This is a genomic window from Maridesulfovibrio sp., from assembly GCF_963676065.1.
In the GTDB taxonomy this organism is placed as follows: Bacteria; Desulfobacterota; Desulfovibrionia; order Desulfovibrionales; family Desulfovibrionaceae; genus Maridesulfovibrio.
On sequence record NZ_OY780933.1, the window covers coordinates 3,062,746 to 3,120,416 of the forward strand.

Sequence of the window (57,671 nt, forward strand, 5' to 3'; positions counted from 1 at the left end):
CGCCATTCGTCCCGAACTGCTCAAAGCAGAAATCGACGACGCAGAGCGTAAAAGATGGGAACTGCTTATGGACGTTCGTACCGAAGTAACCAAGGCTATCGAGCCGCTTCGTCGTGAAAAGGTCATCGGTCACTCCCTTGATACCAATATCACCCTCTTTGCTAACGAAGAAATCGCCAAGGCGCTTGAAGGTATCGAACGCCGTGAATTCTTCATCGTTTCCGGTGTTGAAATCGCTCCTCTCGCCGATGCTCCTGAAGATGCGGTCAAGCCCGAAGAACTTGAAGGTCTTGCCGTCAAGGTTGAAAAGGCGCAGGGTGAAAAATGCAGCCGCTGCTGGAGATACGATACTCTCGGTTCCAATGCGGAACATCCCGAACTATGCCCGCGCTGTACTAAAGTGCTGGCCGGTTAAGCTTTTGTTCTTTACAAATTAAATAAGTAAATGCCCCCGCCCTTATTGTAAGGACGGGGGCATTTTTGAAAGAATGTCCCCGGAGAGCAGCGGAGACATCCAAATAAAGGTTTCGTATGAACAAATATTTTTTAGCTGGATCAATTTCTCTTGTAACTTTGATTCTGGATCAGTTTACTAAAATTGCCGTTCGGGAAAAAATGGCGCTCTGGGCGTCTGATGTGGTTATTCCCGGATTATTTAATCTGGTTCATGTGGTGAATAAAGGTGCTGCCTTCGGTTTTCTGAACAGCGCGGACATTACATGGCAGCGCAATTTTTTTATCGTAATTACCCTGATTGCCTTGGTAACGATCGGTGTGTTGCTGAAATCTGTAGAAAATCGTGACAAATTCCAGATTGCAGGGCTTGGTTTTATACTGGGCGGAGCGATAGGAAATCTTATCGATCGCATCCGCCATCATCAAGTGACTGACTTTCTTGATTTTTATTACGGAACACATCACTGGCCGGCGTTTAATGTGGCGGATATCGCAATCTGCATCGGCGCTTTTGCCATGATCATATCTTTTTATAAAACTAAACAACCATGAACCCGATCCTGTTCAGCATAGGTACAATAAATATTTATGCCTACAGCGTATACCTGACGGCAGGCTGTCTGCTGGGTATAGGATGGGCTACACGTGCGGCGCGACTTTGGAAACTGGATTATAAACTTGCTCCTGTCACCGGGATAATATCCATTGTCTGCGGGGTGATCGGCGCACGGGCTCTTTATGTAGCGCTTTATCCGCAGGAATTTGTGGATAATTTAAGCAAAACTTTCTATTTCTGGCAGGGCGGTCTGGCCTTTTCCGGAGCAATTATTTTCGGTTCGATCGGCGGCATGCTCTATCTGAATTCAAAGCAGCAGCCACTTTTGGATTGGCTGGATTGTTTTGTTCCCGGCATTGCTCTCGGTCAGGCTGTTGGACGGCTGGGATGTTTTTTGGCCGGTTGCTGTTACGGCAGACCCACCGATCTTCCATGGGCGGTGACTTTTAAAAATTCCGCGTCACTTGCGCCGCTTTTCCAGTCCCTGCACCCAACCCAGCTTTATCATTCACTTGCCGGGCTGATAACTTTCCTGATTCTGGTTGTTGCCGGAAGCCGTATTAGTACGGAGGGCCGCATTACCGGGCTTTTTCTGATATTGTTTTCCGCCTTCAGATTTATTATTGAATTCTTCAGGGCGGAAAACCGGGGAGAACTAGGTCCCCTAGGCATGCCCCAGCTCATAACACTTGTCTTTTTCGCAATAGGTATATACCTGTTATTAATATACAAAAAAAGGAGCGACTAATGTTCTTCGGCAAAATCCCTACCCTACCAATGGAAACCTGGATAATAATCCTAGGCAGTGTCGGTCTTTTTGCTGTCTTAACACTCTTCGCGATATGGGATGCCTTCAAAAGGGAGTTCCCATCAAACATGGAGAAAGTCGGCTGGATTCAGCTGTCAATTTTTATTCCATTTTTCGGCTGTTTGGCTTACTTTCTCTTTGGTAGAAAAAGGGGGGAAAAGTATAATGAAGAATAATATGAAGAAATCTATCATTGCAGCACTGATTGCCTTTCCTCTGGCAACAGGTTTAAATGGTTGTGTCACCGCATCCGATATGGATAAAGTCCGTATGGAGCTTCGCCAGACCAGATCGCAGCTGAATCAGAAAATAGATACTCTCGATCAGCAGACCAAAGCAGATAATACTGCCCTGCGTGAAGAAATAAAAAAATCAAGTTCTCCGGTACAGACCCAGCAGGCAAACATGTATGCTGAAGTAAATGCCCTGAAGATGCAGGTCGCTAAACTTCAGGGTACGGTTATTACCATGTCCGATTCTCTGCACAGGCTTGATGCCGAGGATAGCAACGGTACGGTTTCCCTTGAGGACCTTACTAAACGGGTCGAAAATATGCGTCTGGCCCTTGAAAGTCAGCTTGCAATCGACCTCGGACTTATCAAAGCTCAGCCTAACAAGAGTAAGAAAACACAGGCCGCTATCGCTAACGCCACAGAAGCTGTGGGCGGAATAACCTTGGTTGTGGCCCCTGAACCGAAAAAAGCTGAACCGGTTGATCCCGCACAAGCCCTATACGACAAGGGGTTAGATTCCTTTAAGGCCAGTAAATATGAAGCCGCAATCAGGGATATGGCGGAATTCACCAAGACTTTTACCAAACATAAACTTGTCCCTAACGCTATTTTCTGGGAAGGTGAATGTTACTACCAGCTCAAGGATTATGCTAATGCCGCCCTTAAATATCAGGTGGTCATTGCTAAACACTCAAAGAGCAATAAATACAGGCCAGCACTGCTTAAACAGGGACTTAGCCTGATCAAGCTGGGCAAAACAAAATCCGGACGCTACATTCTTGAAGATCTTATCAAGAAAGCCCCGAATTCAGCCGAAGCCAAGCGTGCCAAAACTATAATTAAAAACTTAAAATAATCTAAACGGATATTGACAATGAGTGAAAACAAAAATTTTAACAAGATTATACATCTTTCTTTCCCTCCGAACAGCTCCAGCCGCCCTGTTGTGTGCAATCTGGGTAAGCTGTACAATCTCAGCTTCAATATTTTGAAGGCTGACATTAACCCCAGACTTGAAGGAAGCATGACCCTTGAAATTACCGGGTATGAAAAAGATTACCACGAGGGCATTAATTACCTTAAAGAAAATGGGGTTAAACTTATCCCCGTGGCCCAGAAGATCGCCCGGGATGAAGAGTCCTGTATGCATTGCGGCATGTGCCTCGCCATGTGCCCCACCGGTGCCCTTTCATTAAGTAAGGATACACGTATAGTGCTTTTCGATCCGGAAAAATGTACGGCCTGCGGTCTGTGTACCAAGGTCTGTCCGGTTCGCGCCATGGAAATAGATCCTCAGGATTAACAGGAAAAACAAGGAAATCCGTATGGACCGGGATGTACCGCATTACGCAAGCGTAAATACAAGAATCAAGGGACACGGACGCATCTCACGTTCGCTGAATCATCAACCCCTATTCCGGGGATTCAGTGGCACGAAGAAGCATCCTGCGCAGGACCTTGATGATTCCAAGGTTCCGGAATGGTTAAAAGTCTATGTGATTGAGCTCGATCGTAAGCTGGATCAGCTTTTAGGAATACAGAGCAAGCAAGACCTGACCAGTGATTTTCCTATTGATCTTGAAATACTGAAAATTTCCGGTAATGGAATGACATTTCGTTCTCAAAGCGTGACCGCCCCCTGCCTTATGGAGGTGGTTATGGAGATTGAACAGATTCCCGTGCGCCTTGCCGGAGCAAAAGGTAACGTAAAAGCCGGCCCTAAAAACGGGCTATGGGTTATGGATTTTGAAAAAATCAGGGAACACGACCTTGAATCCATTATCCAGTTTGTTTTCAGCGAACAGCGTGAAAAAATCAGGACAGAAAAGCTGGGTTAGCCCTGCACGTTTATTTTAAAGGCAATGCCAAGGAGAACGCAGTGGTTCAGGATGATTTGATAGTGCGGGAGATGATGGAAAAGGTTTCCGAAGATTTGAGCAAAAGTCTTAAGGAAAGTATCACTGACGCAGTGCAAAAAGAAATCTCTAAAAGTATGTCCCAAACATTACTTGAAGGAGAATTCTACCGCAGAATCAACATTGACCTGCAAAACGGTCTCCGTGATATTTATCAGGAAGTTGCCAAAGCAAAAAAAGGTCCTGCCAGCCACGCAGAAACGGTTGTAAGTGTTGACTCTGATCCGGATCAGCTTTTTACCGAAGCTTCGGATCAGCTCGATGCCATTATGCGTACGACTGAAAAAGCCACGCAGGATATCATGGATATTCTTGAGAAAACTCAGGAAACTCAATCCGCACTTGCAAAAATAATCAAGGCTTTTGAATCCGGCGGTGTTAAAAAAGAACAAAGGGTCGAACTGGCTAACATTAATGATACTCTGGGGCAGGACATCATGACCATCATGACTACCCTCTCCTTTCAGGATCTCACCGGTCAGCGCATTAAGATTATTATCGATACGATCAAAAGTGTCGAAAAAATCGTTCTCGACCTTTACATGTCCACCGGACTTAAAATCAAAGCCCGTGAAGAAGCTCCTGAAAAATCTCTGGAACAGCTCGATCAGGAAACTGAAAATAAAATGAGCGAACTGCAAGGGCCCACTGAAAAGGCCGATCAGGGTGATGTTGACGATTTGCTGGCGTCACTCGGATTGTAAGTTTGTCTTTTAAGGCTTTAAGCACTAATCTTTTTATGCTGTCATAGCTTATTGCTGAAATTATAAAATCGGGAAGCCTTGTCTATCTGGATAGAGCTTCCCGATTTTTTTGTGAAATAAAACAGGTAACGCTAATCTAACTGTCTTCGTTGGAATCCAGTTCGTCCAGCCAGCCCTGCACCTTTTCTATCATTGGAGTCGCACCGATCTGGGTGTATAGATCAAGAGATTTTCCCCAAAATTCTCTGGCTTCTTGTAACTTACCTTGCGTTTTACGAATTAAGCCGAGGTTGCCGTAATCCGCAGCCATTCCTTCTTTACTGCCAATTTCTATATCTATTTCCAGTGCCTTGTTATACAATTCTTCGGCTCCCTCCAGATCACCTTGCGTTTTACGAATTATGCCGAGGTTGCCGTAGTCCGCAGCCATTCCTTCTTTACTGCCTAGCTGATCATGTAATTTTAACGCCTTGTTATGAAGCTCTTCGGCCTCCTCCAGATCACCCTGCGTATAACGAATTGAGCCGAGGTTGCCGTATTGGATGGCGATACGTTCTTTACTCCCCAATTCTTTACCAATTTCAAGTGCCTTGTTATAAAACTCTTCGGCCCCCTCCAGATCACCCTGCGTATCCCGAATTACGCCGAGGTTCCCGTAATCAGCAGCCATTCCTTCTTTACTGCCTAGCTGATCATGTAACTTTAACGCCTTGTTATAAAACTCTTCGGCCCCCTCCAGATCACCCTGCGTATAACGAATTACGCCGAGGTTAGCGTATCTGATAGCCATTCCTTCTTTTCTGCCAATTTCTATATCTATTTCCAGTGCCTTGTTATAAAACTCTTCGGCCCCCTTCAGATCACCCTGCGTATCCCGAATTAAGCCGAGGTTGCCGTAAGCTATCGCTTTCCATTCGTTATCATTTTCTTTGAGCTGTAAGACTTTACTAAATGCTTCTTCAGCTTCCTTCATATCCCCAAATAATTTATGCAATTGTCCCAATCTATTCCATGCTTCTGCGCTATTCGGATCAAGTTCAAGAGACTTTTGATATGCTTTTGCTGCTTCTTTAGGATTGGACATGAAATCCAAAAAACCCAAACGCCGGTATGCTTGCGCTGCTTTCAGGTACCTATCATCACCGGCCTTAACATTTTTTTCCGCTTCTTCTTTATAAAAAGCCTTGGCTAAATGAGTATTACCTTTTGCCAGTTCCGCTTCAGCTTGTGCAGCAAAATTATCTTCTTTAGGTGTTTCTTGAGGCTCACGCAAACCGTCGAGAACATCTCTGAGGGCTTTAATTTCTGCATCTTTAGATTGAATGGTCTGATGGGCTTCTTTCAAGTCTTTTCGCTGATCTTCATAAACTTGTTCAGCAAGTGTCTGTGAATCTATTCGTTCAGGGACATTTACGTTCACCTCAACATTATGCGAAGGGGCTTCGGTTTCCCTTTTTCTCAAACTCCCCATAACATGGGTTATAACTTGGTAGATACCGACCAACGCACAAACAACACCAGATTTCAAGCCAAGATTCAATCCCCAAAACCACCCCCACGCAACAGCCGGCGCAGCCACAAATGCATCAACTATCTGAGTACCATTCATCAAAACATCACCCTCCCCATATATTCCAAAAGTAAACCAACGATTATTTTTATCCTATTTTCTAAAATGATTAGCGATATGAGTACGATCAGTCAATACAGAATGGCAATTTTCACTAAACAAAAGAAGTCCCCCGCAACCAAACAGGCTGCGGGGGACTTCTTCAATTTTTATATCAGAATAATTTATTTCTTAATCCGGGGAAAACCGGTCAGTATGCTGAGCACTGCCATTACGGCGAGGATGTAGCAATAATGCATGTTACCGATGATCTCCAGCGGTGAAAGTTCGGAGATGGAACCGGCCAGTAATATCTGCGCTCCGTAAGGAATTAGCCCCTGCACTACGCAGGAAAATATATCCAGTAAACTTGCACTCCTGCGGGGATCTACATTATGGCTTTCAGCTATTTCCTTGGCCATGCCCCCGGTCAGGATGATGGCTACGGTATTGTTCGCGGTACAAAGATCCGACAATACGGAAAGAGCACTGATGCTGAACTCCCCGGCTTTGGTGGACTTGGTGCCCTTGGTCATTTTACCGATGAAGTTGATTATGTAGGTGATGCCGCCATGAAATTTGATCAGCTCACCCAGACCGCCGACCAGCAGGGACAGCACGAGGATCTCCTGCATTCCGGTGAATCCTTTGTAAATGTCCTGAGAAAAAGCCAGCAGACCGAAGCTCTCCATGGAGAAAAATCCTACTATTCCAGTAAAGACGATACCGGCACCCAGAACAACAAAGACATTAACTCCAAGAACAGCCATAACCAGAATCGTTATGTAAGGCAGTACTTTGAGCAGACTGTAACCGCCGTCCGCAACAACCTGACCGCCCTCGCCCGCCATGTAGAGGATTACTACGGTGATCAGTGCGGCTGGCAAAGCGATTAGAAAGTTCATTTTAAACTTATCACTCATCTGACAACCCTGAGTACGGGTCGCGGCGATGGTGGTATCTGAAATCATGGAGAGGTTATCCCCGAACATTGCCCCGCCGACAACAGCGCCCATGAGCAAAGCGGAGGAAATATCCGTTTTCCCGGCAACACCAACAGCGATAGGAGCAATGGCGGCAATGGTGCCCATGGAAGTACCCATGGCGGTAGCGATAAAAGCCGCAATCACAAACAGGCCGGGCAGAACCATTGAGGCCGGCACGATGGAAAGTCCAAGATTTACTGTGGATTCCACCCCACCGATAGATTTCGCAACTGATGCGAATCCACCCGCCAGCAGATAAATCATGCACATGGTGATGATGCCCGGTTCACCCGCGCCGCGTAGGAAAATATTAATTTTGTCATTCAGCTTCGCACGGCCCATCCAAACAGCCCATGCGATCGCAGGCAGAATGGCGACCGTTGCGGACAGCTGATAAAAGGCCATGCTGGTTCCGTTTATAGTAAGGAACGCGCCAGTCCCAATAAAAATAATCAAAAATAGGGCCAATGGCGCCAGCGCCAAACCGTTTGCTTCCTGTTTCATAATACTATATTCCTATATAAAGAGTTAGACATATAGTCCGGTTAAAAAAATATCCGCGAGGGCGGGAACAGTCTCGAACTACAGTGTAAAATGAACAAAATAAATTACTTTTATAACGAAAAAAGTAAAATCAACCTGAAAATTTCAGCATAATAGCTGCTGAGGAGTCAGGATGCTCATCTTTTGAGCTCTATGTCAATAAAAAACGAACAGCAATTTCTTAAAGAAAAACTTAAAGAAAAGCCCCTCTTGAACCTGTACAGGATCAAAAGGGGCTATAAATAGAACTATGTTAACAATAATTAGTAGGTAATCTCTACAGCGGAAGAAGCGCGGATCGCCCGGTCTTTGGCATCCTCTACATCAGAGCCCAAGGCAAGTGCGACTCCAAGGCGGCGCACCCCGTCACACTCCCCTTTGCCGAAAAGGAGAACTTTTGTGTCCGCTTCTTTGAGGGCTTTATCCACATTCGCAAAACCCGGAGCATCGGATTTACCGTTGGAAAGGATTACGCTGGAGGCCGCAGGGCCGTATTGACGAATGGCTGGAACCGGCAGGCCGAGAATAGCACGCACATGCAGCGCGAATTCGCTCATATCCTGTGAGATCACAGTCACAAGACCTGTATCGTGCGGGCGCGGCGAAACTTCACTGAAAATTATCTCATCATCTTTTACGAACAGCTCCACACCGAAAATTCCTCTGCCGCCAAGGGCATCGGTAATTTTAAGGGCATAATCCTGAGCTTTGGCAAGGGCTGCATCGCTCATGGGTTGCGGCTGCCACGATTCGCGGTAATCTCCGTCATCCTGACGGTGCCCGATGGGCGCGCAATAAGAAGTTCCGCCGGCATGGCGCACTGTGAGCAGTGTGATTTCATAATCGAAATCCACAAAGCTTTCCACAATGATGCGCCCTTCCCCGGTCCGTCCGCCGGACTGGGAATAATCCCATGCACGGTCGATATCCGCTTCAGATTTAACGGTGCTTTGACCTTTACCCGAAGAACTCATGACCGGCTTGATCACGCAGGGAATACCCACTTCTTTCAAGGCAGCGAGGTATTCTTCCTTGGTATCGGCAAATTTGTAGGGGGAAGTTTTAAGGCCCACTTCTTCAGCAGCAAGACGCCTGATACCTTCACGGTCCATGGTCAAACGGGTAGCGCGGGCGGTAGGAACGACATTGAAACCTTCTTTTTCCAGCTCGAGCAGGGTTTCAGTAGCGATCGCTTCAATTTCCGGGACAATAAAGTCCGGTTTTTCAGTCTCGACCACACGACGCAATTCCTTTGCATCAAGCATTGAAATTACATAATTGCGATGGGCGACCTGCATGGCAGGGGTATTTTCATACCTGTCTACGACAATTACCTCAACGCCGAGACGCTGGGCTTCGATGACAACCTCTTTACCTAGCTCACCGCCGCCGAGCAGCATCATTTTACGTGCGGAAGCGGTTCCGGCTGTTCCGAGAGTGATCATAGATTTTACTCCGTAGGGTAGTTTTGTCTTGTGGAAAATTATTGTTTGTAGGTGTGCTTTTACTCGCATAAGGCAGGCAAAAATTCAAGAAATTAGATTGTGCCCGTTTAGCTTGTCATCAATATTTCCCTGTTGTATTTTAGGATGCTGTACAACTCAGCCGTTTAAAGGAGAATGTCTGATTAAAATGGATAAAAAAAGAATAATTCTCGCCGCCAGCGGTGCCAGTGGAACACTATACGCTGTTAAGCTGGCCCGTTTTCTTGGCTTGGCAGATGATATTGAACTGCATCTTATTGTTTCCGATGCCGCTCTGAAAGTTCTGGAACTTGAAACCAGCTTCAAGCCGGAAGATCTTACCGGAAACGCAGATGTCGTATATCGGCAGGATAATATAGCCGCCCCACCTGCAAGCGGTTCATGGCAGCATGACGGTATGATCATCTGCCCCTGCTCTATGGCGTCCCTTGCGGCGATTGCGCAGGGGCTTGGAAGCAACCTCATGCACCGGGCCGCGGACGTATGCCTGAAAGAACGGCGCAAGCTGATACTTGTGACCCGCGAAACCCCGCTGAATCTTATTCACATCCGCAATATGGAAACCGCAACACTGGCGGGAGCCACGGTAATGCCGGCCTCGCCGGGATTTTACCATAGCCCCGAAAGTCTGGACGATATGGCGGCGCACATGGCAGGACGAATTCTTGAACAACTGGAAATCCCCCACAACTTATACCGCTGCTGGGGAGACAACTCATTGAGGTAGATCATGCAACACAGATTCACATGGAACGGGCATTCCAATTTTACTATTAAATCCGGCGACAAAACCATAATTATTGATCCTTTTTTTGAAGGCAATCCAAAGGCTTCAACCACATGGGAATCCATCAGTGAAGCGGATGCCGTGCTGGTCACCCATGACCACGGAGATCACATAGGGCAGGCTGTGGAGATCTGCAAGGCTACTGGCGCTACGCTGGTCTGTATTTTTGACCTGCTGGAAAAACTGATCGCGCAGGGTCTGGATCAGGAAAAACTGATAGGCATGAACATCGGCGGGACTGTTTCCGTGGCCGGGATTAAAATTAAAATGGTGCAGGCCATGCATTCCTCTGTCACCGGGGCACCAGCAGGATACATTTTAACTTACGACGATGATTTCTGCGTCTATTTTGCAGGAGATACCGGCCTGTTCTCTTCCATGGAACTGTTCGGCAAACTGCACGATATCGATGTGGCCCTGCTGCCCACCGGAGGCTGGTTCACCATGGATTCAAAGGACGCGGCTTATGCCTGCAAACTCCTTAATTGCAAAAAAGCCATACCCATGCATTACGGGACATTCCCTATTCTGGAACAGGATGCTGTTAATTTTAAAGATGCATGCGCCGATTTTGCTCCAAAATGTACGGTTGTAGAATTAAAAATAGGCGTTGAGAAAGAAATTTAATCGGAAAAGCCGTAATAAAAGCGGTTTAAAAGCCCGGCAGAAATATTGAAGGCCCATGAGGAATTTAAACTTCCCGAAAGGCATCAAAAATCTGCTGTGCCCTTTTTTTTCCGATTCCCGGAACATTTGAGAGGTCTTCCACGGAGGCCTCTTTCATTTTCTGCACGGCACCGAACTCATCCCAGAGCAAGCGGGCCGTTTTAGGGCCGATTCCGGGCAGGGACAGCACCTCGCTTTGCAGAACCTGCTTTTTCCTTGATTTACGTTGCCTGCCGATAACAAACCGGTGCGCCTCATCACGAACCCGCTGTAGATAGAGAAGTTCAGGGCTACCGCCCTTTAGCGGCAGATGATTTTTACGTCCGGGGCGAAAGATGCGATCTTCCAGTTCACCTGCTTTACGGGTCGGTCCTTTGGCTATGGAGGCAAGATGCGGGATCGGTTCATCATACTTCCAGTTTTCGGCGAAAGCTTTCTCCACCGATGCCAGCTGACCTTTACCTCCATCTATTAATATAAGGTCCGCCCACGGAGGGCCGGAATCGATACGCTTGATCACCCAATGAAAAAGCGCCGCGTAGTCATCCGAGGAATGCTCAAGTTCTGGAAAAACATAAGTACGGTACTGGGATTTTTCCGGTTTACCTTCCTCAAACACCACCATGCCGACGCGCATCCCTTCACCACCGAGATGAGAAGCATCGATGCATTCAATGCGCTGAGGAGTCCCGGAAAGCTTCAATCTCACAGCCAGCAGGTCAAGGATGTTGTCGTTTTCCTTTTCCTTGAGGCCCAGCGCGGCATTTTTGCGAGCGATTTCCAGCAGCCGCTTTTCCTCACCGCTATGAGGAGTCACGATGCGTACCGTGGATTTGCTCCGTTCGCTGAGTAATTCCGCAGCGCCATACATATCGAATTCAAACGGGACGAAAATTTTTGGCGGTATAAATTTGGTTGCTGAATAAAACTGTGAGACAAAACTGTTCAGCACTTCCTCGCCGTCTTCGAGGCTTAAGCCAGGCCAAAAGAAATTCTTTTTGTCCAGCAGGCGCCCTTTTCTGATAAACAAAAGGCCCAGCCCTACTCCCTGCGAAGATTCAGCCAGCGCGATGACATCGATATCGGAACGCTCGCCGAGTACCACAGACTGTTTTTCCACAGTATTGCTGATCGCCTTGATCTGATCGCGAAATTTCGCGGCAAGCTCGAATTCCAGTGCTTCGGAAGCTGCTTCCATCTGACGGCGCAGTGAACCTATCAAATCTCCGGCTTTGCCGGAAAGCAGCATCTCCACTTGATGCACCAGTTCCATATAATCCTGCCGGGGAACAACATTCACGCACGGGCCGAGGCACTGGCCTATGTCATGATACAGGCATGGACGGACCCTGTTGCGGAAGGCAGAATCAGAACATTTACGAAGTGGAAAGACCTTCCCGAGCACTTTCCATGTTTCACGGGCAAAATAACTCGAGGTGTACGGACCGAAGTAGACGGAGCCATCGCGCACAACCTTGCGGGTTATGCGCAGACGCGGGTATTCTGATTTTTTATCAAGTTGAAAAAGCACATACTGTTTGTCATCACGCAGGACAACATTGTAGCGGGGCCGATGCTTCTTGATCAGACTGGCCTCAAGAAGAAGTGCTTCCTTTTCAGTTCCGGTAACAAGGGTGTCAATGGAGTGTATTTTAGATACCAGCACACGTGTTTTGGGAGTATGTTTATGCATGGCCCGAAAATATGATGCCAACCGCTTACGCAATTCGCGGGCCTTTCCTACATATATAATACGTCCTGATGAATCTTTCATCAGATACACACCGGGTAAAGCCGGAAAATCGACACTTTTGAACTCGAAACTCATAATCTTATGCCTGTATAAATTTTTAAACTCGGCCTGATAGCTGCTTTTAAAAAGCTATCTCCCCAATTATTCGTTGTCAACAAAGGGTTTCTGCTGGGATTTAAAAAGTCTAGAAAATATCTAATCTTAGATACGTTAAGAGCGAGTATAAAAATTTATACGGTAAAAAAATTTTTACTTTAGTCAAAAAAATGTAATTTTTCGCTTGCAATGGGATTGCTGAACAGCTAGAACAGTTCGTGAAGGTAGGCGTCAAGCAATAATGCTATTTAACATTTATTCAGCAAAAGGATAAAAATAATGAAAAAAATTGCTATTCTCGCAGCTCTGGCCGTTCTGGTCATGGGCTTCGCAGCAACCGCATCTGCAGTTGATCTGGACGCAAAAGGCCAGTTTCAGTTCCAGATGAACTTCATGGATAACACAGCCAACATGCTTTCCAACAAAAAAGCATCTACCTCAGCAACCACCGGTGACAGTGAAGACGACCTGAACTTCTGGTTCCGTGCTCGTACTGAATTCCGTTTCATCGCAAACGAAAACCTGTGGGCTGTACTGTACACTCAGTACAAAACCCGCCTCGGCTCTGCTAACAACGCTAACGTTGACGGTAACTCTGGCGCTACCGGTTCTCAGTTGACCGTTAAACGTGCTTACATGCAGTACCGTTTCCCCGGCACCGAAGTTCTGACTTCTGCTGGTATCATGTCCATCAACCTCCCCGGCGCTGCCGCTGGTTCCATGGTTTTGGGTGACTCTGACCTCGGTACTTTCCAGGTTTCTACTCCTATCACCGACCAGATCTCTCTCGCCGGTGCTTTCGTTCGTGTTGCTGACCTTAACAATGGTGAAACCATTGAAAGCAACGATGAAATGGACGTTTTCTACGCAGCTGCTCCCATCACCATCGATGGTCTCTCTGCTACCCCTTACTTCGCATACTCCACCATCGGTAAAAACAGTGGTGGTGCTTCCGGCCTTCAGGGCCCCGCTGGCGACGCATACAACAAAAATGCTAACGCATGGTGGCTTGGTACTACTTTCTCCATGGACATGTTTGATCCCATCGTTTTCGATGCAGACATCGTTTATGGTGATGTAGACGCTAACCAGAAGCATAACGACCGTTCCGGTCTGCTCTTCGACGCAGCCCTGACCTACACCGGTCTGGACTTCGTACAGCCCAAACTCGTATTTGCATACACCACCGGTGAAGACGACAAAACCGACAACGGTTCTGAACGTCTGCCTGTTATCGCTAACGACTGGGCTTTCGGTACTACCTACTTCGGTGGTTCCGCACTGACTTCTGCTGATATGAACAACGATGAACAGCTCGGTTTCTGGACCATCGGTCTCTCTCTCGAAAAGATCTCCTTTTTCGACAAACTGAGCCACGACATCCACGTTCTGTATGTTCAGGGTACTAACGATAAAGACCTGTTCAGTACTGCTGGTAAAGTTGCTGCTGTTAAAGCTACTGGTAACATCGCTGCAAACGGCGACTACCTCACCACTAAAGACCACGTTTTCGAAGTTGACTTCAACACCAACTACCAGATCTACGACGAACTGGCAGCTATCGTTGAATTCGGTTACGTTGACGTAGACCTCGACAAGGGTGTTTGGGAAGACAACTTCGGCGCCGCAGATGTTGACTTCGATCCTGCTCTCAAACTCGCAGTTGGTCTCGTTTACGCATTCTAAGAAACCTTAGAATAACAGCATAGTCTTGACGCCGGGGGCCGGGAGTTTATACTCCCGGCCCTTTTTTATTTACAGGCAAGCCCTCCTATTACACTCGACTTTTGACGAGCATTAAGATATGGGTCAGAACATCTTATAAACATCTCTTCGTATTTTTACGCATCAATCACACCCATCAAGTTAAGGACAATTCTATGCCTTGCAGAGATATTACATATTCCGGTCAGCAGGACTGGTCGGAAATCCAAAAATGGCTCGAACTCAGAGTCAATCCTGACAGCAAAGTTGACTCCATTGTCAAAGACATTCTCTCCAATGTAAAAACCGAGGGCGATCAGGCTCTGGTCGATTACACCAAAAAATTCGACTGCCCTGATTTTACCCATTCCATGCTTAAGGTCAGCGTTGACCAGCGTCGCCTTGCCTATGCGGAAATCGAATCACAGGATCTTGAGATAATCGAAGAAGCGATCCGCAACATCAGAAATTTCCACCGCAGACAAGTAGAAGAATCATGGTGGACCACCGGAGAAGACGGAACCATTCTCGGACAGCTGGTGCGCCCGGTTGACAGGGTCGGTCTGTATGTTCCCGGCGGTCAGGGCGGCGAGACACCGCTTATTTCCAGCATGATTATGAACGCAGTTCCCGCACAGGTTGCCGGAGTAAAAGAAATTGCGGTAATCTCCCCTCCGCGTAAAGACGGTAGCCTAAATCCCTACATCCTCGCCACGGCGCAGGAGCTGGGTATTAATGAAATTTACGCTTCCGGATCGGCATGGGCCATCGGCGGCCTTGCCTACGGAACCCAGACAATCGCACCTTGTGATGTGATCGCCGGACCGGGCAATATCTTTGTTGCCACAGCCAAAGGGCAGCTCGTAGGCGAAGTGGGAATCGACATGATTGCCGGCCCCAGTGAAGTAGCCATCCTTGCTGACGGAGATTCCGATCCGGCATGGATTGCGGCAGATCTTCTTTCGCAGGCCGAGCATGATCCTCTCGCCTCTTCTATTCTCGTGACATGGGATGATGAACTGGGCGTTAAGGTCAAATACGAGCTCAAAAAACAGGCAGACCTTCTTCCGCGTGGAGAAATCGCGCTTAAATCACTTGAAGAATGGGGCGCTATCGTTAAGGTTCCGGATCTCGAAACCGGAATTGACTTTGTTAATAATATGGCACCCGAACATCTGGAGCTGGCTTTTGAAGACCCATGGGCAGCTATCGGCAGGATCAAACATGCCGGGGCTATTTTTATGGGGCACTTTACTCCGGAACCGGTCGGTGATTATTTCGCTGGTCCTAACCACGTTCTGCCCACAGTTGGAACGGCCAGATTTTCTTCCGCGCTTTCCGTGGGAACCTTTACTAAAAAAACCAGTCTGATCTACACAGATCAGAATTACGTCAACCGCCATGGCGGGAAAATAGCAAGACTGGCCAGACTCGAAGGACTTGAAGCTCACGCCCGTTCCGTTGAGACAAGATTAAAAAACTGATTCGCTCACGCGTTCTTAAATGAATGGACAAGAATCATATTAACAAAAAAGAGGATACACTGATGTCCAAACATGTAGTTGAAACTGATATTAAAGAACTCAATCTTCTTTCCCGCGGCAAAGTCCGCGATATTTATGAAGTGGATGATGATAAACTCCTGCTGGTCACCACCGACAGAATCTCAGCTTATGATGTCATCATGCCTACTCCCATCGACGATAAAGGCAAAATCCTGAACCAGATCACCCTGTTCTGGATGGATATGTTCAAAGATATTGTCCCCAACCACTTGATCGCATCCAAAGTGGATGACTATCCGGAAGTACTTCACAAATACCGTGAGCAGCTTGAAGGACGCTCTGTACTGGTCAAAAAAGCCAAGCCCCTGCCTATTGAATGCATTGTGCGTGGATACATAACAGGATCAGGCTGGAAGGATTACCAGAAAACAGGCGAAGTCTGCGGCCATAAACTTCCTGAAGGCCTGAAAGAATCTGAGATGCTTGAACAGCCCCTGTTCACTCCTTCCACCAAAGCTGAGCTGGGCGAGCATGATGAAAATATTTCCGTTGAAAAAGCCATGGAAATGCTCGGTGAAGATCTGCTTAAAAAAGTTCAGGACGTAACACTTTCTATCTATAAACGTGGCCGTGATTATGCCCGCGAAAAAGGGATCATCATAGCAGATACCAAGTTTGAATTCGGCTTGATTGATGGCGAACTGATACTCATCGATGAAGTACTGACCCCTGATTCATCACGTTTCTGGCCTATGAATGGCTATGAAGCCGGAAAATCCCAGCCTAGTTTCGATAAACAGTTCCTGCGTGACTGGCTGACTGAAATCGAGTTTAACAAACAGCCTCCGGCCCCTGAAGTTCCTGCTGAAATCGCCGGCAAAACCCGTGATAAATACATGGAAGCGTTTACCCTCTTGACTGAAAGCAAACTTGACGCTTAAGTTATTGCGCTACAGCTATTAAGATTAATGATGCCTCCGGCGTGATTTCTTGGCATGTCTGTATCCGGTCTAATAAGTTAAACTAATGCGGCTCTACGGACTGAACAGCTCAAAGAGATCGAAAGTACGAGAGGAAAAAAAAGGAGACATAAATGCTTTTGGAAGGAAAAAAGGCACTGATTTTCGGTGTAGCTAATAAAAAAAGCATTGCTTACGGCATCGCTAAGCAGTTTAAGGAACAGGGAGCCAAGCTGGCTTTCAGCTATGTGAACGATGCTATCCAGAAACGCGTTGAGCCTATCAGCGAAGAACTGGGCGGAGAATTCACTTTTCAGTGTGACGTGCAGAGTGATGAAAGCATCGCGGCTTCCGTTGAAGAAGTGAAAAAACAGTGGGGAGATATCGATATCCTCATTCATTCCGTTGCCTTTGCAAACCGGGATGATCTTAAGAACCGCTATATTGAAACTTCACGCGATGGTTTCCATCTTGCTATGGATGTTTCCGCATACTCTCTGGTCAGCCTTTGCAACGCTTACGAATCGATGATTAATTCCGGTGGTTCCGTAATGGCGATGACTTATCTCGGTTCAAGCAGGGTAATCACCAACTATAATGTTATGGGTGTGGCTAAAGCGACTCTTGAAGCAAGCGTCCGCTATCTTGCCGTTGACCTCGGTGAGAAAAATGTCCGCATCAATGCTATAAGCGCCGGTCCTATCAAGACCCTGGCTGCTTCCGGTATATCCAGCTTTAAAGACATTTTCCGTCACATTGAAGAAAGGGCTCCCCTTAAACGCAATGTGACAACCGAAGATGTAGGTAAAACCGCTGTTTATTATGCATCCGATCTTTCCGCCGGAGTAACCGGGGAAACTCATTTCGTGGATTGCGGCTACAATATCCTTGGAATTTAATCGTTACAGGCAGGTTTGCGATTCAGTGCTTAAAAGCCCTTTTCTGCGCTGCCTAAGCCTTTAAAAGTTCAAAAGCCGGAAGTATTATTGCTTCCGGCTTTTTTATTTTTCATATATAGTCTCAAACCAGCTTGACATGAGTACGCGAAGGGAATAAGTATCCCTTCTTGCCTTGCCCTTATATTAGGAAAGGGCCATAGACCATAAGGAGGAGTTAATAATGCTCAGAAAGTATGAAGTACTTTTGCTTTTGAGCCCTGAACTTGCGAGCGACAGCCGTAAGGAAATCGTAGAGGGACTCATCGCAATTATCGACCGCGAAGGCGGAAAAATGGATGAGACCGACGATTGGGGTTCCCGCCAGTTGGCTTACCCTGTCCAGAACCAGACCCGTGGATACTATGTCCGCCTCGTTTTCGACGCACCCGGTCCGCTGGTTGCAGAACTCGAACGCAACATTCGTATCACCGATGGTATCTTCAAGTTCGTAACTGTTAAACTTGATGAAACCGTAAAGGCAGAGGAGGCTTAATCATGGCATTCAAAAGAAAATTCACACCCAAAAGAAAGTTCTGCCGCTTCTGTGCGGATAAGAACCTTCCCCTCGATTATAAACGTCCTGACATTCTCAGAGACTTCGTAACCGAGCGCGGCAAAATTATTGCCCGCAGAATTACCGGTACATGCGCCAAGCATCAGCGTCGTCTGACCACTGAAATCAAGCGTTCCAGACAGATGGCTCTCATGCACTACACCACTGTGCACAGCACTGATGTAAAGAAAAAGAGCATCTAGGGGGATCACATGAAACTTATTTTACGTGCCGATGTAGACTCCCTTGGTAGCCTTGGTGACATCGTATCAGTTAAATCCGGTTATGGCCGTAACTACCTGATTCCTCAGGGACTGGCCATGCCTGCTTCCGAAGCTAACCTCAAGCAGTTCGAGCTTGAAAAAAGAAAGCTTCAGGAAATGGCTGATAACCTGCGCACTCAGGCTGAAGGTCTCAGAGACAAACTGGCTGAAGTTGAAGCTAAAATCGAAGTTCGCGTTGGTGAAGGCGATAAACTGTACGGTTCCGTAACCGCAGTTAACATTGCTGAAGCTCTCGCTGAAATGGATTTCGATATTGACCGCAGAAAAATCCTGCTGGGCGAACCTATCCGTTCTCTCGGTGAATATGCTATCGAAATCAAACTCCACCCCGAAGTTCGCGGTGAAGTAAAACTGGTCGTAGCCAAAGTTGGCGGACTGGTTGAAGAAGAGCCCGCTGAAGAGGTTGAAGCTCCCGCTGAAACCGAAGCGCCCGTAGCTGAAGCAGATGCAGAAGCAGAAGCAGAAGCGTAGATCCGGCTCAGACTACAATTCGGGCGGAGCGTCTAACGACGCTTCGTCCGATCTTTTGCGTAAAGTCCCGCCCCATAACCTTGAAGCCGAACAGGCTGTTCTTGGCGGAGTCTTCTTAAGCAATACAATATTTAACGACCTCATTGATGTAGTCAAGTCCGACGACTTCTACTCCCCTGCCCATCGGGAAATTTTCCGCTCCTTTGAAGCTCTCTACACACGCAATGCCCCCATAGATCTGATCACTGTTCAGGAATACCTGACCGCCAGTGACAAAATAGATTCTGTTGGAGGAGCTGTTTATCTTGCTGAGCTATCCAATTCCGTTGTCAGCTCCGCAAATGCCCTGCACCATGCTGAAATCGTAGCTGAAAAATCTATTCAACGCAGTCTGATCGATGCAGCCGCTAATATTATTAATGAGAGCTTTGATACTCAGGATGTAAAGGAACTTCTGGACCATTCCGAGCAGTCAATCTTCGATATTACCGATTCCAAAAAGAATACAACCCTTAAGGGCAGCAAGGCTATTATTACCGAGGTTTTTCAAGACCTTGAAAAAAGAGTTAATCAGTCTTCATTAATTACCGGAATACCGACAACTTATCACAAATTTGATGAGATGACTGCTGGTCTGCAAAATTCCGACCTGATTATCATCGCCGGGCGTCCCAGTATGGGGAAAACCGCATTCGCGCTGAACGTAGCCATGCGTGCCGCCCTTCATTCCGGAGTCACCACCGCTGTTTTCTCACTTGAAATGGCAATGGGTCAGTTGATGACCCGTATGCTGGCTTGTCACGGTAAAGTTGATCTGTCTCGTTTAAGAACAGGCCAGCTTGATGACGAAGACTGGGCCAAGCTTTATGATGCAGCAGATGACTTGACACAATCACCTATTTTTATTGATGATACCCCTGCTATTTCCACAATGGAATTACGCGCTCGATGCAGACGGTTAAAATCTCAACATAATCTTGGTCTGGTTATGGTTGATTACCTGCAGCTGATGCGCTCCAGTGCACGAACCGATTCTCGTGAACAGGAAATTTCTGACATTTCGCGAACTCTTAAGGCCCTTGCGAAAGAACTTCAGATTCCCGTAATCGCGTTATCGCAGCTCAACCGTAAAGTTGAAGAACGCACTGACAAACGCCCCATGATGTCCGATTTACGTGAATCAGGTGCTATTGAGCAGGATGCTGATATCATCCTCTTCCTTTACCGTGAAGATTTTTACAACAAAAAAGAAGACAAACCGCTTACCAACAAAGCGGAAGTCATCATAGGTAAACAGCGTAACGGACCTACAGGAATCGTTGAACTGGCCTTTCTCGGTCCTTATACCGCCTTTGAAAACCTTGCTGCCGAGCCATATCCGTCCGAATACGACGATGAGTAATCGGATATTATTTATGACGTGATGCACTGAAAAATTATACGGAGAAATTAATGTACTTTCATGAAGCCGAAACCCTTGAAAGAGGAAAACTGGAAGAACTTCAGGTTAATAGACTGAAAAGAACAATTGAGCAGGCTGCCAAATCTCCGTATTACAGTGAAGTTTTTAAGAAAAACGACATAGATTCATCCATCATCAAAACCGCTGATGATATCACCAAACTTCCTTTCACTACAAAAGACGACCTGCGCTCCCAATATCCTTATGGATTATTGACCCAGCCGCTGGATAATTTTGTGCGTTTACACGCATCTTCCGGAACAACCGGAACTCCTACCGCTATTCTTTACACACAAAAAGACCTTGATACATGGGCTGATCTCATGGCCCGCTCCATGTATTCCATCGGACTAAGAAAAAGCGATGTTTTTCAGAATATGTCAGGATACGGACTCTTTACCGGAGGCCTTGGTATCCACTACGGTGCGGAAAAACTCGGTTGTGTTACCATACCTGCAGGGGCCGGAAACACTAAACGCCAGATTAAACTTATCCGCGACTTTAATGTAACCGGGCTGCATATTATCCCCTCTTTTGCTCTCTATTTCGCTTCCAAAGTACGCGAAGAAGGTTTCGATCCAGCAGATATGCCGTGGAGAGTCGCCTTGATCGGTGCTGAGCCGCACACTGAGCATACCCGGCGTAAGATTGAAGAACTCATGCATATCAAAGCGTACAATTCTTACGGCCTGTCTGAAATGAACGGTCCGGGAGTCGCTTTTGAATGTACTGAGCAAAATGGTATGCATGTCTGGGAAGATGCCTACATTGCAGAAATCATTAATCCGGAAACAGGCGAGCACGTCGCAGAGGGTGAAATCGGAGAATTGGTCATGACCACCCTTACCCGTGAAGGTATGCCCATTATACGCTACCGCACACGTGATCTGACCCGCTTTCTTCCCGGAGAATGCACGTGCGGAAGAACTTCACGCCGCATAGACCGCATCATGGGCCGCGCGGATGATATGCTCATTCTCAAGGGTGTTAATATCTACCCCATGCAGATTGAAAGAATCATCATGAGCATTCCCGAGGTGGGACAGAACTACCTCATTGAGCTTATCAAAGAAGGCCTCATGGATCAGATCAGGGTCAAAGTGGAAATTAAGGAAGAATATTTCATCGAGGATATGCGCGTACTTCAGGGCATTCAGAAAAAGATTGCCTCCATGTTACGCGACGAAATCCTGATCACCCCCAGAATTGAACTGGTGCAGCATAACTCCATCCCCAAGGCGGAAGGTAAAGCTGTACGTGTAGTTGATCTTCGGGACGTAGAGGAATAAAAAATGATTACCGCGTTAGCAGTACTCGTTCTTCTGCTTATGTTGTGCTCTCTGGCACTGCACGTTTTCGGACTCCCGGCCAACTGGCTGGTTCTGGCGCTTGTTACCTGCTGGAAATTCTACCAGCCCGAAGCAATGACCTGGAACTTTATCATAATTCTCGGAATCATCGCCTTTATTGGGGAAATTCTGGAATTTGTGGCTCAGTATTTTGGTGGTAAGAAATACGGGGCAACAGGACGTGGCAACATTGGCGCGTTCATTGGTGCCATCGGCGGAGCTATTCTCGGAGCCCCCTTCTTTTTCGGTCTCGGAGCCCTTCCCGGAGCATTACTAGGCTCATTTGGAGGTTGTCTGATTCTTGAGCTGACCCATGGCAGATCCTTTGACGAAGCAAAGCATTCGGCATGGGGCGCCTTCTGGGGCAAAGCTTTCGGCATGGCCATTAAAATCAGCCTTGGCGTGTGGATGTTCGCCATGAGTACTCCTAAAATCTGGCCTGCTTAATTGCGCATTATAGGCCTTCGGCGGGCAATATAAACTGAACCTATTTAACACCTATCCGGCCAGCCCTATTGAAAGTTTCTTTGAACCCCGGAGGGCCACCGGAGGAAAAAAGGATGTAATTATGTCTCATGCAAATGAATTTCCGAAATACCGCGGCAAAATGGAATATCATTGTCTGGGCTGCAATGCTCGATACGACATTAACGAACTTCACTATACCTGCCCTGAATGCGGCTCTGTTTTCATCCTTGAAGACACAAACTTTGCCGAGCTGAAAAAGACCAGCGGTAAGGAATGGCGTGAGATTTTTGATGCTCGCTGCGCGACAAAAAATGACAGTCTGCGCGGTATTTTCCGATTCTACGAACTTTTTGCTCCGGTTGTTGACGAAGATGAAATCATATTTCTCGGTGAGGGTAACACGCCTATTGTAGCCTCCAGCGAAGCTCTTAACGCTGTAACCGGAATCAAGACCGCTTATAAAAATGACGGTCAGAACCCCAGCGCATCCTTTAAAGACAGAGGCATGGCCTGTGCCTTCAGTTACATAAATGCCCTGATGAATAAAAACAGCTGGGATGAAATCCTGACTGTCTGCGCTTCCACCGGTGATACTTCCGCCGCCGCAGCTCTTTATGCTTCTTATATGAAAAGCGGTGTAAAATCCGTTGTTATTCTTCCGCAGGGTAAGGTAACTCCGCAGCAGCTGGCTCAGCCGCTCGGCAGCGGAGCCACAGTGCTTGAAGTTCCCGGAGTTTTTGATGACTGCATGAAGGTTGTTGAGAATCTGGCCGACAACTACCGCGTCGCGCTGCTTAACTCTAAGAACGCATGGCGTATTCTTGGTCAGGAGTCATACGCTTTTGAAATTGCCCAGTGGTACGATTGGGACCTGAAAGATAAGTGCATCTTTGTTCCCATTGGAAATGCAGGCAACATCACAGCTATTATGGCCGGATTCCTGAAATTGTATGAGCTCGAAATTATTTCCGAACTGCCCCGCGTTTTCGGTGTCCAGTCAGCCCATGCGGACCCTGTCTACCGCTACTACTCTGTAGAAGATGAAAATGAACGTGAATACAAACCAGTTAAGGTGCAGCCCTCTGTTGCACAGGCAGCCATGATCGGAAACCCGGTTTCCTTTCCGAGGGTAAAGCATTTTGCTGAGAAGTTTGAAGCTATCGGCGGTAAAAAAGCATTTCAGGTCGTTCAGGTCAGCGAGCAGATGATTATGGATTCAATGCTGCTTGCCAATTCACACGGACATATCGCCTGCACACAGGGCGGCGAATGCTTTGCCGGATTAATCCGAGCCAAGGAGTTGGGATTGATCAACGAGAACGAAAGTGCCGTACTTGATTCTACCGCTCATCAACTTAAATTCATTGGTTTCCAGGATATGTATTACCGGAATGCGTTCCCCGCTGAATACGAAGTAACCCCGGACTCTACCCGAGCCAACAAGCCTGAACTTGTAATTGAAAGCAGTGAAAAGGAAAAAATGCCTGAAGCTGATTATATTGCTAAGGCAGCAGAAAACGTTGTTTCCATGCTCGGTTTGGAGAAAAAATAAGTGGCCAAAAAGGAACGTGCTGATCAGATGCTTTTCGCTCAAGGTCTTTCAGAAAGCCGCGAGCAGGCTAAGCGTATGATCATGGCCGGACAGGCTCATTACCTTAAAGACGGCCAGAAAATTCCAGTAACCAAGCCCGGAATGCAACTTGATCCGGCTCTTGAAATTGTCGTAAAAGGACGGGACCGTTTTGTCAGCCGTGGCGGTTATAAATTACTGACCGCCATAGAAGAACTTGGTCTTGATCCCGATGGTAAGGTTGCTTTAGACGCGGGTGCATCCACCGGTGGTTTTACAGATTGCCTGCTCCAATTTGGTGCCCTGAGAGTCTATGCAGCCGATGTAGGATACGGACAGCTGCACTGGAAGCTACAGCAGGACGAACGGGTCACTAATCTTGAACGCATAAATCTACGCCATGCTGAAGAAGGACTTCTTCCGGAAAAAGTGGATCTGGCCGTCTGTGACGTTTCTTTTATTTCATTGACCAAAATTCTTCCGGCATTAGTTCGCCTGCTCAAGGCTGACGGAGAAATAGTCTGCCTGATTAAGCCGCAATTTGAAGTCGGCCCCGGCCAGACAGATAAGGGCGTGGTCCGAGATAAAGCCTTGAGGCAGCAGGCTGTAGATATGATCGTACACTTTGCAGCATCCGAACTCGGTTTACAGCTTAAAGGTCTTGTTCCTTCAAGTATTAAAGGACCTAAAGGTAACCAGGAATATCTAGCGTATTTTATTCTTTAATTCGTAGAATATGATTATTTTTAAAAGGCAGTTGCATATATGCGGCTGCCTTTTTTTATGATTTTTGGTTGTTTAGGACATTATATTATTATGCAACAGACGAACACACTGCAAATCGAGCTAAAAGCAACTTTAAATTCAAGATAAAACGTTTATTCTGTGTTGTTCGATTGTTAGTTGCTCAGATAAGAAACAAATTTTAATAGTACTATGCAGACACAACAGTGTGATGTATCAATTTGCTTTCATCATACTTGATACATCGCTATTAAACATACACTCGTGTATGATTAATTATTTGATACTATAACAGATTATTTCCATAACAGTTTATATTTGGATCAATTTTACTTTACTAAAATTTACATTCAAGATAGTTAGTATGAGCTTTTTTATGTGGGGGATGGCTCTAATTAAGTATAGTCATTACGTTTTTCAGCATTTTTGGAGGAGTATATATGAGGACTAGATTTACAGCATGCTTTAACGTGCTGACTTTATTTATCGGATTGGCAGTAATTGCCGGATTCTGCGGCAAAGCAGATGCAGCCGGCTTTGCTATCTATGAGTGGGGAGCTCGTGGTAATGCACTTGGTGGGGCCATGGTGGCAAAAGCTAACGATCCTTCTGCTGTAGCGTGGAACCCCGCTGGCATTACACAGTTGAAAGGCACCCACATCTCTGCCGGTGTGGCCATGATCTCTCCCATGATGGATCTGAGCACCACCTACAACGGTGTTACAACTAAAAACAGCGGCACAAAAAACGTATTTTTCCCGGCCAATGCATACATCACACATCAGATTAACGACAATGTCTGGCTTGGAGTCGGCGCCTTTACACGCTACGGACTGGGGACTGAATTTTCTGAAGATTGGTACGGTAGGTACGCCTCCTACAAAACTTCGATCGAAACTTATTCTTTTAACCCCAACCTTGCATATAAATTTAACGACTATATCTCTTTTGCTGCCGGTATCGAGCTCATGAAAGTCCGTGCCGACCTGCGGAAAAAGCTTGATGCATCCGGACAATACATCCCAACTACATATGCCGCAGATGTTGATCAGCGCATTATTGTTAACGGATTCACTCCCGGCTTTAACGCAGCTGTTCACATTACTCCCAGTGATGAGTGGGCGATCGGACTATCCTGGCGTAGTAAAATGAACCATAGGGCATCCGGTTCAGCAAGCTATAGGCTTCCTGCAGGAATGCCTCAGCCGCCAAAGGCATTTAATGATTCAGACGTTTCCATGGATATGACCACACCTCACATGTTTTTGGGTGGCGTTGAGTATAAGCCGCTTAAAAATTTAAGCATTGAGTTTGATGCCGTATTGTCCATGTGGAGCGATTACGACTCTATAGACTACCATTTCGATAAAAAGACAGCCATCGGACGCAACGATGTTAGTGTCACAAAAAAATGGAATGATGTCTGGAAATTTGAGGTCGGTGTTGAATATCTGCCTATCGAAGATCTGGCGCTCAGAGTCGGTTATTTCTATGACCAGAGCCCCATTCCTGACGGCTATATAGACTACATGCTGCCCACAAGTGACAGGCAGAACCTTTCACTTGGTCTCGGCTGGAAATACAAAAGCTTTTCAGTTAACGCAGCATACAACTACCTGTGGATGAAAGACCGCAATGTAGAGGCAAGACCGGCTGATCATATTCTAAAGACAGAAATTACCAATTCCCGTACTCACATTGTGAGTTTGGATATGGGATATGATTTTTAAACACCAGACACAACGCTTGAGCCGTCCTAAAATAGATTGACGGTTAATTGGTTTACTACAGGGCTGTGGGGGTACCCCCACAGCCCTGTTTATGTATTTGGTTCGGTGTTTTCATTTTCAAACTAAGATGAGGACGTTCAGAATTATATATTTCAATAGACTCTTTTACGAGTGAATTTAACTCATCAAAACTAGTGCATTTAAACACCAAAAATTCTTGTTTTAAAATTCCATTTATACGTTCAGCTAACGCATTTTGGTAACAATCATACCCATCTGTCATAGATGGGACCATTTCGGCTTTCTTGAGCTTGTTTTGATAAATGGACGATGCGTACTGCAATCCACGATCTGAATGGTGGATTGTTTTGTTTCGCGTTTTTCGGTTTTTGATAGCCATATCTAAAGCTTTAGCGGTCCCTTCGGCACTAAGATCAGAACTCAAATTGTGACCTACAATTTTTCTGCTAAAAGAGTCTGTAATTAGTGATAGATAGTATGTTTTATTTAACGTTTTTACGTAAGTTATATCACTAACAAAGACTTCTTCTGAATACTGAGGCTTAAACTCCTTCAATAAATTAGGATGTTTTTTGAGCCAATGCTTTGAATTTGTAGTTTTTGTGTAATTTTTTCTTGTTTTTATCAGTAAATGCTCTCTGCGCAATAATGCGAAAAAGGCATCCCGTCCAAGCTTGATTCCACGAGCTACAAATTTCTCACGCAATAAAAAATAAAGCTTACGCGTTCCCAGCCGAGGCATTCTGGCCCGCAGACTCAAAACAAGTTTCTTTACTTCTTGGAACTGTTTTTCCCGTACCTTATGGCGTTTTTCAGCCTGATATATCGATTGCCGACTCACCCCGAGCTGTCTACAGCAAGCAGATAAACTTATTTGCTTTGTTTCCTGAAGACCTCGTGCAGCTCGGGGGTAAGTTTTTTTCTTATGGAAGTACCCAGTTCTCTGTCAGAAATATCAATCATTTCGTTGAGAAGCATAGTTTTGATCTTCTCTTCCTGAAGCTCTTTTTCAAGACGCTTGATCTTTTGTGCTGGAGTCTCTTTAGATTTTGGCATTCTTTTCAGATGTACCATAGGTTTGCTCCAGTCAAGGGTTCCGTGCTTTCTCAGCCAGACTAAAACAGTGCTGCGGCCTTGAATCCCGTATGTCTTTTGGGCTTGCTTGTAGGTCATTTCGCCTTCTTCTACCATCGCAACAACCGCTAATTTAAAGCCCATTGTGTAATCGCGCTGACTTCGCCTTACTCTTTGACTTTCTTCCTTTTTCATAAAATAGGTCCTTTGGGTGTAAACCTATTTCAGGACGGGACAGCTCTCAAAAAAAAGCCCGCTTATGATTAAGCGGGCTTTTTTTGTTTAATTGTCCTGTCCTGAGAAATGGTTAGCTTCCGGAGCCAAGGTCTAACTTCATATCGTCCGGAGCATTCATTTCTATTGAATAGTTAATTTTATACTTGTCGCTTGCCGGTACTTCAACCTGCCATTCAAAGTTATCGTCCTTGATTTCTGCTTTCGGTTTGGAGGAAATTTCCAGTTTGATCCTCTTGTCGCCGGAAACAGGAGCAGGTTCCTGCACAAGTATTTTAACAGGTTTATTACGGCTGTTATCGAGCTCTATTCCATACTTCCAGCTGTAGGTCTGCTTAGATCCGAACATACCTTTCTCGCCGGATTTCTTTTCCAGAATTTTGTGCTCCGCCTTGAGCATGGGATCAGAGCCAAAAAAGATCTTCTTTTCCTTGCCGGAAAAAGTGAATCTCCTTTTGCCGATCATTGTCCCTTCCATCATCATCAAAGCCACTCCGGCGGGATAATCCTTTGCTGATTCAAGATTGGTTTCGGCGGAAACAAAGACATCCGGGGTCAATGACGGGCGCGCGATAAAAGTGAAATCAGATTTCCAGGTTTCACTTTCCACCGCATATTTCCTGATGCTGCCCGCAGGAATTGTTTTGCGTCCCATCTCCCAAAGCGAATAGGTTGCTTTGTTTACACGCATGGGAGCACGCTTACTAACGGCATTTTTAGCCGGTTCACGCATGGCTGAAGTAACCATAGGCATAGCTTCTTCCATGGCATATCCATCTCTTGCGATCTCAACTTCGGCTTGAGGTTCTATTACCCAGCGGCTAAGCTGAGGAGGAGAAATTCTGGAAAGTCTCTTAACTGTCGCAAGGGCAATATCACAGTTTTTAAAATCGATACCGCTACCCTGTCTGATCTCAGCTTCAAAGGTAAATTTCATTTTCCCATCGCTAGGGTATGCATCAAGTTTATATTTGGGAATCCAGCCGCAATTACGAAGCATATAACCGATTTTGAATTCGGCACTTTTGGCGCTTTTTGAAGCAACTGAAACCTTAACATTCCAAACTCTTTTTCCGCCCCCCGCCATTTCTTTCAACTGTCTTTGCAGATCGTTAATCAGCTCCTGCAAATCTGCAATCTTGGCATCAAGCTTGTTTGACTGCGCATATAATTTTGAAAGATTTTCAACCACCTGCCCCGCAATCTTTCCAAGGTCTGATGGTTTTGTCTGCTGTTCCTTCCCTCTTTCCTTCCAGAAAGAGATACCGCCATCCACGGCCTTCTTCCGGGAGAGAACAGCATCACGCTTAAATTTCAGCTGATCAATTTTCTTACCCAGATCAATTGCAGCCGGTGACCGAGACAAATCACTTCTAGCCCACGAGACATCATTTATAACGACATTTTTGCTCAAAGAAGCTATAGTAAAAGTATCTGGAATTGCCTGCCCGGAAAGAGTAAACATCACATAGTTACCGCTCACATCATTCTTGATATTCGCCTTTACCTTACTGCTGAAATCGGCCCCGGATGGGTAAAAAACCACCCTTTCAGAAGCGGCCATCGCCGAACCGCAAAACAGAATAATAAAAATAGTAGTCAACCATATTGTGCTTTTCCGCAAATCTCTACCCTCGGTTTAGTTGTCATAAAAAGAATATGGCACCATTCTATCAGATACCATACATATTCAACAATACTCAAAATGAGTCTCCCAAATGGCCGTCATGCTACATTAAATAATACAACTGACCCTCGACAAACCGCTTATTTTGATAAATAGTCACTTCATTTGATAGTTATAACAATAACCGGAGTAAAAAGATAATGGCCAATAAACTTTCTCTGCTGGTTTGTGGTGGTGCAGGATACATAGGGTCACATATGACCAGAATGATTGCCGAATCTGGGCACGATGTAACTGTATTCGATAACCTGTCTACAGGTCACGCGGAAGCTCTGAAATGGGGCAAATTTGTGCAAGGCGACCTGCGTAATCCAGCTGATCTTGAAAGATTATTTGCGGAAGGCTCATATGACGCTGTGTTTCATTTTTCCGGCTTGATTGTGGTCAGCGAGTCTGTAGAAAAACCTTACGAATATTACGATAACAACGTAACCGGAACTCTTAATCTGCTACAGGCAATGCGCAAACATAATGTGGATAAATTTGTTTTTTCTTCCACAGCCGCAGTCTACGGTGACCCGGTAATGGATATTATAACCGAAGATCACCCACTTAAACCGTTGAATCCTTATGGCCGGACAAAACTCCAAGTGGAGGAAATCCTGCAGGATTACGCTGTTGCCTACGGGATGAATTCTGTCTGTTTCAGATATTTTAACGCCGCCGGCGCACACCCGGACAGCATGATAGGGGAAGCACATTCACCGGAAACCCACCTGATCCCCAATATTCTGCTTAGCTGTATTGAAGAAGGACGCAGGCTTAAGATTTTCGGCAATGAATACCCTACCCCTGACGGCACTTGCGTACGTGATTATATACATATTTTAGATCTTTGCGATGCCCATCTCAAAGCTGTAGAATTTATGGGCAATAACAAAGGAGCACATTCCTTCAATCTGGGTAATGGTAAAGGATTCAGTATTCTTGAAGTTATCAAAGCGGCAAGTGAAGTAATCGGCCGTGAAATTAAATTTGACTATGAACCGGCTCGGGCCGGAGATTCGCCCCGACTGGTCGCGGACAGCTCCAAAGCAGCCGAACGAATTAAGTGGACTCCGGAATATACAGATTTGCGCGAGATTATTGAAACGGCTTACCACTGGCATAAAAATCCCGGATACTAAGAACAAAATCATAAAAAAGACGGAGTTTACGCCATAAACGCAGACTCCGTCTTCTTAATAAACAATTATATAATCAAACAAATCAACGGGTAATCAATAGGGTGTCCTGATAGTATCGGGATTCCCGGCCGCACCAGTTACCGTATAAGATTTCCTGAATTTTAAATCCCTTCTGCTGAAACATATTCAGGGCGAATTTTTCATCATAGCCGACCGCATCCATAGGATCTTTAGGATCAGCGGTATAAAAAACGCCGTACTTATATAAATCCAATGAACTTTTACCCGCATCCATAAGCCCGGTTGATTCAGCATTAACCAGAAAGAATGTTGCGAAAAGACGCCCATTATCCGTTAAAACACGATCAATTTCATTAATATAGTTGATGATGTCTTCAGGCATCATATGAGTAAAGACGGAATTAAGCATGACAAGATCTTTGGAATTATCCGCGTAAGGAAATACAAACTCGGCAGCTTTGGTCCGAGCTCCGGGGTTGTAGGTAGAATTAAAAAGATCTACTTTTTGATACTGAAAATTAGGAAACTCGGGTGTAATGTTCTCGGTACACCACTCAACACCCACATGGAAGGTATCAAACCCATCATAGCTTCCTTCTCTGGAAAGATATTCAAGCAGGGGAAAAGACAATCTGCCGATTCCACAGCCGATATCCAACACCCTCTCGTCCGGTTGTAATCCAAGTTTGTCTCGGCAAAGATCAATCATTTTCCTGCCGGAGGCTTTAAAATTACCTCCGCCGAAACAGATGTGCAGATCTTCCGGGGGTAAAGAAACTTTACTGATATCTCTCATTGTTCAACGCTTACATCTTATTCAGGCAGTCTTCGCAGACTTCGCCGTCAGGGTTTTCAGCAGATGTTTTTGCAGCAGATTTATCAAGAATCATATCGACCATAGCCTCAAATCTGTCCGCCGGAAGGTAGCCGCGCACGGAGACTCCGTTGATAAGGAAAGTTGGGGTTGCATCAATTTTGAACTCATTAGCTTCTTTTTCGTCAGCCTTTATATATTTTTGCAAGTCAACAGAATTGAGAGTTTTCTGGAGGAGATTTGGATCTACGCCTGTATCTGCTATTATTTTGCCCAGCACGGAGCCGTCTTTATCTTCATAAAGTGCTTTCTGGTTTTTGAATGCCAAGTCGTGGAACTTATAAGCCTTTTTCTGGTCTAATTTTGCTATGGCCTCAAAGATGATAGCCAATTGGCGGGAGTTCTTATGCATAGGCAGATGTTTGAATATGAGTCTGTATTTATCGGGATGTTCTTTAACCAACTGAGTGACCACTTCTGCCCCTTTGCGGCAGTAAGGACAGAGGAAATCAGTATATTCAACTATTGTTACCGGTGCATCGGGATTACCAAGCAAAGGCCGCTCTGCCCAGATTTGAGGCAGATAAGGATTTTTTATTTCTGCATTGAATACTTCTTCACGTTTAAGCTTTTCTCTTTCATCAATACCCTGCTCGACAATTGCAAGCATATCGATGCTGCTTTCACGCATGGCATCAAGTACAATCTGGGGATTTTCCCGAATTGTTTCGGTAATCTGCTCCTTCAGCATCTGTTTACTCATACATCCGGAAAAAAGAACTACAACCGACATTAGCAGCAAAATTCGCTTTAACATGAAAACCTCTTCAGCAACAGTTTATGAAAAAACCTCCAAGCAGAGAAACTTTGGAGGTTTAATAAATGACAAGTTATAAAAAATTATTTCTCGCTAAGATTATAGATATCATTGAAAGAATCGGTCCTAGCATCAACCTTTTCCATAAAATCGGAATGAATCAAATCAGGATCCATAGTGGGAACGGAGGGGCCGCCAAAAGGAGAGGTGACTATATCGTACATACCGGAAACAATCCTGCCTCCGGTATAGGCTACTCCCACAAAAAAACCGCCTATATAACCGGCAGCCTGTTGCGCCGGTTCATCATTCTCAGCAGCAAGATCAACAGACTGATTGGGAATTTCAAGCGGAGCGGAAAGGATATTCGTCATCCCTCTACCCAGCTTTCGGGGTGCGCGATCAGAATAATTTTCCCCGTCTCCTACATAATTCGCTGAATTCAAGGAGCAGCCGCCAAGCAGCATTGAGGATAAGGCCACTGCGACAAGTAATATCTGTACATTTTTTTTGGATTTAATCATTTTATCTCCTTGTACTATGTATGCCCCCGTGATTATTTCATGTCAAGACTCTCTGTATCTTCGCACCTGTAATTAAAGGGTTCCGGGAATATTTCGCACAAAAAAGGCCGCCTTAAAAGACGGCCTTTAATCTTAACAATTCAACTTTCATCTACCATTTTTTTTCGCGCTGCTTTTGAAGTGCAGCTTCCTGCTCTTCAAATGTGGCGAATCCGGCATGATGCATGGCATCTTCAACGGTCTGACTCCAATCCCATGCAGAATAGATGACCGGTTTATGGAAAGTTCCACGGAAGGTATCCATTTCCTGACGGATAAAGTCTTCCCTAGGAGTATCCATATTATCCCGCAGCTGCTCATTGAGACGTCTTATCTCACCTTCGTACCAGTCTTCCAGATCTTCTGGAGTCTTGTACTTTTTGATAATATGGCTATAGCCGTTATCTTCCATAAGTGAGGCGAGACGTTCAAAATGACGATCCCGTATCCACTGGCCCAGTTCACTGACCTTGATGTTTTCAGCTTCGACTGCGGCCATATCAAGCTTGGTCTGAAGATAAGTATCCGGGACAACAGATGCTGAAACGATACCGGCGATGCAGACTACGCCGCGTAGGATAACGCTATTTGAAACACCCTGACCGCAGAAACCGATCTTCTTACCGAATTTCTGTCCGGTAAAAATAGCGGAAAGGATCGCCCAGACGACCGCCGGATCTTCCTCGTCGTAAATATGCTGCAGACTTGGATTATCGCGGTCGGTACCGAGAACCAGCTGAGTCATATCATTGGAGCCGATGGAGAAACCGTCTACCTCTTTGATGAATTCCTTACTCAGCACGGCATTACTGGGAATTTCAGCCATGAGGATAAGTTTCAGGCCGTCTTTACCCGAATCAAGATTGTGAACCTGTGAGAGGTAACGTTTCATGCTGCGCGCTTCTTCAATAGTGCGTACAAAAGGCAGCATGATATGCAGATTTTTACCGCCAAATACACCACGGGCCAGCTTGAAGGCCTCCAGTTCCCAGTCATGAATATTTCTTGAAACACCGCGATAACCGAGCATGGGGTTGTCTTCATGGTGCTCAAAGAGCAATCCGCCGAGCAGGTTGTGATATTCATTGGTTTTAAAATCAGTGGTGCGGTAAACAATGTCCTTACCGTAAAAGGCCATGGCGAATAAGGCCAATCCCTGTGACAGGGTCTGGATGTAATTTTCCTTACCTGTGCGTAAACCGCGTGATTTAATAATCTCAGCAATGCGCTGGCGAAGAGTGGTGATTTCATCCATTTCGGATTTAAGTCCCATTTTGAGGGCCACTTCATCACGTAACGCTTTAATTTCTTCTACATATTCTAGGACAAGTGGGTTCTCTTTTGCCTTGGCAAGCATCTCAGGCAGCTCGTCCAACGATTCTGTACGCTTGTATATGAACTTGGAGTCAGCGTGTTCACCGGCATGAATACCGAGGACACCCCGCAGATGTTCTTCAATGCTGACAGAAGTCTTAAGCGCGTAGAGACTTTCGGTCGCGTGCTCAAGATAATGGTCGAGTTTCTTATCCAATTCGCGAAGCTTGCGATGCATGGCCAGAACTTCCTCAGTACCGCGGGCGGTATTGGCATTGGCCATGGAATCCATTTCCTCGGTCAGCCCGGTCAATGCACCCACATATTCCCTCAGATTTATATTGAGGGAGATAAGACCGGAATCAAGCTGATTCTTCATTACTGTTGTCAGCTGTGTATCCAGTTCATTGAGTTTATCCTGAACAAGCTTATCGAGTGTGCCGTTATCATAGGCTTCGAGGGCAAGCGGATGTACTCCGATGTTACCAAGCATGAATTCCGCACGAAGCAGACCGACTTCAAAATCCGGGACTTCTCTCAGGCGGGACAGGAACAAAGACTGCCCTACGTCGGCAAGGATAAGTCCGACTTTGGTTTTTGTAGCCGGAAGCTCAGCAACATTGATGGTCCCACCCACCTCGATAAGAGGCAGCAGGCCGCGATAAACTTTACCGCGTGAACCATCGACGGTGATTTCCTGTCCCTCAAGGGAGCGGATAATTTCGAGCCTCTGAATACCGATGATGGCCGGGATTCCAAGTTCACGAGAGGTGATCGCAGCATGGCTGGTATCTCCGCCCACATCAGCGAGAATACCGGAAGCGATACGCATTCCCGGTACCATGTCCGGGTCGGTACGTTCGGCAGCGAGAATATCGCCTTTATGAATTTTGTTCAGTTCAAGTGCGGACCGCAGAAATTTGACAGTTCCCTGCCCTGCTCCGCGTGAAGCACCGTTACCTTCCAGAACAACTTCAGCTTCTTCAAGTTCTTTGGGATTAACCTCAAGCCTGCGCATGAAAATGGAATCAGGATGCAGCTCGAATTCTTCATTCCAGCGGGTTTCAGGACGGGCCTGAACAAACCATAGCCGGTCAGCTGCATCAAGGCAGAACTCTGTATCCATGATCATGCCGCCATAAGCTGCGCTGATGGAGCGAACACCTTTGGCGACTTCTTCGGCCTGAGCAAGGGATAGAGCCCAACGGTAAACAGCACCGGGCTGAACTTTTTCAACCTTGGTTCCGCCCTTTTCACTGTATACAATCCGCTTATCCTTGCTGCCCATATTACGGACAACAACTTCGGAGCCGTCATCACGCTGGAAAACGTAAAATTTATCCGGGGTGACCATACCGCCCACAACAGCTTCCCCAAGACCGTAACTGGCATCGATGGAGACAAGATCCTTACGATCTGTTCCACGACAGCCGGTGGCGGTGTCGGCACTGAATGCGGTTCCTGATATCACCGGATTAATCATGCGCATGATGCATACGGAAAGAGAGGTATTTTCAATAGCCCACTCTTTTTTGGCATCCTCGGCAACGGAGGCGTCACCGGTATTCTCAGCAAGAGTGACGGCGTCAAGAATTGCTTCACGGCGATAAGTCATACTGCGCAGATTATATGCTGACGCACAATCCCAGTGGTACGCTTCCGAGCACTGGTCTTCGCCTACTATATTCAGATAAGTATCCTGAAGTCCGGCAAAAGCCTTTTTGCGGCTGTCTTCACCGGCGGCGGAAGAACGCACAGCCACCGGCTCATTTTCAAGCCCTGCGTCTTTGCAGATGGAAAGGTATGCTTCCCTGACTGCGACATCTACTTCTTTGGGGAGTTCTACAGAGAGGATCGCACTCTGTACAAGAATGGACCTTTTGCGTAGCTGATCGATTCCTTCAGGCGAGGTGGCGAATCCATCAACCACATTGTTGATAAAAGTCCTCAGCTGAATCTGGGTTTCAGGCTGTTTGCCCGCTTCTTCTTTAATTACAAGAGCTATAGAACGGACAAACTTTTGTAAAAATTCACTGTCGCTGTTTACTTCTTCACTGCTCCAGTCCACAGCGTTATATTCGCTGTCCACCACAGATCTGACAACACTGGCGTTGACCTTGGTTTCATCCAGCAACTTATGGAATGCAAGAGATGATACAGCTCTGAACTGGGGTGATCTGATGCCTTCAACCTGACTGATCAAAGCGGTATTATAATTTTTCCCGCCAACCAGAAGCTCTGCATCTTCACCGATTTTAACGATATCGGCACCGGTTAGAATCAGCTTCTTTTCAAGCTGTTTTTTAGCCTGGGACTTCTTGGGAGCTGCTGTTCCCGCATCTTTAGCGGAAACTGCTTCTTCCGTCTTACCAGCCATCACTTCCTCCTTACACATCAATTAATAAGATATGCCTTTGGATTTTGCTATAAAATCCGGGTAAATAAGATAATCAGTAATCGAAAAGAAATTAACAGAATATAACAGACTCAGCACTCTAATTGGCAAAAACATGAGTGCAAACAATAATGATACTGATTCGGACGCCTACGGAAGAACTCCGCTGCATTCCGGTGTTGCCGTAAATGGGTGAAAAGCTTCCCTTCAGTTCACCCGGCAACCAAAAATCAATTCCCTCAGCAAGGCCCGTATGTCAAGCAAAAAGCGGTATATATCTACATTATAAAGGCATTACCGAGCCGGAATAAATCTCATGCTGTTCACCATTGTGATCAACAACGAGTCCGCCATCGGAACGTAAGCCGCAGATTACACCACGCTCAACACCTTCCGGACCATCCACAATCTTTACCTCTTCTCCGAACCAGACCAGACGGTCGGCAAGTTCGTAAAGAAAATCATCGGTCTTTTTCATGGAGATGATTGAATCAAAATTGCTCCGGAAATATTTAATCAACTCCACCCATGTTTCCAAAGGTCCAAGCTGCATTTTATCGGTATTGAGATTCCCGGCAGGAACCGCATGCTCGGCACGAAGCAGATCACGCGGCGGAGCATATGCCAGATTCAAACCGATACCGACCATAGTCGAGTTACCACGTTCTTCTATGAGGATTCCCCCGACCTTTTTGCCGTCGATCAATATATCATTCGGCCACTTGAGCTGGGTTTCCACACCGATATCACGTAAAGCATTGCAGGTAAGATACCCCACAATAAGCGGTAGAATCCTGTTCCAGACCGGTCGAACTTCCCCCGGCTTCGCTTCCGGGAGGGACGGCCATTTGATGGTGCCGTAAACATTACCGGGAGGAGAAATCCATTCACGGCGAACCTGTCCGCGTCCGGTATTCTGTTCTACAGCCAGCACACTTCCCCATTCCGAAAGATCTTCGAGGGCGTTGAGCCGCCATGCGACATCAAGGCTGGAAATACATGAACCGCATATGGCGACAGGAACACCGGTACGGGAACCGGATATCCATGTCGAATATGTTCTGTATTCATCATCCACGCTGTTCCAGGGGCTGAAACTCTCGATATCCCGTGCCCAGAGAGGATGCGCCTTGAAAAGGTTTTCGGGGGTTGTTTTAGGGAGTGGACTGTTTTCCTTACCGCTTATAATGGTAATTCGTGTAATCATATTTCACTATCTCATGTTCAGAAACTTGTTGGCAAGAGGAACCCTGCATTTTTTTAATACTTTAGCATAATTGTATATTAACTAAAGCGAAAAGTTTGCGCAACTGTTCTTATGCCGGATTGGTCAACTTGAACAAATGTCCGCGACAGGGAACATTTGTATAGAATTATTCGGTTATAGAAGACTTAATATCCCGGATGATATCTATAAGCTCTTCTTCCACATCGTCAGCTTCGCTTTGGTCGATGGCATCCGAAGAACGAGAATCGCGGGAAATTGCAGTGGCTATCTTTGTTGAAATAGCTGCCAGAATCCTTTTTTTGGCATCATCCCCGGCAATAGCCAGTAAGATACCAAGTTTATAGTAACCAAGCTGGCGGAATGCCTGCTTAAGTGTTCCAATATCCACAAAAACAATATCATCAACGCCTTCAAGTTCTTCAATTGCCTTACGCTTGCGCTTAACTTCCCTGAAGAACTGTTCACCCTTCTTTTCCACCCATTTGGAGGTTGCGTCCTTGTGAAGCATGCAGATATCTTCCGGAAAATCTCCAATACCTATCTTTTTATAAATAACTTCCGGGTCGGAATCGACGATGGCGGAAAAATCATTAATATCCAAAAAATCAGAAAGAAAGACCTTACCGCAGAATTTATTGATATCTTCAGAAAGATTTTCAGCAATGGTAAGAAAATCATCAGGGCTGATGATTGTCAGGTAGGTCTGCGAGGCAATCTTATTCACCGAAATCATGTTGAATCCAATTGCAGATTTGAGAAGTCTATCTATTTCATGCTGCGGAGCATTTGTAATTTCTGAAAATTCCTTGGAAAACTCTTCCAATGTAATGCCTATGGAACCATCCTCGCTCTTGGGTGCGGTCTGAAAAATACGATGCTTCATGTGCAGCAAGCGGCAAAAGGTCAACCATGAGTTTTCACTGCGACTCTCTGAAACAGCACGGTCTGCCCGGGCAAGGCGTGATGCCAGCACGCGGGTCAAATGAAAAACCGTGGGATGACTTTTTTTGAGCAGCATAAGGATCAACCGGGCAGTCAGCACAATTACAGTACATTCCGATGCTGCCTCGGCCCCGGCAACCCTTTCACTACGGGATATAATAGCCATTTCCCCGAAAATTTCCCCCGGACAGAGAGTAGCCAGAATCTGCCTTTTACCGTTAATATTTTTGACAATATTAACGGAACCGGACTGAATCATATAGGCGACGTTCCCTTTATCCCCTTCTTTAAAAAGGACCTCACCCTTTAAGAAAGTTTTGGATTGCGGTCTGGCCATCTACTTGACCCCCTTAATCTTGCGTACAGTATCAAGTAGTTCATCGCAGCATTCCAGTACTTCCGAATCAACCGGATCGCGGTCGGCATGCTTTTCCTGCAACAGAATCTGGGCTATCTTCTTGCTCACATTCTGCTTAATCTTATCCCTGCCCTGCTTATCAAGAGCGGAATAAAGAACTGAAATTTTATAATAATCAAATCCTTCAAGAGCTTTTTTAAGAGTAGGATTATCAATAAAAATGATATCATCAACAGCTTCGAGATCATCCAGAGCTTTACGTGGTCTACGAAATTTTTTGAAAAAGTTAGGTTCCTTATCCTTGCGCCACTCCATAACCTTTTCCCGATTAAAAAAGACCAGATTTTCGGGCATTTCTTCTTTTATGATTTTTTTATAAATCTGTTCCGGGGTACTTCCGGTTCTCTTGGCGAGGTCAGAAAAGGTCATAAAACTCATACGCTGCTCAACATTTGCCCCGAGTTCACGCATCTGTTTATAGAGATTGCGCAGATTGGGCATGAACTGCTCGAAATTATTTATCGAAATATAGCGCTCGACAAACGCGCTTTTATCACCTTTCTTAACACTTTTTATGTCAATCAGGCGCAATTTGAAGACCATTTCAAGAAATGATTCAATTTCAAGATTGGAAAAAAAGGCAAGGCTTTTAACGGTTTCGGTGTAGGATTTAACCGACAGCCCCATTTTATAATTTTCTACTTCGCGCTGTTTATCTCGGGGCAGATATGCGTATTCCCGGTAGGCAAGATCAAGGATGCAGGCAAGAGACATGAAAGAATCGTTCTGTTCTGAGCTACCGGTCTTTAAATCAGTGTCGGCAACCCTTTTGGCCAGCAGCTGCAGCATCTTCCTTACGGTTTCCGGTGAAGCTCTGAGGAGCTTTTTCATCATCTCCTCAGTTAAAACAACAAGCTCGCAAAAACTTGCAGCTTCGGCACTCCCTGTTCGTTTCTGATTGGTTAAGAGAGACATCTCACCAAAGATATCTCCCCGATGCAAAGACGCCATGACCGTCTTTTTTTTGTCGATCACTTTAAAAATATCCACAGTCCCCGACTTGATCATGTAAGCGATTTTGCTTTCCTGACCTTCATGGAAGATGATTTTACCTTTATGGTAAGTTCTTATGCTTGGTGCTGTCCGTACAATCATATTAAAAAGTGCTTAAATTATCTTGATATATTTGTTTATTACACACTACGATGCTTCTTAACAAGCCCGACAATTCTTTTAACAATAAGTGGAAAAATACCCAGCAATATAAATGAGATTAAAACTCCCGGCTGTACTATTCCCGAAAGAGAATCAATGTGCCCCAGCTCTTTTCCAGCATTAACATAAACCATTGTTCCGGGCAGCATGCCTAGCTGTGAGACCCAATAAAAGGTTCTCAATTTCATGGGAGTAAGGCCCATAACCAGATTAATTATAACAAATGGAACGGCCGGAATAAGCCGCAGGCTGAAAAGGTAGAAAGCGCCCTCTTCTTTGATGCCGCGATTCACTTTATCAAGCCGGTCCCCGAACCTCTGCTGCACGTAATCCCGGAATAGGTAGCGGGAGAAGAAACAGGCCAGCGTCGCTCCTATCGTACTGGCAAATGAGATAGTCAGGACCCCTACTTTAAAACCTAGCAGGGCTCCTCCGGCAAGGCCGAGCACCGTCGCTCCCGGAAGGTTGACTCCGACAACAAGGACGTAAACCCAGAAAAAAGAAAAAACAGTCAGTAATGGATTCCGATCATAAAATAATTGAAATTCCTGTCGCGAATTTTTCAAATATTCAAGGGTGAGGAACCTATCCAGATCAAAAATAAAAAAAAGCGCCGCCACACAGACAATAAACAGAAGTATCAATATTTTCTTTTTCATTGATCATACGATACCATCAACCCTGAATTAATCAAGAATCTGAACAGAGAAAAACGCGATTATCTTTTTTATACACCTAGGATTATATGACTAAAAAAACAAATAAATTAAAAATATTAATCGCCGGAGGAGCAATACGCGACCTGCTCCTGAGTCGCCGGCCGAAGGATCTTGATTATCTGGTTGCTTCCGGCACAGCGGAAGATTTTATGAAAGAATTCCCAGATGCGCTCCCTGTGGGTAAATCGTATGAAATATTTTATCTGAACGGACTGGAGTTTTCCTTTCCCCGTAAGCGAGGAAAAAACATAGAGGAAACAATCAGTTTAGATCTTTTAGCTCGCGATTTCACAGTAAACAGCTTTGCTCTGGATGAAGATGGTGAGCTGTATGCCCACCCCAAAGCAATGGATGACATGAAGAATAGGGTCCTGCGTCCTTCGTTTCCTGACTGTTTCAGGGAAGACCCGCTGCGCATCTTCCGGGCGGCTGTTTTTTCGGCACGCTTTCCCGAATTCTCGCCTCACGCTGAATTGATAAATGAAATGAAGCGCTGCGCTGAAAATGGATGGCTGAATGACATCGCAGCGGATAGGGTCGGGGTGGAATTGCGCAAAGGCTTGAGCGCGCCCAAGCCGGGTAATTTTCTACGTCTGCTGATTGAGGGGGGCTGCCTGGAACCGTGGCTCACAGAATTTTCCGGAGGCACTGATATTCCCGCCGGACCGCCAAAATATCACGATAAATCCGTACTGGGTCATACGGCTGAGATAATGGATAAAGTTGCGGGAAATCCCCTGACCTGCTGGATGGCCATGTGCCACGATATAGGCAAGATCCTGACCCCGGATTCTATTCTTCCGTCACACTACGGTCATGATAAAGCTGGAGCTACTCCGGCCCGGACACTGGGCAGCAGGCTGATGCTACCTGTAAAATTTATAAAATCCGGTGAAACAGCCGCACTGCTGCACATGAAAGCCGGCAGTTACAGCGAACTCCGCCCGGGCACAAAAGTAGACCTGCTCATGAAGCTGCATACTTCCGATCTGCTGGAGAATATGACCAGTCTCTGCCGTGCGGACCGGGGTGAGGATGTATTGCAAAATGCGCCTGCGGATCTGGCAGAGATACTTAAAGTATCCCTGCCGATGCAGGAAAGAAATCAGGGGAAAAAATCAGGGGAAAAGCTGCGCAGTATGCGAGCCGCAAAGCTCAAATCATTACGCCCAGCCAGCGATTAATCAAATAGATATTTATATTCTCCAGCGATTTTATCTGTTTTATTAATCAAATCAGCGGCCTTGTTTTCCACATTACGAGAATTCACAAGCCCAAGTTCCTGCTTTAAATAAAAAGGAACCACTTCGCCACTCTCGGCAAATGTCCAAACAACGGAATAAACCGAGCCTATCTCCGGTCTGTCGCTGAATTCGCTACGTGATTCAATCCTTACACGCACGGCTTTTGAGTCCTGATCGGCCAAAGAAAACAGAGCCGATTTTTTAAAGTTCTCCTTTAACTTCAAAGCCAGAGATCCCCCGAAGACATCATCCCCCGAATGGACTACGATTACAGGAATGCCCTGCTTCTGCGTTTCCTGTTCGGTTTTGTCGGCTGTTACAGGCTTGGCCTTGGTTGCCGGCACGGTCTTGGTCTCCTGTGCGAATGCGGATGCCCCCAGACACAAAACAAGCAGCACCAGTAGTGCGAGGCTTAACACTTTTTTCATATCAACTCCTTATTCACATTCTTTCGTAAATCTTTGAGCAAGGCCCGTACTTTCACCTTGTCACGGGCCCAGACCTGAGAACAATATCCCGAAATATAAGATTTGACCTCTTCGTAGGGAGGAAGATCGGGAAATTCTGGAAATTCAATATCCTTGATTGTGATTACGGTAAAAGCCATTTCGTTATCAATAGCCTTACATTCAGGACCGACGCATCCGGCAATTTTTTCTTTACGCATAGCTTCGGGATCAAGGGATTTTGTGAACTGCAATACATCTGAAGCGGTTACGTTTCTGTTCACCTTTTCAATTTTTACATTGATCTCATCAGCCATCCTGAAAAAATCATCACGATTGACAGTACGAACTTTACGCCCGCCGCCCTCATCTCGAATGGAACCGTGCATATAGTCTTCAACTCTCTCTAGAAGCATTTTATAAACTATAACGAACCATTTAACGTATTCACCCCGGGCGGTGAAAGCAAATGAAGGCTTCTCCATTATCTCCGCACATTCCACCCCCGCAGGATGATAAAAGCGGTTTCTACTGAGTCCACAGGAGACCAGAAAATCATCTAACCCTTCAGGCCCGAGACATATTTTATCAAGTAGAGCACAGACCTTGAAAACCCGGTAAAGCTTAACATGTAATTTTTCTGATACCTCATGAAACAGCTCAAGGGCATCATCAACATCCACACGGGCACCGAAATAGGACTCTGCCATATCGCTAAGGACTTCATCCGTTAAAGCATCGGTTAAATCTTTAAAATTAGCCATAATATTTCCTTTATGAACCGTGCTTGAAAATTTTGTACGGAAATTTTTTATTTCCGATCTATCCTTTTATCTAACAAGCTTCCGGACCAAAACAAGTATTCAAACAGCAAATGAATTTACTAATTAACCTTGAGAGTGCCATATAATTGAATTATACGCTATGGGCACGAGTATCATCAAATAATGAGAACTCCGAAAGATTAAACAGGAAAATCAACTGCTCTTTTTTCCTGTGGCGCGCCAAACGGGCATAGTCTTGACGGTTTTACTGACATAAATCGGCGCAAGACTTTAAATGAGTTTAACTCCTTTAGCCGGTGGAAGCAAAATGGAACCGACAAAGCGCAAAAGCGCATCATCATCTGACATACTGGAGGGAGTATGCTGCTAAATGAACATTTAAGTAAAGTGCTGCTCAAAGAGGCTGCCGGACTTCCTGTTCCTACCGGGGTCAAAATCACAGAAAAGGATCTGCCCGGACTGGAACCATACTTCCCCCTGCCGTGGATTCTGAAGGCTCAGGTTCCCGTTGGCGGACGCGGTAAGGCCGGAGGCATCCAAAAAGTCGATTCACGGGATGAATATGAAGAAACCGCACGCCGTATTCTCGGTATGGAAATCAAGGGTAACAAGGTTCCCTTTCTGCGGGCGGAACCTGCCGTGGACATCAGGAAAGAATTCTATCTGTCCCTGACTTTATCACGGCAACGGCGCAAGGTTATCATGACCGTCGGTCGTGAAGGCGGGGTGGAAATCGAAAATATGGGCCCTGAAAATCTGCTCATTCAGGAAATCAGCCTGCCTGGCGGATTGCAGCCCAATCAGATTCGAGCCGCTTTTTTCCATATCGGAATTGCCAAAGAGCTTTTCGCCGACTTCAGTAAAATCGTCAGAAACCTTTACAATACCATGATCGATTACGGCCTGCTGCTGGCTGAAATTAACCCGCTCGCGCTGACAGGATACGGAAAGCTTTTAGCTCTTGATGGTAAAATTGAGATGGACGACAACATCGTCGACCTCAACCCCGCTTTTGAAAAATATTATCAGCCGGAACACTCCACACCGGTGGAAAACATCGCCCGCGATGCCGGAATGAGTTTTGTTTCTCTTAAAGGCTGGGTCGGACTGATCGCCAATGGAGCAGGTCTGGCAATGGCCTCCATGGACGCGCTAAACTTTTCGGATCTTCCGGCTGCAAACTTTCTCGATCTCGGCGGAGCCGCAGATCAAAAACGCATTGAAACCGCACTGCGGCTGCTATTTGATGATGATCAGGTAAAAGCCATTTTGATCAACCTTTTCGGCGGAATCCTTTCCTGCGAGCTGGTCGCCAAGGCTCTTGTCGCTGCCCTCGGAGGAAAAGAACCGGAAAAACCGATTGTGGTACGCATGTCCGGTAACAGTGCCGAGGAAGGCCTTGAGGTACTAAAGCAGGTAAAAGGCGATAAACTGCACCGGGCCAGAAATATGCAGGAAGCACTCGACCTGCTCAGCAGACTAAAGCCCACGGATGCGACAAGAATAGAATTTCCCGAACCCATCGCGGCAACGCCTGATTCCAGACCGAAGGACATAGGATACAAATCGCCGCATACTTACGGTATTGATAAGGATACTCCAATTCTCGTGCAGGGAATTACCGGTGCGGAGGGCCGCCTGCATACCAGACTGATGCTGGAATACGGCTCAAACATTGTTGCCGGGGTGACTCCTTTCAAAGGTGGGCAGGAAGTTCTCGGCGTGCCGGTCTACAATTCCATCAAAGAAGCGCAACGGCAGCATGAAATAGGGGCCAGCATAATATTTGTTCCGCCTAAACTTGCCACGGATGCTATTCTTGAAGCTACCTCCTGCGAAATCCCGTGGGTGGTCTGCATCACCGAAGGAATCGTGCAATCCGCTATGCTCAACGTCCTTGAGCAGGTTAAGGGCGGTAAATCTCGTATCGTCGGCCCCAACACCCCCGGTATGATTGTTCCCGGTCAGACCAAGATCGGTATTCTGCCCACCACTCCTTTCTCCCCCGGTCCGGTGGCGGTCCTTTCCCGTTCAGGAACCCTGACATACGAGGTCGCCGATCGTCTTAATCAGGTGGGAATCGGCCAATCGCTTTCCATCGGCATCGGCGGTGATTCTTACATCGGGACAACATTCGCCGACGTTTTCGAGATGCTGCGTAATCATGATGAGACCAAGGCGGTAATGGTTCTCGGGGAGATTGGCGGAACGGCTGAACAGGATCTCGCCGATTATGTAATTAAGACAGGATTTGACAAACCCGTACTTTCCTTTATTGCTGGTCAGACGGCACCTCCGGGCAAACGTCTGGGTCACGCAGGTGCTATCCTTCAAGAAGGCACCGGGGTACAGGGTAAGCTGGAAAAAATGCGCGAAGCAGGATTCACAGTCTGTCCCAGCCTCGAGGCGATCCCACAGCTGACAGCAGACGCACTTGGAATTAAATTAAGTGAATAAAAACATATGCTTTTTTAACAGCAATAAAGCCTGGGGCGGCGGGGAAAAGTGGAACCACCATTTTTCCCTGCTCCTCCGGGATCAAGGTTACAATGTCTTTGTAGTAACCAACCATAAATCAGAGTTGAAAAACCGCCTTGAAAACGAACCGGGCATAGCTCTGCACAGCGAACCGATCGGTAATCTTTCCTTCCTCAACCCCGCTTTGATGGGCCGTTTAAAATCATTTTTCAAAGCGAACAGCATACAGACCCTGATCACTGCCCTGCCGTCCGACTTAAAAAGCGGAGGAATCGCCGCCAAACGTGCCGGGGTTTCCAAGGTGATCTACAGGCGCGGAATCGCCGTTCCGGTTAAAAATTCATTCCTGAACCGCTACATTTATAAGAACGTAGTCGACCGTCTAATAGTTAATTCTCTTGAGACCAAACGGACGGTTTTAGCCAACAACTCTTCCCTTATTAATAAAAATAAAATACGCCAGATATACAATGGTTTTGACGTAGAAGAATTCGATAAACAGGATTTTTCTCCGCTCTACTCTGCTGAAAACGGAGAAGTAGTGATTGGAAACGCAGCCCGTTTAACTCCCCAAAAAGGACAAAAACATCTCATCGAGTCCGCAAAACGGCTCAAGGAAAAAGGCTTAAATTTCAAAATACTCATCGCCGGAAAAGGCGAAATGGAACAGGAACTTAAAGATTACGCTACTCGACTGGACGTAAATGATAGAGTTTCTTTTCTCGGTTTCATCGAAAACATGAAATCTTTCCATGCTTCGCAGGACATCTTCTGCCTTCCTTCCCTTTGGGAAGGATTCGGCTACGCCCTAGTGGAAGCCATGACGCTTAAAAAACCTGTCGTCGGATTTGATGTAAGCTCCAACCCGGAAGTTGTTGCTGATGGCGAGACCGGTATTTTAGTTCCTGTCGAAGAAACTGAGAAACTGGCAGCAGCTTTAGAAAAGCTGATTGTTGATACTGAATTGCGCAGAAGGATGGGCTCGGCTGGACGGCAAAGAGTACTGGATAATTTTAACACTCCGCTTGTTCTGCAAAAGTTGATTGAAGTTGTTGAGGAGTAACTCAACTTATTACGAATGATCTCAATTCCAACCTATATCAATTCTGCTTGCTTTGAAGCTGTTAATTATGCTCGTAATTAGCGGGCGTTATTGATCAGGGATGTATGATGACCGAGTTAAAAAAAGAGCTATTCAGCAATGCTCTAGAATGGGGTGCGGACCTTATTGCAGTTGCGGACACATCACGTATGGCAGGAATGGATACCAGACCTGATGATCTACTGAATAATTTTCCGCGCGCAATATCAATTGCAGTTCAATTGGCAGATGGTGTTATTGAAACAATCTCCGATGCTCCAACTGAGCTATATTCACAGCATTATCAACGAGTAAACACTCTGCTTGATCACATTGCCAGCCGGGTGAGCTGTTTTCTGCAAAACAATGGAGCCAAAGCACTACCCATTCCGGCCAGTCAGATTCTCTGCAAAGAGCGGTTCGTTTCCTATATCTCGCACAAAGCAGTAGCAATTAATGCCGGTTTAGGATGGCAAGGAAAATCATTATTACTTGTTACTCCGCAATACGGACCGAGAGTCAGACTGGTAACAATCCTCACTGATCTTGACATTGAAGCGGATCAGCCAATTAAAAACCGCTGCGATAAATGTACGAAATGCACTGATGCCTGCCCTGCCGGAGCAATTAAAAACGTCAATACCGAGCTGCATTATTCATCTCGCAATGAGGCCGTGAACTTATCGTCCTGTGTGGATCATTTGAATAAGGTATCGGGGTATGGAAACTTGATGCCGTATATTTGTGGGGTTTGCGTGGCTGTATGTCCTTGGGGCAAGAAAAAACGGCAATCCCATTAAAGAACTGCCGTTTAAACACAATCTAAGATTCAACAGAAATCAATCGCTCTACTGACCAAATTCCTCAATAAAACGTTTAATCTCCTGACGGGACCTTTCGACATAACCGGGGAATACCGCTTTGCAGGTATCGGTCATTTCCATGGACCAGTCTGTGTAATTTTCAGGCTCCATGCCCAAGATGCGCATTTCCGGACGTTTTCCAACTGCTCCGGCCATATTTAATGAATCGACCAGATCAATGTCATGCAGCGATAAACGCTGCTTTTCATTATTTATGATATCTTTTTCTTCAAGATAATAGACGGTACCGGCATCCTTCCCGCCATGAACGATGTCCAGCACCAGAAGACCGTCGTAGCCTTCCAGAATATGGAAAATATCGTGTGTGAATGTACCCCCGTCCACTAAGTGGACAAACTCGGGCCATTCTTCTTTTTTCAGTTCTTCAACAGCATGCACCCCGACGCCCTCATCGCCAAGGAGAATGTTTCCAATCCCAAGCACCAACAGTTTCTTCATTGTAAATCCTTTATGGTGTGCCTCCGGCGGCTGGGGAAGGGGAACTTTTGCAAAAGTTCCCCTTCCCCAGACCCCATCCCTTCAAAACCTTTTAATTTGCTTCGCGTATAGTGTACTAAAAGAGCCTTCAAATAAAAAAGCAGCAAAGTTCGAATAAAAGGTTTTGGGATTCTTAAACCCTTTTGCAAAAGGGTTTAAGGCCCCCGGCAGGGTCGTCGAAGACTAGAAAAAAACTCCCGGACACAGGGACCCTGCGACCGGGAGTTTATATTCAGTGAAACGTCGTTACGTTAGCAGCCTTCGCCTACGTGAACAACATGTTCTTCACCGGTCTCTGCGTGCAGCACGTGCACGGCACAGCCCAGTCACGGGTCGAAGGATCGGATGATCCTTGATATGTCTACCGGGTTTTTCGGATCAGGAACAGGTGTACCAACGAGGGCTTCCTCTATTGTACCACGGTTACCTTTATCGTCACGCGGGGTGCTGTTCCAGAGGGTCGCAGGGATCATCTGGTAGTTCGCGGTAACGGAATCCTTGATATCGATGTAATGCAGCAGGGAACCACGGGGTGCTTCGGTGAGACCGAGCCCCTCAGCGGCTTCAGGAATTTCGCTTTTGACGTAAGTTTCTTCGCCGGGCTTAACTTCCTTGAGCCATGTATCATGAATTGCGTTTGCAACCATGTATGCTTCTTCTGCGCGTGCAACGTGGCGTCCCATGAGGGAGAATGCCATATCTGCGCCCAGATCGCGGAACATCTTGGCTTCAATGCCGAAGAGATCCTTGAGCTGCTTCTGGCCCATGGGGCTGAGCTCGGGGTTCTGGACCCACATACGTGCAAGGGGACCGACTTCAACAGCATGGCCGTTGTAGCGGGAAGCCTTACAGAAGCTGTAAGCGTCCTTCTTGTGTACATCCGGAATGGTTTTACCTTCACTAGGATGCAGATCAGAACACTCATCAGTATACCATGCGTACTTGGTGTATTCTTTAATGAGCTTATGGTCGAACTTCTGGTCTTTGCCGTCAACGTAAACGCCGGGCTTGAGCAGGAATTCGGACTCAGCATCATCCATGGGGAATACGCCGTAAGCCATAGCATTTTTGTAACCGCCGCCGATCTTGAACAGATCTTTGTAGACGGAACCAATCAGATAAACTGTGGGAACGTAGGTTTCAGCAATGAATTTCTGGACCTGTTTGAAACGGCTTGCGTATTCAACGAGCTTTTCTTTGGTCGGAATTTCGGTTGCGCCACCAACGACCTGACCGGAAACGTGAGGCATTTTACCACCGAACAGAGCCACCATTTCGTGGCAGATGCGGCGGATTTCAAGTGCCTTAACGTACTGGTCAACGGCTACTTTATTTGTTTTATCATCAAGGCGCAGGTCAGGATGCTCGAAGCGGGGGACAAAGGGAGCTTTGCCGGGTCCGCGCACGAAGTCCAGAGCTGCAAGATGGTAAAAATGCAGAATATGTGACTGCAGGTAGTTAGCACCGAAGATGAGGTTTTTAGTTACGCGACCGTTGGTGGTCAGCTTAACGCCAAAAGCATCATCCAGAGCACGGGTGGAAGCTGTGGAGTGAGCTGTCGGGCAAACGCCGCACAGACGCTGTGTCAGCTGTGCTGCATCGCGGGGATCACGTCCTATAAGGATATTCTCGAAACCGCGGTACATACCGCCGGAGAGCCATGCGTCCGATACTTTACCGTCTTTAACTACGACCTCAGCCTTGAGGTGGCCTTCGATTCGGGTAACCGGATCAATGGCAATCTTAAGTGTCCCGTCATTACCGGCGGGTGCATGAGATTTTGAAGACATAAGGATTTATACTCCTTTCCGGTTAACCGGCTTCGTAGAAGGGGGACATTTCATCCGGGAATCCCGGTTCTACACAGCCAATGCATACTGAGTTTTCAACACACCAGTTAACACCGCCGTTCCACTTACGCTTGAAGCAGTCGGAATATGCGTTGGGACCTTTACAGCCCAATTCATAACGGCAATTAACGGGATCGGTGAAGATTTCAGCATACTCATCGTTGTCGAATTTCTCCAGATATGGGCAATTATCATGGATATTTTCACCATAGAACGGTGTGGGACGGCCATTTTCGTCAAGAATTTTGACAACTTCGGCAAGTCCGCCAACCAGACCTTTTTCTTCAATGGCGTTAATTGCGACAACGAGGGTACCGACCATCCAGTCAGGATGGGGAGGACAACCCGGAATGTTCACTACGGGAGTCTTTACACCTTGTTCTGCAAGGAAATTGGTTACAGACATTGAGCCGGTAAGGTTTCCTTCTGCTGCGGGGATACCGCCGTAAGCAGCGCAAGTACCGACATTAACAACCACAGCAGCATTTTTAGCCATTTCAAGAGTAGCCTCGGACATGGTGAACTCTTTGTGGTTGCTGTCCGCACCTACGATGCAGAAATGACCGTTCTCCGCTGTGGGAACGGAACCTTCAACAATAAGAATGTACTTGCCCTTGTTTGTGTCAGCCTGACTCATCATGAAATCCCAGGCTTCGTGGCCTTCGGAACCCATAATAGTCGGATGATAATCAAGGGTGATTACATCAAGAAGAACCTCTGCGATAGAGGGATGCACTGAGTTAAGAAGTGATACTGAACATCCGGTGCAGCCCTGTCCCTGCAGCCAGAAAACATTCGGTACAAACTTTTTCAGCGCATGCACAACGCTGGGGTTGAACATCTGGGAAATCCCAAATCCAGCCACAGTTCCTGTGCACATTTTCACGAAATCTCGCCTGGTCAAACTCATCCCTACCTCCTTGGTGGTTGCCGGCGTAGTAAGGCACTGTCCTTACTAAGTAAAAAATACCGCCACGGCGACGATAATTTTTTATTTGCAATACACACTCTGACATTTTTCGTCAACTTTATCCGATACAAAATCGACACACATATAGATTAAATCTATACTACCTATAGATAGTTACTTTTTTAACAATGTTGTGTGTTGAAGCATGGAGCAGTTTATGGTTATTGTAAGTGCGTTTACGATTTCACTGTACGGACCCAAAAATTATAAAATATTCTAAGGATATGTAATGGCTAAGAAAAAAAGTCGCATCGGTCAGATTCTTCTATTGTTAATTCTCGTAGCGATCCTCGGGACCGGGACCTACCTGCTATACAAGGATACAACAGCACCTCAGGTTCTGATGACACCAAACAAAGGATTCATAACCTATAAGACACCCATCAATATTAATATAAGCGATACGCAGTCTGGCCTTAAAGCGGTTAAGATTGTTCTTTCGCAGGGTAAAAAGCAATTGACCCTGACAGAAAAGACCCTTCCCAAAGGCTCCTTCGATTACAACGAAGATATTCTGGTCAAAAAAAAGCAGATTAAGGAAGGACCGTTTGAGCTTGCAGTATGGGCAGTTGATACTTCACTTGCCGGTTTCGGCAGCGGAAACGCGATTATAGCCCGAGGCAACTATACACTTGATACAATCGCACCTAAAATTGAAGTCCAGAGCACAACACATAACCTCAATCAAGGCGGTTGCGGGCTGCTTATTTATAATGTTGAGGAAGAACCGGTCAAAACCGGCGTGCAGGTTAATGAAGATTTCTTTCCGGGCCACAAACAGCCGAACGGAACATATGCCTGTCTTTTCGCAATGCCCTACTACACTGATAAAAAGGATTTCAACCCGGTACTCATTGCCGAAGACGCAGCAGGAAACACACGCAAAGGTTCCTTTTGGTATCATGCGAACGGTAAACAATATCGCCATGACCGAATTAATATTTCCGACCGTTTCCTGAACGCTAAAATGCCTCAGTTTGAAGGGGATTTTCCGGGCCTGCCCAGTCAGGTTGAGCTTTTTCTTAAGGTGAACCGTGAACTTCGTAAGAAAAACCGTGCAGAACTGCATCGCGTAGCCAAAGAAACTTCGCCAACTTTTCTTTTTGAAGGCAGATTCATAAGACTACCCAACGCCGCAGCCAGAGCCGGATTCGGTGATAAGCGCAGTTACTACTACGCAGACAAAGTAATTGATAAGCAGACACATCTGGGTATAGACCTTGCCAGTGTGCGCCGGGCTCCAATTCCCGCGGCAAATGCCGGGCGCGTGGTGCTTGCGGAATCCAATTTCGGAATTTACGGAAACGCCGTCATCATCGACCACGGTCTAGGTCTGCAAACACTGTACTCACACCTGAGCCACATTGAGGTCGAACCGGGTGATATGGTTGCGAAAGGCCAGATTATCGGTAAGACAGGAGCCACAGGCATGGCCGGAGGTGACCATCTACACTACGGCGTTATCTGTGCCGGTATTCCGGTTAATCCGATTGAATGGTGGGATGCAACCTGGATCAAACATAATATTACAAGCAAACTTAAGTAAAAATTACTTAAATCAATTAAAACAGCCGCAATATCACGAAAGATATTGCGGCTGTTGCTTTTTGTATGAATTAACTCGCGAATCAGCGAAGCTCTACTGAAAGGTTTTAGGACTTCTAAATCATTTTACAATAAGCATTTAAACCTGCCGGGAGGCTAATCTTTAGTCACAAGTACTATACGCGGTTTACTGCCGTCCTGTGGACCTAGGATGCCGTCCTGCTCCATTTGCTCGATAAATCTGGCTGCGCGGTTGAAACCGATGCGGAACCGGCGCTGCAACAGAGAGATTGAAGCTTTTCCCTGTCCGACAACAAATTCGACGGCTTCATTGTAGACAGGATCGTCAGACTCACCGGGCATGCTTCCAACACCGGGCCCGGATGAACCGGATTCTTTCCAATCACTAAAATCAAGTTCGAAATCCTGAGGATATTTTTTCTTCCAGAAATCAACTACGCCCTTGATTTCATCATCCTCAACGAGGGCTCCATGTAATCTACGCAGTTTGGAACCGCTAGGCTTGAAAAGCATATCACCGCGGCCCAGAAGTTTTTCCGCACCGACCATATCAAGAATGGTCCGCGAGTCATGTTTTGACGTAACCTGAAAAGATATACGGGTCGGGAAGTTGGCCTTGATCAGTCCGGTAACAACATCCACTGAAGGACGCTGAGTAGCGAGAATGATATGAATCCCGGCAGCACGGGCCAGCTGTGCAAGCCTTACAATGCTGATTTCAACATCCTTTCCGGCGGTGAGCATGAGGTCGGCCAATTCATCTACGATTATGACCAGATAAGGCATCGGTTCGAGATCTTCCAGATTTTCGGGAAGATCATCACCGGATTTGGCCAGTTTTTCATTGTAGCCGCTGATATTGCGCACACCAAGACGGGCCATGTTCTCATAACGCTTATCCATTTCAAAAACAGCCCATTCAAGTGCGGACTTCGCAAGAGCCATATCAGTAACCACAGGATGAACCAGGTGCGGCAGACTTGCGTAAACGGCAAGTTCAATGCGTTTGGGGTCAATAAGCAGCAGCTTAAGTTCTTCCGGACCTGCTTTATAAAGCATGGACATCAGCAATCCGTTCAAGCAGACACTTTTACCCGCACCGGTAGCCCCTGCAACCAGCAGATGCGGCATTTTAGCGAGATCAGCTGAAACTGGTTCGCCTTGAATATCCTTACCGAGCGCCATCGTCAGCGAAGACTTGGATTTGGTAAAACAAGTATGCTCAAAAATTTCACGCAGATAAACCGTCTGGCGATTATCATTAGGAATCTCAATACCGACTGAATCCTTACCCGGGATAGGTGCTTCGATACGCACGGATGTAGCTTTAAGCGCGAGAGCCAGATCGTCAGTTAAGTTGGCAATTTTACTTACCTTTACACCCGGAGCAGGACGAAATTCAAACATAGTTACAACCGGACCGGGAATAACCTTCTGAACTTCACCGTCAATATTGAAATCCTTCAAGCAGACTTTTAAGGCTTCAGTCTTTTCCTCAAGATCTTTGGGATCAAACTGAACACCGGCAACTTTCGGCTCAGAGAGAAAATCAAGGGAAGGAAAATCGGTTGTTGTGTCGATTTTTTTAGCTTTGGGCTTCTTAGGCTTAGCTTTACTCGGTTCTTTCTCTTTCTGAGTGGATTTTCTTTCAAAAGGTTTCAGAACCAGAAGACCGTCTTTTTCTTCATCTTCAGCAGCCCCTGTGTCTGCGCTTCCGGAAAAATCAGCTTCCTCTTCTTGGCGCGCTTTTGCTTTGGCCTTGGCTTTTTTACGCTCAGCACGTTTTATCTTCTGCTCTGCCCTCATGCGCTTGGCTTTGCGGCCAACCCGCTCCCGGTTTTTAAGCCAGAAATCTGTAAATAAGGTACGCAGCCTCTTACCTATAGAAGCCCAGCTAAGATTGAGTGTAAGCTGAATTCCGGCCAAAGTCATAAACATCCAGAACAGGAAAGCGCCTACGGGCTTGAGGTACTTGAAAGACCATTTCGACAGCAATGCACCGATGAATCCACCTTGATGAATCAACAAGGTCTTCTGAAACTGAACCAGCCATGGATGTGAAACCCATGCCAGCAGACAGACGTACAGAAGAACCAATCCCACCCAGCGCCACCATGGCTGACGCAAAACGGAAATAAACGAGATAAGACCGAGAAAAAGGAAATAGAAAGGGACCAGCCACGAGCCAAGCCCAAGGAAATCCACCAGAATTCCGGCAGAGTATGAACCGGCAGGACCTATCAGGTTTTTGACCTTCCAACTGGAACTTACAGCCTGATTAAGGGTAGGGTCCCCCGGATGGTAGGAGTACATGCTTATAAAAAGAAATGCGGCTAAAAAAATCCAGAACATGCCGGAAATCTCTTTTGCGAATTTTCCGCTTGGCAGTGTCTCATCCTCCGTTTAATCCCGGATAAGGGCTGTTCTCGCTGTGTCCATCTAACGCAAGATGGATGAAATATTAAATTTTCGGGGAGCGCAAAGCCCCCCGAAAGAAGTAAGTGTCAAATTACTTTTCGCGACCGAGGTATTCGCTTGAACGGGTATCAACTTTGATTTTATCATCTTCGTTGATAAACAAGGGAACATTGATAACCAATCCGGTTTCGAGAGTCGCAGGTTTGGTAGCGTTACTTACGCGGTCACCCTGGATGCCGGGGTCGGTCTGGGCCACGGTAAGTACTACCGAAGCGGGAAGTTCAATACCGATTACTTCTCCGTTATAAAGCAGCGCCTTGTTGGTTTCGCCTTCTTTGAGGAAACCGCCGGCAGTGCCGATAACATCAGCAGATACGTTCATCTGTTCATAGGATTCGAGATCCATGAGCACGTAATCTTCGGAATCTTTATACAGGAACTGCATTTCCTTGGAGGCCATATCAGGCTTAACAACTTTTTCGCCGGAGCGGAAAGTCTGGTCGGTAACGCGGCCGGTAAACATGTTTTTCAGCTTTGTGCGTACAAAAGCGCCGCCCTTACCGGGTTTGAAATGCTGAAATTCGACGATTTCATAAGGTTTACCGTCTATTTCGATCTTAAGTCCGTTTCTAAAATCTTTTGTTGAAATCATATTTCCTCCACTAAAATATTATTTGCAGGGCCTTAAATGGCGCCTTTAAGCGTTGCCCCGCTGTCTTTATGCTATTTAAAATGACAGCAGCCAGCGGATTCCTGCGGCTAATCAGCTGCCACATGTGAAAACAATGCTTGAACGGCCAAGGCATAGCTCATTATTCCGAATCCGGCAATTGCTCCAATGCACTGTTTTCCCATAAAACTTTGCTGGCGAACCGGATCTTCAGTCCGCGCCCAGATGTTACTGATGTGAACTTCCACACATGGAACTTCGATCCACGCGAGGCAGTCGGCAATAGCAAGGCTGGTATGAGTGTATGCTCCGGCATTGAAGACAACTCCGTCGATTTTATCTTCACGGGCCTTTTCAAGCCTGTCGATCAAGGCTCCCTCTGAATTGGACTGATAGAATTCCAGCTTAATCTCAGCTGCCTTGCTACCCATAATTTTTTTAAGATGTTCCGGAATATCTTCTATTTTATCGGAACCATAAATCTCAGGCTGACGTTTACCGACGTAGCCCAGATTCGGACCGTTCAGGATCAGAAATGTTTTCATCAAATCCACCTTTTAAGTTCATGTTCTGGGAAAATATCCTTGTAATGATCGCTCGGCTTGACTAACCTTAAGAAATAAGTGAACTAGCCGGGTTCACACAACCACGAATAATCAAGGAAAACTCCTTATGGATAATACACTCACACTAATTAAAACAGTCTACGAGATCAATCAGCTTGAAGAATTCGCAACCCCGCAGATCATTTTGGCAGGGCGCTCCAATGTGGGCAAATCTTCACTGATCAACTGTCTTGCAAATAGAAAAAAGCTGGCCAAGATCAGTTCCACACCGGGAAAAACCCGTAGCCTGAACTACTATGAAGTAGATCCGCACGGATATTTTCTGGTAGACCTGCCCGGCTACGGATACGCCCGTTGCTCAAAATCAGAACGCGCCAAATGGGCCAAGCTGATTGACCAGTACATGCTCGACAATCCGCATATCGCTGCAGCAGTCGTTCTGCTGGATAGCAGACATAGTCCGCAGCAGAATGATCTGGATCTCATTTCATATTTTAAGCACTGCAACGTCCCCATTCTGCCGATCATGACCAAAGCGGACAAGAGCAAGCAGAAGGACCGCGCCAAAATTCAAAATAAATGGGAAGACATCCTTAAGATCAAGCCGCTCTGCGTCTCCAGCAAAACCGGCATGAACCGCACTAGACTCTGGAATCTGCTGGACGTAACCGCTATACCGGAACTGGCTGAAATCGAAGAAGAGAAAAAAGAAGATTAACCGCACCGGCCTCGGCTGAGCTAAAAAAACTCAGCCGGGGCATAAGAATCAAATCTTTACCCTGTGCAGATACTTCCCAAAATGCTCAGGCACAAAGACCCATGCTATCCTTCCCAAAGCCAGCGCACTTACCAGTATATTTCCTAACCATGCAGCCAGAATAGGCGGTAAGGCACCGCTATCGCCGGCTGAAGCTCCTATCATAAAAAGAGCGTAATAGGTAAATATAAAAGCCAGCCCGAGACCGATATTAAGATAAATATTTTCGGTTACAGTTACCAGCGCCAACGAAACAAGAGCCATAGTCAAAAGCGAGAAAGCATAAGCCCATTTAGAATGCCACGCCGTAATCAGTCTATCCACGCCGGACCCTGATAGCTTGAGCTGCTCGATGACCTGATCCAGCTGCCAGAGAGGCAACTGTGCCGGATCAATGTCAGGATCAACGACCTTGAAGACATTAAGGTTCAATTTAATAGGCATGGTAAAAATTGGATGTTTGCGCGATACAAAACGGTCAGGACTCAGTTCAACTGCGTTTTCAAGTTTCCAGCCGTATTTGCTGCTGACTTCTGCGCTCTCGGAAGTAATCACCCTCTTAATACCGCCATTATCATCAGCGAATTCATAAACTGTGATACCTTTAGCCCTGTTC

General features: G+C 46.3%; 53 protein-coding genes (2 of these 53 only partly in view). 30 read left to right on the forward strand and 23 right to left on the reverse strand.

Annotated features, from left to right (window positions below; genetic code table 11):
* The 8 genes from ileS to ACKU35_RS13795 all read left to right on the forward strand — a co-directional run.
* On the forward strand, positions 1-415 hold the 3' end of the coding sequence (gene ileS / locus ACKU35_RS13760; RefSeq protein WP_319759944.1) for an isoleucine--tRNA ligase. The gene continues 2,399 nt to the left of window position 1, outside the view; only the last 415 of its 2,814 coding nucleotides appear in the window; the start codon falls outside the window, past its left edge; it ends in the stop codon at positions 413-415.
* 116 nt (positions 416-531) lie between these two features.
* Positions 532-1,008: a signal peptidase II gene (lspA, locus tag ACKU35_RS13765; RefSeq protein ID WP_319759946.1), complete on the forward strand. Its 477-nt coding sequence runs from the start codon at positions 532-534 to the stop codon at positions 1,006-1,008.
* On the forward strand, positions 1,005-1,760 hold the full coding sequence (lgt, locus tag ACKU35_RS13770; protein WP_319759948.1) for a prolipoprotein diacylglyceryl transferase: 756 nt from the start codon (positions 1,005-1,007) through the stop codon (positions 1,758-1,760). Before lspA ends, lgt begins: the two co-directional genes overlap by 4 nt.
* The gene (locus tag ACKU35_RS13775) at positions 1,760-1,996 is read left to right on the forward strand and encodes a PLD nuclease N-terminal domain-containing protein (RefSeq protein WP_319759950.1); all 237 of its coding nucleotides are present in this window, start codon (positions 1,760-1,762) and stop codon (positions 1,994-1,996) included. The genes lgt and ACKU35_RS13775 overlap by 1 nt, the downstream gene beginning before the upstream one ends.
* Positions 1,986-2,909 carry a tol-pal system protein YbgF gene (gene ybgF, locus ACKU35_RS13780; protein ID WP_319759952.1) on the forward strand — a complete coding sequence of 308 codons (924 nt, stop codon included), beginning with the start codon at positions 1,986-1,988 and terminating at the stop codon, positions 2,907-2,909. The genes ACKU35_RS13775 and ybgF overlap by 11 nt, the downstream gene beginning before the upstream one ends.
* Before the next feature lie 18 nt (positions 2,910-2,927).
* Positions 2,928-3,356: a 4Fe-4S binding protein gene (locus ACKU35_RS13785; RefSeq protein ID WP_319759954.1), complete on the forward strand. Its 429-nt coding sequence runs from the start codon at positions 2,928-2,930 to the stop codon at positions 3,354-3,356.
* A 22-nt stretch (positions 3,357-3,378) separates the two neighbouring features.
* Complete coding sequence (locus tag ACKU35_RS13790) at positions 3,379-3,891, forward strand: hypothetical protein (RefSeq protein ID WP_319759956.1); 513 nt, start codon at positions 3,379-3,381, stop codon at positions 3,889-3,891.
* Between the two features lie 41 nt (positions 3,892-3,932).
* Positions 3,933-4,673: a protein phosphatase CheZ gene (locus tag ACKU35_RS13795; RefSeq protein WP_319759958.1), complete on the forward strand. Its 741-nt coding sequence runs from the start codon at positions 3,933-3,935 to the stop codon at positions 4,671-4,673.
* A gap of 136 nt (positions 4,674-4,809) precedes the next feature.
* Here the strand turns inward: ACKU35_RS13795 and ACKU35_RS13800 are convergent, their stop codons facing one another.
* From ACKU35_RS13800 to purT, 3 genes are all read right to left on the reverse strand, one after another.
* Complete coding sequence (locus tag ACKU35_RS13800; protein ID WP_319759960.1) at positions 4,810-6,282, reverse strand: tetratricopeptide repeat protein; 1,473 nt, start codon at positions 6,280-6,282, stop codon at positions 4,810-4,812.
* A 185-nt stretch (positions 6,283-6,467) separates the two neighbouring features.
* Positions 6,468-7,772, reverse strand: coding sequence for a Na+/H+ antiporter NhaC family protein (locus tag ACKU35_RS13805; RefSeq protein WP_319759962.1), 1,305 nt, complete (start codon positions 7,770-7,772; stop codon positions 6,468-6,470).
* Between the two features lie 302 nt (positions 7,773-8,074).
* The gene (gene purT, locus ACKU35_RS13810) at positions 8,075-9,256 is read right to left on the reverse strand and encodes a formate-dependent phosphoribosylglycinamide formyltransferase (RefSeq protein ID WP_319759964.1); all 1,182 of its coding nucleotides are present in this window, start codon (positions 9,254-9,256) and stop codon (positions 8,075-8,077) included.
* A 187-nt stretch (positions 9,257-9,443) separates the two neighbouring features.
* Here purT and ACKU35_RS13815 point away from each other — a divergent pair, with 187 nt between their 5' ends.
* Both ACKU35_RS13815 and ACKU35_RS13820 read left to right on the forward strand, forming a co-directional pair.
* A complete protein-coding gene (locus tag ACKU35_RS13815; protein WP_319759966.1) occupies positions 9,444-10,022 on the forward strand; it encodes a UbiX family flavin prenyltransferase in 579 nt (192 codons plus the stop codon).
* A 3-nt stretch (positions 10,023-10,025) separates the two neighbouring features.
* The gene (locus ACKU35_RS13820) at positions 10,026-10,709 is read left to right on the forward strand and encodes a metal-dependent hydrolase (RefSeq protein ID WP_319759968.1); all 684 of its coding nucleotides are present in this window, start codon (positions 10,026-10,028) and stop codon (positions 10,707-10,709) included.
* A 64-nt stretch (positions 10,710-10,773) separates the two neighbouring features.
* Here ACKU35_RS13820 and uvrC read toward each other — a convergent pair whose 3' ends face one another.
* On the reverse strand, positions 10,774-12,576 hold the full coding sequence (gene uvrC, locus ACKU35_RS13825) for an excinuclease ABC subunit UvrC (RefSeq protein WP_319759970.1): 1,803 nt from the start codon (positions 12,574-12,576) through the stop codon (positions 10,774-10,776).
* Positions 12,577-12,876: 300 nt separating this feature from the next.
* Here uvrC and ACKU35_RS13830 point away from each other — a divergent pair, with 300 nt between their 5' ends.
* The 13 genes from ACKU35_RS13830 (at position 12,877) to ACKU35_RS13890 (ending at position 26,334) form a co-directional block, all read left to right on the forward strand.
* Positions 12,877-14,283: an outer membrane homotrimeric porin gene (locus ACKU35_RS13830; RefSeq protein WP_319759972.1), complete on the forward strand. Its 1,407-nt coding sequence runs from the start codon at positions 12,877-12,879 to the stop codon at positions 14,281-14,283.
* 194 nt (positions 14,284-14,477) lie between these two features.
* Positions 14,478-15,785, forward strand: a complete 1,308-nt coding sequence (gene hisD, locus ACKU35_RS13835) for a histidinol dehydrogenase (protein ID WP_319759974.1) — start codon at positions 14,478-14,480, stop codon at positions 15,783-15,785.
* Positions 15,786-15,847: 62 nt separating this feature from the next.
* Entirely contained in the window at positions 15,848-16,747 is a 900-nt protein-coding gene (locus tag ACKU35_RS13840; protein ID WP_319759976.1) for a phosphoribosylaminoimidazolesuccinocarboxamide synthase, read from the forward strand.
* A gap of 152 nt (positions 16,748-16,899) precedes the next feature.
* The gene (locus ACKU35_RS13845; protein ID WP_319759978.1) at positions 16,900-17,664 is read left to right on the forward strand and encodes an enoyl-ACP reductase; all 765 of its coding nucleotides are present in this window, start codon (positions 16,900-16,902) and stop codon (positions 17,662-17,664) included.
* A gap of 220 nt (positions 17,665-17,884) precedes the next feature.
* Entirely contained in the window at positions 17,885-18,196 is a 312-nt protein-coding gene (gene rpsF, locus ACKU35_RS13850; protein WP_319759980.1) for a 30S ribosomal protein S6, read from the forward strand.
* A 2-nt stretch (positions 18,197-18,198) separates the two neighbouring features.
* Positions 18,199-18,459, forward strand: a complete 261-nt coding sequence (gene rpsR, locus ACKU35_RS13855) for a 30S ribosomal protein S18 (protein ID WP_319759982.1) — start codon at positions 18,199-18,201, stop codon at positions 18,457-18,459.
* A gap of 9 nt (positions 18,460-18,468) precedes the next feature.
* Complete coding sequence (rplI, locus tag ACKU35_RS13860) at positions 18,469-19,011, forward strand: 50S ribosomal protein L9 (RefSeq protein WP_319759984.1); 543 nt, start codon at positions 18,469-18,471, stop codon at positions 19,009-19,011.
* A complete protein-coding gene (dnaB, locus tag ACKU35_RS13865; protein ID WP_319759986.1) occupies positions 18,986-20,413 on the forward strand; it encodes a replicative DNA helicase in 1,428 nt (475 codons plus the stop codon). The genes rplI and dnaB overlap by 26 nt, the downstream gene beginning before the upstream one ends.
* A 50-nt stretch (positions 20,414-20,463) precedes the next feature.
* Positions 20,464-21,762: a phenylacetate--CoA ligase gene (locus ACKU35_RS13870; protein ID WP_319759988.1), complete on the forward strand. Its 1,299-nt coding sequence runs from the start codon at positions 20,464-20,466 to the stop codon at positions 21,760-21,762.
* Between the two features lie 3 nt (positions 21,763-21,765).
* Positions 21,766-22,269 carry a DUF456 domain-containing protein gene (locus tag ACKU35_RS13875; RefSeq protein ID WP_319759990.1) on the forward strand — a complete coding sequence of 168 codons (504 nt, stop codon included), beginning with the start codon at positions 21,766-21,768 and terminating at the stop codon, positions 22,267-22,269.
* Positions 22,270-22,390: 121 nt separating this feature from the next.
* Positions 22,391-23,842, forward strand: coding sequence for a threonine synthase (gene thrC, locus ACKU35_RS13880; protein WP_319759992.1), 1,452 nt, complete (start codon positions 22,391-22,393; stop codon positions 23,840-23,842).
* A complete protein-coding gene (locus ACKU35_RS13885) occupies positions 23,843-24,586 on the forward strand; it encodes a TlyA family RNA methyltransferase (protein WP_319759994.1) in 744 nt (247 codons plus the stop codon).
* 458 nt (positions 24,587-25,044) lie between these two features.
* Positions 25,045-26,334: an outer membrane protein transport protein gene (locus ACKU35_RS13890; RefSeq protein WP_319759996.1), complete on the forward strand. Its 1,290-nt coding sequence runs from the start codon at positions 25,045-25,047 to the stop codon at positions 26,332-26,334.
* Positions 26,335-26,389: 55 nt separating this feature from the next.
* Here ACKU35_RS13890 and ACKU35_RS13895 read toward each other — a convergent pair.
* Both ACKU35_RS13895 and ACKU35_RS13900 read right to left on the reverse strand, forming a co-directional pair.
* A protein-coding gene (locus tag ACKU35_RS13895) for an IS3 family transposase (RefSeq protein ID WP_319759405.1) occupies positions 26,390-27,624 on the reverse strand; the annotation gives its coding sequence in 2 pieces (ribosomal slippage) (positions 26,390-27,270 and positions 27,270-27,624; 1,236 coding nt in all).
* A gap of 112 nt (positions 27,625-27,736) precedes the next feature.
* Positions 27,737-29,227, reverse strand: a complete 1,491-nt coding sequence (locus ACKU35_RS13900; RefSeq protein WP_319759998.1) for a DUF4139 domain-containing protein — start codon at positions 29,225-29,227, stop codon at positions 27,737-27,739.
* Positions 29,228-29,490: 263 nt separating this feature from the next.
* Here ACKU35_RS13900 and galE point away from each other — a divergent pair, with 263 nt between their 5' ends.
* Entirely contained in the window at positions 29,491-30,477 is a 987-nt protein-coding gene (galE, locus tag ACKU35_RS13905) for a UDP-glucose 4-epimerase GalE (RefSeq protein WP_319760000.1), read from the forward strand.
* 82 nt (positions 30,478-30,559) lie between these two features.
* On the opposite strand, the gene ACKU35_RS13910 is transcribed toward galE, so the two are convergent.
* The 8 genes from ACKU35_RS13910 to ACKU35_RS13945 all read right to left on the reverse strand — a co-directional run bounded on the left by ACKU35_RS13910 (position 30,560) and on the right by ACKU35_RS13945 (position 40,803).
* Positions 30,560-31,294, reverse strand: a complete 735-nt coding sequence (locus ACKU35_RS13910; RefSeq protein ID WP_319760002.1) for a methyltransferase domain-containing protein — start codon at positions 31,292-31,294, stop codon at positions 30,560-30,562.
* Positions 31,295-31,304: 10 nt separating this feature from the next.
* Positions 31,305-32,129, reverse strand: coding sequence for a thioredoxin domain-containing protein (locus ACKU35_RS13915; protein WP_319760004.1), 825 nt, complete (start codon positions 32,127-32,129; stop codon positions 31,305-31,307).
* Positions 32,130-32,212: 83 nt separating this feature from the next.
* Positions 32,213-32,653 carry an exosortase system-associated protein, TIGR04073 family gene (locus ACKU35_RS13920; protein WP_319760006.1) on the reverse strand — a complete coding sequence of 147 codons (441 nt, stop codon included), beginning with the start codon at positions 32,651-32,653 and terminating at the stop codon, positions 32,213-32,215.
* 151 nt (positions 32,654-32,804) lie between these two features.
* A complete protein-coding gene (locus ACKU35_RS13925; RefSeq protein WP_319760008.1) occupies positions 32,805-36,383 on the reverse strand; it encodes a PEP/pyruvate-binding domain-containing protein in 3,579 nt (1,192 codons plus the stop codon).
* Positions 36,384-36,684: 301 nt separating this feature from the next.
* On the reverse strand, positions 36,685-37,608 hold the full coding sequence (locus ACKU35_RS13930; RefSeq protein ID WP_319760010.1) for a biotin--[acetyl-CoA-carboxylase] ligase: 924 nt from the start codon (positions 37,606-37,608) through the stop codon (positions 36,685-36,687).
* A 166-nt stretch (positions 37,609-37,774) separates the two neighbouring features.
* Positions 37,775-38,908 (reverse strand): Crp/Fnr family transcriptional regulator, encoded by a 1,134-nt coding sequence (locus ACKU35_RS13935; RefSeq protein WP_319760012.1) that lies wholly within the window; start codon positions 38,906-38,908, stop codon positions 37,775-37,777.
* A complete protein-coding gene (locus ACKU35_RS13940; RefSeq protein ID WP_319760014.1) occupies positions 38,909-40,084 on the reverse strand; it encodes a cyclic nucleotide-binding domain-containing protein in 1,176 nt (391 codons plus the stop codon).
* Between the two features lie 38 nt (positions 40,085-40,122).
* Positions 40,123-40,803 (reverse strand): TVP38/TMEM64 family protein, encoded by a 681-nt coding sequence (locus tag ACKU35_RS13945; RefSeq protein ID WP_319760015.1) that lies wholly within the window; start codon positions 40,801-40,803, stop codon positions 40,123-40,125.
* Between the two features lie 86 nt (positions 40,804-40,889).
* Here ACKU35_RS13945 and ACKU35_RS13950 point away from each other — a divergent pair, with 86 nt between their 5' ends.
* Positions 40,890-42,047, forward strand: a complete 1,158-nt coding sequence (locus ACKU35_RS13950; RefSeq protein WP_319760017.1) for an HD domain-containing protein — start codon at positions 40,890-40,892, stop codon at positions 42,045-42,047.
* On the opposite strand, the gene ACKU35_RS13955 is transcribed toward ACKU35_RS13950, so the two are convergent.
* Complete coding sequence (locus ACKU35_RS13955) at positions 42,044-42,535, reverse strand: hypothetical protein (RefSeq protein WP_319760019.1); 492 nt, start codon at positions 42,533-42,535, stop codon at positions 42,044-42,046. The two genes, ACKU35_RS13950 and ACKU35_RS13955, sit on opposite strands and share 4 nt — an antisense overlap.
* Entirely contained in the window at positions 42,532-43,317 is a 786-nt protein-coding gene (locus ACKU35_RS13960) for a hypothetical protein (RefSeq protein ID WP_319760021.1), read from the reverse strand. Before ACKU35_RS13960 ends, ACKU35_RS13955 begins: the two co-directional genes overlap by 4 nt.
* Positions 43,318-43,698: 381 nt before the next feature.
* Between ACKU35_RS13960 and sucD the strand changes: the two genes are divergently transcribed.
* The 3 genes from sucD to ACKU35_RS13975 all read left to right on the forward strand — a co-directional run bounded on the left by sucD (position 43,699) and on the right by ACKU35_RS13975 (position 47,697).
* Entirely contained in the window at positions 43,699-45,795 is a 2,097-nt protein-coding gene (gene sucD, locus ACKU35_RS13965; protein WP_319760023.1) for a succinate--CoA ligase subunit alpha, read from the forward strand.
* Complete coding sequence (locus ACKU35_RS13970) at positions 45,788-46,879, forward strand: glycosyltransferase family 4 protein (RefSeq protein WP_319760024.1); 1,092 nt, start codon at positions 45,788-45,790, stop codon at positions 46,877-46,879. The genes sucD and ACKU35_RS13970 overlap by 8 nt, the downstream gene beginning before the upstream one ends.
* Positions 46,880-46,986: 107 nt before the next feature.
* Complete coding sequence (locus ACKU35_RS13975; RefSeq protein WP_319760026.1) at positions 46,987-47,697, forward strand: 4Fe-4S double cluster binding domain-containing protein; 711 nt, start codon at positions 46,987-46,989, stop codon at positions 47,695-47,697.
* A gap of 48 nt (positions 47,698-47,745) precedes the next feature.
* Here ACKU35_RS13975 and hysD read toward each other — a convergent pair whose 3' ends face one another.
* From hysD to hysB, 3 genes are all read right to left on the reverse strand, one after another.
* Positions 47,746-48,219, reverse strand: coding sequence for a NiFeSe hydrogenase maturation protease (hysD, locus tag ACKU35_RS13980; RefSeq protein ID WP_319760028.1), 474 nt, complete (start codon positions 48,217-48,219; stop codon positions 47,746-47,748).
* Between the two features lie 290 nt (positions 48,220-48,509).
* The gene (hysA, locus tag ACKU35_RS13985) at positions 48,510-50,048 is read right to left on the reverse strand and encodes a NiFeSe hydrogenase large subunit HysA (RefSeq protein ID WP_319760030.1); all 1,539 of its coding nucleotides are present in this window, start codon (positions 50,046-50,048) and stop codon (positions 48,510-48,512) included.
* 22 nt (positions 50,049-50,070) lie between these two features.
* A complete protein-coding gene (gene hysB / locus ACKU35_RS13990) occupies positions 50,071-51,018 on the reverse strand; it encodes a NiFeSe hydrogenase small subunit (protein ID WP_319760032.1) in 948 nt (315 codons plus the stop codon).
* 289 nt (positions 51,019-51,307) lie between these two features.
* Here hysB and ACKU35_RS13995 point away from each other — a divergent pair, with 289 nt between their 5' ends.
* Positions 51,308-52,624, forward strand: a complete 1,317-nt coding sequence (locus ACKU35_RS13995; protein WP_319760034.1) for a M23 family metallopeptidase — start codon at positions 51,308-51,310, stop codon at positions 52,622-52,624.
* A gap of 155 nt (positions 52,625-52,779) precedes the next feature.
* On the opposite strand, the gene ACKU35_RS14000 is transcribed toward ACKU35_RS13995, so the two are convergent.
* From ACKU35_RS14000 to ACKU35_RS14010, 3 genes are all read right to left on the reverse strand, one after another.
* The gene (locus tag ACKU35_RS14000) at positions 52,780-55,032 is read right to left on the reverse strand and encodes a DNA translocase FtsK 4TM domain-containing protein (protein ID WP_319765409.1); all 2,253 of its coding nucleotides are present in this window, start codon (positions 55,030-55,032) and stop codon (positions 52,780-52,782) included.
* 121 nt (positions 55,033-55,153) lie between these two features.
* Entirely contained in the window at positions 55,154-55,714 is a 561-nt protein-coding gene (gene efp / locus ACKU35_RS14005) for an elongation factor P (RefSeq protein ID WP_319760035.1), read from the reverse strand.
* Positions 55,715-55,821: 107 nt separating this feature from the next.
* Positions 55,822-56,277 carry a type II 3-dehydroquinate dehydratase gene (locus ACKU35_RS14010; RefSeq protein WP_319760037.1) on the reverse strand — a complete coding sequence of 152 codons (456 nt, stop codon included), beginning with the start codon at positions 56,275-56,277 and terminating at the stop codon, positions 55,822-55,824.
* A 127-nt stretch (positions 56,278-56,404) separates the two neighbouring features.
* Here ACKU35_RS14010 and yihA point away from each other — a divergent pair, with 127 nt between their 5' ends.
* Entirely contained in the window at positions 56,405-57,016 is a 612-nt protein-coding gene (gene yihA, locus ACKU35_RS14015; RefSeq protein WP_319760039.1) for a ribosome biogenesis GTP-binding protein YihA/YsxC, read from the forward strand.
* Positions 57,017-57,064: 48 nt separating this feature from the next.
* On the opposite strand, the gene ACKU35_RS14020 is transcribed toward yihA, so the two are convergent.
* Positions 57,065-57,671, reverse strand: the 3' portion of a protein-coding gene (locus tag ACKU35_RS14020) for an LptF/LptG family permease (protein WP_319760041.1). 521 nt of this gene lie beyond the right edge of the window; only the last 607 of its 1,128 coding nucleotides appear in the window; its start codon lies beyond the right edge, outside the window; the stop codon is at positions 57,065-57,067.

Bases quoted from the DNA above. Each gene is read 5' to 3' on its own strand.
- lspA (WP_319759946.1), top strand. From the start codon at position 532: ATGAACAAATATTTTTTAGCTGGATCAATTTCTCTTGTAACTTTGATT.
- lgt (WP_319759948.1), top strand. From the start codon at position 1,005: ATGAACCCGATCCTGTTCAGCATAGGTACAATAAATATTTATGCCTAC.
- ACKU35_RS13775 (WP_319759950.1), top strand. From the start codon at position 1,760: ATGTTCTTCGGCAAAATCCCTACCCTACCAATGGAAACCTGGATAATA.
- ybgF (WP_319759952.1), top strand. From the start codon at position 1,986: ATGAAGAATAATATGAAGAAATCTATCATTGCAGCACTGATTGCCTTT.
- ACKU35_RS13785 (WP_319759954.1), top strand. From the start codon at position 2,928: ATGAGTGAAAACAAAAATTTTAACAAGATTATACATCTTTCTTTCCCT.
- ACKU35_RS13790 (WP_319759956.1), top strand. From the start codon at position 3,379: ATGGACCGGGATGTACCGCATTACGCAAGCGTAAATACAAGAATCAAG.
- ACKU35_RS13800 (WP_319759960.1), bottom strand. From the start codon at position 6,282: ATGAATGGTACTCAGATAGTTGATGCATTTGTGGCTGCGCCGGCTGTT.
- ACKU35_RS13805 (WP_319759962.1), bottom strand. From the start codon at position 7,772: ATGAAACAGGAAGCAAACGGTTTGGCGCTGGCGCCATTGGCCCTATTT.
- purT (WP_319759964.1), bottom strand. From the start codon at position 9,256: ATGATCACTCTCGGAACAGCCGGAACCGCTTCCGCACGTAAAATGATG.
- ACKU35_RS13815 (WP_319759966.1), top strand. From the start codon at position 9,444: ATGGATAAAAAAAGAATAATTCTCGCCGCCAGCGGTGCCAGTGGAACA.
- ACKU35_RS13820 (WP_319759968.1), top strand. From the start codon at position 10,026: ATGCAACACAGATTCACATGGAACGGGCATTCCAATTTTACTATTAAA.
- uvrC (WP_319759970.1), bottom strand. From the start codon at position 12,576: ATGAGTTTCGAGTTCAAAAGTGTCGATTTTCCGGCTTTACCCGGTGTG.
- ACKU35_RS13830 (WP_319759972.1), top strand. From the start codon at position 12,877: ATGAAAAAAATTGCTATTCTCGCAGCTCTGGCCGTTCTGGTCATGGGC.
- hisD (WP_319759974.1), top strand. From the start codon at position 14,478: ATGCCTTGCAGAGATATTACATATTCCGGTCAGCAGGACTGGTCGGAA.
- ACKU35_RS13840 (WP_319759976.1), top strand. From the start codon at position 15,848: ATGTCCAAACATGTAGTTGAAACTGATATTAAAGAACTCAATCTTCTT.
- ACKU35_RS13845 (WP_319759978.1), top strand. From the start codon at position 16,900: ATGCTTTTGGAAGGAAAAAAGGCACTGATTTTCGGTGTAGCTAATAAA.
- rpsF (WP_319759980.1), top strand. From the start codon at position 17,885: ATGCTCAGAAAGTATGAAGTACTTTTGCTTTTGAGCCCTGAACTTGCG.
- rpsR (WP_319759982.1), top strand. From the start codon at position 18,199: ATGGCATTCAAAAGAAAATTCACACCCAAAAGAAAGTTCTGCCGCTTC.
- rplI (WP_319759984.1), top strand. From the start codon at position 18,469: ATGAAACTTATTTTACGTGCCGATGTAGACTCCCTTGGTAGCCTTGGT.
- dnaB (WP_319759986.1), top strand. From the start codon at position 18,986: ATGCAGAAGCAGAAGCAGAAGCGTAGATCCGGCTCAGACTACAATTCG.
- ACKU35_RS13870 (WP_319759988.1), top strand. From the start codon at position 20,464: ATGTACTTTCATGAAGCCGAAACCCTTGAAAGAGGAAAACTGGAAGAA.
- ACKU35_RS13875 (WP_319759990.1), top strand. From the start codon at position 21,766: ATGATTACCGCGTTAGCAGTACTCGTTCTTCTGCTTATGTTGTGCTCT.
- thrC (WP_319759992.1), top strand. From the start codon at position 22,391: ATGTCTCATGCAAATGAATTTCCGAAATACCGCGGCAAAATGGAATAT.
- ACKU35_RS13890 (WP_319759996.1), top strand. From the start codon at position 25,045: ATGAGGACTAGATTTACAGCATGCTTTAACGTGCTGACTTTATTTATC.
- ACKU35_RS13900 (WP_319759998.1), bottom strand. From the start codon at position 29,227: ATGGCCGCTTCTGAAAGGGTGGTTTTTTACCCATCCGGGGCCGATTTC.
- galE (WP_319760000.1), top strand. From the start codon at position 29,491: ATGGCCAATAAACTTTCTCTGCTGGTTTGTGGTGGTGCAGGATACATA.
- ACKU35_RS13910 (WP_319760002.1), bottom strand. From the start codon at position 31,294: ATGAGAGATATCAGTAAAGTTTCTTTACCCCCGGAAGATCTGCACATC.
- ACKU35_RS13915 (WP_319760004.1), bottom strand. From the start codon at position 32,129: ATGTTAAAGCGAATTTTGCTGCTAATGTCGGTTGTAGTTCTTTTTTCC.
- ACKU35_RS13920 (WP_319760006.1), bottom strand. From the start codon at position 32,653: ATGATTAAATCCAAAAAAAATGTACAGATATTACTTGTCGCAGTGGCC.
- ACKU35_RS13925 (WP_319760008.1), bottom strand. From the start codon at position 36,383: ATGGCTGGTAAGACGGAAGAAGCAGTTTCCGCTAAAGATGCGGGAACA.
- ACKU35_RS13930 (WP_319760010.1), bottom strand. From the start codon at position 37,608: ATGATTACACGAATTACCATTATAAGCGGTAAGGAAAACAGTCCACTC.
- ACKU35_RS13935 (WP_319760012.1), bottom strand. From the start codon at position 38,908: ATGGCCAGACCGCAATCCAAAACTTTCTTAAAGGGTGAGGTCCTTTTT.
- ACKU35_RS13940 (WP_319760014.1), bottom strand. From the start codon at position 40,084: ATGATTGTACGGACAGCACCAAGCATAAGAACTTACCATAAAGGTAAA.
- ACKU35_RS13945 (WP_319760015.1), bottom strand. From the start codon at position 40,803: ATGAAAAAGAAAATATTGATACTTCTGTTTATTGTCTGTGTGGCGGCG.
- ACKU35_RS13950 (WP_319760017.1), top strand. From the start codon at position 40,890: ATGACTAAAAAAACAAATAAATTAAAAATATTAATCGCCGGAGGAGCA.
- ACKU35_RS13955 (WP_319760019.1), bottom strand. From the start codon at position 42,535: ATGAAAAAAGTGTTAAGCCTCGCACTACTGGTGCTGCTTGTTTTGTGT.
- ACKU35_RS13960 (WP_319760021.1), bottom strand. From the start codon at position 43,317: ATGGCTAATTTTAAAGATTTAACCGATGCTTTAACGGATGAAGTCCTT.
- sucD (WP_319760023.1), top strand. From the start codon at position 43,699: ATGCTGCTAAATGAACATTTAAGTAAAGTGCTGCTCAAAGAGGCTGCC.
- ACKU35_RS13975 (WP_319760026.1), top strand. From the start codon at position 46,987: ATGACCGAGTTAAAAAAAGAGCTATTCAGCAATGCTCTAGAATGGGGT.
- hysD (WP_319760028.1), bottom strand. From the start codon at position 48,219: ATGAAGAAACTGTTGGTGCTTGGGATTGGAAACATTCTCCTTGGCGAT.
- hysB (WP_319760032.1), bottom strand. From the start codon at position 51,018: ATGAGTTTGACCAGGCGAGATTTCGTGAAAATGTGCACAGGAACTGTG.
- ACKU35_RS13995 (WP_319760034.1), top strand. From the start codon at position 51,308: ATGGCTAAGAAAAAAAGTCGCATCGGTCAGATTCTTCTATTGTTAATT.
- efp (WP_319760035.1), bottom strand. From the start codon at position 55,714: ATGATTTCAACAAAAGATTTTAGAAACGGACTTAAGATCGAAATAGAC.
- ACKU35_RS14010 (WP_319760037.1), bottom strand. From the start codon at position 56,277: ATGAAAACATTTCTGATCCTGAACGGTCCGAATCTGGGCTACGTCGGT.
- yihA (WP_319760039.1), top strand. From the start codon at position 56,405: ATGGATAATACACTCACACTAATTAAAACAGTCTACGAGATCAATCAG.